Annotated in this window: 51 protein-coding genes (1 of these 51 cut by a window edge); 20 read left to right on the top strand and 31 right to left on the bottom strand. The window is 71.0% G+C overall.

Annotation, left to right across the window (positions count from 1 at the left end):
- On the top strand, positions 1-955 hold the 3' portion of the coding sequence (locus tag VFX14_17185) for an NAD-dependent succinate-semialdehyde dehydrogenase (protein HEU5191422.1). The gene continues 443 nt to the left of window position 1, outside the view; only the last 955 of its 1,398 coding nucleotides appear in the window; its start codon lies beyond the left edge, outside the window; its stop codon occupies positions 953-955.
- On the opposite strand, the gene VFX14_17180 is transcribed toward VFX14_17185, so the two are convergent.
- From VFX14_17180 to VFX14_17170, 3 genes are read right to left on the bottom strand one after another with little or no spacing between them, the layout of a single operon-like run.
- Complete coding sequence (locus VFX14_17180) at positions 938-2,347, bottom strand: serine hydrolase (GenBank protein HEU5191421.1); 1,410 nt, start codon at positions 2,345-2,347, stop codon at positions 938-940. The two genes, VFX14_17185 and VFX14_17180, sit on opposite strands and share 18 nt — an antisense overlap.
- Positions 2,344-3,615, bottom strand: a complete 1,272-nt coding sequence (locus VFX14_17175) for an FAD-dependent oxidoreductase (GenBank protein HEU5191420.1) — start codon at positions 3,613-3,615, stop codon at positions 2,344-2,346. Before VFX14_17175 ends, VFX14_17180 begins: the two co-directional genes overlap by 4 nt.
- 48 nt (positions 3,616-3,663) lie before the next feature.
- Complete coding sequence (locus VFX14_17170) at positions 3,664-4,128, bottom strand: peroxiredoxin family protein (GenBank protein ID HEU5191419.1); 465 nt, start codon at positions 4,126-4,128, stop codon at positions 3,664-3,666.
- Positions 4,129-4,217: 89 nt separating this feature from the next.
- On the opposite strand from VFX14_17170, the gene VFX14_17165 reads away from it, so the two are divergent.
- Positions 4,218-5,432: an LLM class flavin-dependent oxidoreductase gene (locus VFX14_17165; GenBank protein HEU5191418.1), complete on the top strand. Its 1,215-nt coding sequence runs from the start codon at positions 4,218-4,220 to the stop codon at positions 5,430-5,432.
- 101 nt (positions 5,433-5,533) lie between these two features.
- On the opposite strand, the gene VFX14_17160 is transcribed toward VFX14_17165, so the two are convergent.
- Together VFX14_17160 and VFX14_17155 are read right to left on the bottom strand one after the other, a co-directional pair.
- A complete protein-coding gene (locus VFX14_17160) occupies positions 5,534-5,944 on the bottom strand; it encodes a hypothetical protein (protein HEU5191417.1) in 411 nt (136 codons plus the stop codon).
- Positions 5,945-6,066: 122 nt separating this feature from the next.
- Positions 6,067-6,480 carry a hypothetical protein gene (locus tag VFX14_17155; GenBank protein ID HEU5191416.1) on the bottom strand — a complete coding sequence of 138 codons (414 nt, stop codon included), beginning with the start codon at positions 6,478-6,480 and terminating at the stop codon, positions 6,067-6,069.
- Positions 6,481-6,609: 129 nt separating this feature from the next.
- Here VFX14_17155 and VFX14_17150 point away from each other — a divergent pair, with 129 nt between their 5' ends.
- A complete protein-coding gene (locus VFX14_17150; GenBank protein ID HEU5191415.1) occupies positions 6,610-7,812 on the top strand; it encodes a CoA transferase in 1,203 nt (400 codons plus the stop codon).
- On the opposite strand, the gene VFX14_17145 is transcribed toward VFX14_17150, so the two are convergent.
- A complete protein-coding gene (locus VFX14_17145) occupies positions 7,809-10,025 on the bottom strand; it encodes an ATP-binding protein (protein HEU5191414.1) in 2,217 nt (738 codons plus the stop codon). The two genes, VFX14_17150 and VFX14_17145, sit on opposite strands and share 4 nt — an antisense overlap.
- Before the next feature lie 113 nt (positions 10,026-10,138).
- Between VFX14_17145 and VFX14_17140 the strand changes: the two genes are divergently transcribed.
- Complete coding sequence (locus VFX14_17140) at positions 10,139-11,686, top strand: ABC transporter substrate-binding protein (GenBank protein ID HEU5191413.1); 1,548 nt, start codon at positions 10,139-10,141, stop codon at positions 11,684-11,686.
- 3 nt (positions 11,687-11,689) lie between these two features.
- Here VFX14_17140 and VFX14_17135 read toward each other — a convergent pair whose 3' ends face one another.
- The 4 genes from VFX14_17135 to VFX14_17120 are packed head-to-tail and all read right to left on the bottom strand — an operon-like array spanning position 11,690 to position 15,101.
- Positions 11,690-12,817, bottom strand: coding sequence for a zinc-binding dehydrogenase (locus tag VFX14_17135; protein ID HEU5191412.1), 1,128 nt, complete (start codon positions 12,815-12,817; stop codon positions 11,690-11,692).
- Entirely contained in the window at positions 12,814-14,025 is a 1,212-nt protein-coding gene (locus VFX14_17130) for an amidohydrolase/deacetylase family metallohydrolase (protein ID HEU5191411.1), read from the bottom strand. Before VFX14_17130 ends, VFX14_17135 begins: the two co-directional genes overlap by 4 nt.
- 19 nt (positions 14,026-14,044) lie before the next feature.
- Complete coding sequence (locus VFX14_17125) at positions 14,045-14,446, bottom strand: protease inhibitor I42 family protein (GenBank protein ID HEU5191410.1); 402 nt, start codon at positions 14,444-14,446, stop codon at positions 14,045-14,047.
- 52 nt (positions 14,447-14,498) lie between these two features.
- Positions 14,499-15,101 carry a DUF892 family protein gene (locus VFX14_17120; protein HEU5191409.1) on the bottom strand — a complete coding sequence of 201 codons (603 nt, stop codon included), beginning with the start codon at positions 15,099-15,101 and terminating at the stop codon, positions 14,499-14,501.
- Between the two features lie 167 nt (positions 15,102-15,268).
- Here VFX14_17120 and VFX14_17115 point away from each other — a divergent pair, with 167 nt between their 5' ends.
- From VFX14_17115 to VFX14_17095, 5 genes are all read left to right on the top strand, one after another.
- Positions 15,269-15,787 (top strand): DUF1003 domain-containing protein, encoded by a 519-nt coding sequence (locus VFX14_17115; GenBank protein HEU5191408.1) that lies wholly within the window; start codon positions 15,269-15,271, stop codon positions 15,785-15,787.
- A 19-nt stretch (positions 15,788-15,806) separates the two neighbouring features.
- Positions 15,807-18,731, top strand: coding sequence for an MASE1 domain-containing protein (locus VFX14_17110; GenBank protein HEU5191407.1), 2,925 nt, complete (start codon positions 15,807-15,809; stop codon positions 18,729-18,731).
- A 116-nt stretch (positions 18,732-18,847) separates the two neighbouring features.
- Entirely contained in the window at positions 18,848-20,302 is a 1,455-nt protein-coding gene (locus tag VFX14_17105; protein ID HEU5191406.1) for a hypothetical protein, read from the top strand.
- A gap of 59 nt (positions 20,303-20,361) precedes the next feature.
- Positions 20,362-21,585: a cobalamin-independent methionine synthase II family protein gene (locus tag VFX14_17100; protein HEU5191405.1), complete on the top strand. Its 1,224-nt coding sequence runs from the start codon at positions 20,362-20,364 to the stop codon at positions 21,583-21,585.
- Positions 21,585-22,409 carry an isocitrate lyase/phosphoenolpyruvate mutase family protein gene (locus VFX14_17095; GenBank protein ID HEU5191404.1) on the top strand — a complete coding sequence of 275 codons (825 nt, stop codon included), beginning with the start codon at positions 21,585-21,587 and terminating at the stop codon, positions 22,407-22,409. Before VFX14_17100 ends, VFX14_17095 begins: the two co-directional genes overlap by 1 nt.
- Positions 22,410-22,423: 14 nt before the next feature.
- On the opposite strand, the gene VFX14_17090 is transcribed toward VFX14_17095, so the two are convergent.
- Positions 22,424-22,756 (bottom strand): hypothetical protein, encoded by a 333-nt coding sequence (locus tag VFX14_17090; GenBank protein HEU5191403.1) that lies wholly within the window; start codon positions 22,754-22,756, stop codon positions 22,424-22,426.
- 79 nt (positions 22,757-22,835) lie between these two features.
- Here VFX14_17090 and pssA point away from each other — a divergent pair, with 79 nt between their 5' ends.
- Positions 22,836-23,438, top strand: coding sequence for a CDP-diacylglycerol--serine O-phosphatidyltransferase (pssA, locus tag VFX14_17085; GenBank protein HEU5191402.1), 603 nt, complete (start codon positions 22,836-22,838; stop codon positions 23,436-23,438).
- Positions 23,439-23,445: 7 nt separating this feature from the next.
- Here pssA and VFX14_17080 read toward each other — a convergent pair whose 3' ends face one another.
- From VFX14_17080 to VFX14_17070, 3 genes are read right to left on the bottom strand one after another with little or no spacing between them, the layout of a single operon-like run.
- Positions 23,446-24,264 (bottom strand): LLM class flavin-dependent oxidoreductase, encoded by an 819-nt coding sequence (locus tag VFX14_17080; protein ID HEU5191401.1) that lies wholly within the window; start codon positions 24,262-24,264, stop codon positions 23,446-23,448.
- A gap of 9 nt (positions 24,265-24,273) precedes the next feature.
- The gene (locus tag VFX14_17075) at positions 24,274-25,296 is read right to left on the bottom strand and encodes a DUF3810 family protein (GenBank protein ID HEU5191400.1); all 1,023 of its coding nucleotides are present in this window, start codon (positions 25,294-25,296) and stop codon (positions 24,274-24,276) included.
- The gene (locus VFX14_17070) at positions 25,293-26,189 is read right to left on the bottom strand and encodes a hypothetical protein (protein HEU5191399.1); all 897 of its coding nucleotides are present in this window, start codon (positions 26,187-26,189) and stop codon (positions 25,293-25,295) included. Before VFX14_17070 ends, VFX14_17075 begins: the two co-directional genes overlap by 4 nt.
- 133 nt (positions 26,190-26,322) lie before the next feature.
- Between VFX14_17070 and VFX14_17065 the strand changes: the two genes are divergently transcribed.
- Entirely contained in the window at positions 26,323-26,724 is a 402-nt protein-coding gene (locus tag VFX14_17065) for a hypothetical protein (protein HEU5191398.1), read from the top strand.
- 13 nt (positions 26,725-26,737) lie between these two features.
- On the opposite strand, the gene VFX14_17060 is transcribed toward VFX14_17065, so the two are convergent.
- The 11 genes from VFX14_17060 to VFX14_17010 all read right to left on the bottom strand — a co-directional run bounded on the left by VFX14_17060 (position 26,738) and on the right by VFX14_17010 (position 40,531).
- Positions 26,738-28,972: a trehalose-6-phosphate synthase gene (locus tag VFX14_17060; protein ID HEU5191397.1), complete on the bottom strand. Its 2,235-nt coding sequence runs from the start codon at positions 28,970-28,972 to the stop codon at positions 26,738-26,740.
- Positions 28,973-29,103: 131 nt separating this feature from the next.
- Positions 29,104-30,711, bottom strand: coding sequence for a hypothetical protein (locus VFX14_17055; GenBank protein HEU5191396.1), 1,608 nt, complete (start codon positions 30,709-30,711; stop codon positions 29,104-29,106).
- Positions 30,712-30,966: 255 nt separating this feature from the next.
- The gene (locus tag VFX14_17050) at positions 30,967-31,749 is read right to left on the bottom strand and encodes an adenylate/guanylate cyclase domain-containing protein (protein ID HEU5191395.1); all 783 of its coding nucleotides are present in this window, start codon (positions 31,747-31,749) and stop codon (positions 30,967-30,969) included.
- Positions 31,746-32,837: a hypothetical protein gene (locus VFX14_17045; protein HEU5191394.1), complete on the bottom strand. Its 1,092-nt coding sequence runs from the start codon at positions 32,835-32,837 to the stop codon at positions 31,746-31,748. The genes VFX14_17050 and VFX14_17045 overlap by 4 nt, the downstream gene beginning before the upstream one ends.
- Positions 32,837-33,637 (bottom strand): SDR family oxidoreductase, encoded by an 801-nt coding sequence (locus tag VFX14_17040; GenBank protein HEU5191393.1) that lies wholly within the window; start codon positions 33,635-33,637, stop codon positions 32,837-32,839. Before VFX14_17040 ends, VFX14_17045 begins: the two co-directional genes overlap by 1 nt.
- A gap of 10 nt (positions 33,638-33,647) precedes the next feature.
- Positions 33,648-35,378: an iron ABC transporter permease gene (locus VFX14_17035; GenBank protein HEU5191392.1), complete on the bottom strand. Its 1,731-nt coding sequence runs from the start codon at positions 35,376-35,378 to the stop codon at positions 33,648-33,650.
- Complete coding sequence (locus tag VFX14_17030) at positions 35,366-36,427, bottom strand: ABC transporter ATP-binding protein (protein ID HEU5191391.1); 1,062 nt, start codon at positions 36,425-36,427, stop codon at positions 35,366-35,368. Before VFX14_17030 ends, VFX14_17035 begins: the two co-directional genes overlap by 13 nt.
- A gap of 80 nt (positions 36,428-36,507) precedes the next feature.
- A complete protein-coding gene (locus tag VFX14_17025; GenBank protein ID HEU5191390.1) occupies positions 36,508-37,599 on the bottom strand; it encodes an extracellular solute-binding protein in 1,092 nt (363 codons plus the stop codon).
- Positions 37,596-38,882 carry a Rieske 2Fe-2S domain-containing protein gene (locus VFX14_17020; protein ID HEU5191389.1) on the bottom strand — a complete coding sequence of 429 codons (1,287 nt, stop codon included), beginning with the start codon at positions 38,880-38,882 and terminating at the stop codon, positions 37,596-37,598. The genes VFX14_17025 and VFX14_17020 overlap by 4 nt, the downstream gene beginning before the upstream one ends.
- The gene (locus VFX14_17015; GenBank protein ID HEU5191388.1) at positions 38,879-39,931 is read right to left on the bottom strand and encodes an extradiol ring-cleavage dioxygenase; all 1,053 of its coding nucleotides are present in this window, start codon (positions 39,929-39,931) and stop codon (positions 38,879-38,881) included. Before VFX14_17015 ends, VFX14_17020 begins: the two co-directional genes overlap by 4 nt.
- A 75-nt stretch (positions 39,932-40,006) precedes the next feature.
- Positions 40,007-40,531, bottom strand: coding sequence for an ATP-dependent Clp protease proteolytic subunit (locus tag VFX14_17010; protein HEU5191387.1), 525 nt, complete (start codon positions 40,529-40,531; stop codon positions 40,007-40,009).
- A 41-nt stretch (positions 40,532-40,572) separates the two neighbouring features.
- Between VFX14_17010 and VFX14_17005 the strand changes: the two genes are divergently transcribed.
- Positions 40,573-41,262, top strand: coding sequence for a DUF3047 domain-containing protein (locus tag VFX14_17005; GenBank protein ID HEU5191386.1), 690 nt, complete (start codon positions 40,573-40,575; stop codon positions 41,260-41,262).
- A gap of 21 nt (positions 41,263-41,283) precedes the next feature.
- Here the strand turns inward: VFX14_17005 and VFX14_17000 are convergent, their stop codons facing one another.
- On the bottom strand, positions 41,284-41,706 hold the full coding sequence (locus tag VFX14_17000) for a PPOX class F420-dependent oxidoreductase (protein ID HEU5191385.1): 423 nt from the start codon (positions 41,704-41,706) through the stop codon (positions 41,284-41,286).
- Positions 41,707-41,836: 130 nt separating this feature from the next.
- On the opposite strand from VFX14_17000, the gene VFX14_16995 reads away from it, so the two are divergent.
- The 6 genes from VFX14_16995 (at position 41,837) to VFX14_16970 (ending at position 48,315) form a co-directional block, all read left to right on the top strand.
- A complete protein-coding gene (locus tag VFX14_16995; GenBank protein HEU5191384.1) occupies positions 41,837-42,253 on the top strand; it encodes a cupin domain-containing protein in 417 nt (138 codons plus the stop codon).
- Positions 42,254-42,285: 32 nt separating this feature from the next.
- Positions 42,286-43,158, top strand: a complete 873-nt coding sequence (locus VFX14_16990; protein HEU5191383.1) for a hypothetical protein — start codon at positions 42,286-42,288, stop codon at positions 43,156-43,158.
- Positions 43,151-44,173: a hypothetical protein gene (locus tag VFX14_16985; GenBank protein ID HEU5191382.1), complete on the top strand. Its 1,023-nt coding sequence runs from the start codon at positions 43,151-43,153 to the stop codon at positions 44,171-44,173. The genes VFX14_16990 and VFX14_16985 overlap by 8 nt, the downstream gene beginning before the upstream one ends.
- Positions 44,174-44,309: 136 nt before the next feature.
- Positions 44,310-44,744, top strand: coding sequence for a GYD domain-containing protein (locus VFX14_16980; protein ID HEU5191381.1), 435 nt, complete (start codon positions 44,310-44,312; stop codon positions 44,742-44,744).
- Positions 44,745-44,801: 57 nt separating this feature from the next.
- Positions 44,802-48,062, top strand: coding sequence for an adenylate/guanylate cyclase domain-containing protein (locus VFX14_16975; GenBank protein HEU5191380.1), 3,261 nt, complete (start codon positions 44,802-44,804; stop codon positions 48,060-48,062).
- Between the two features lie 16 nt (positions 48,063-48,078).
- Positions 48,079-48,315, top strand: a complete 237-nt coding sequence (locus VFX14_16970) for a hypothetical protein (GenBank protein ID HEU5191379.1) — start codon at positions 48,079-48,081, stop codon at positions 48,313-48,315.
- Here VFX14_16970 and VFX14_16965 read toward each other — a convergent pair.
- Both VFX14_16965 and VFX14_16960 read right to left on the bottom strand, forming a co-directional pair.
- Entirely contained in the window at positions 48,312-49,133 is an 822-nt protein-coding gene (locus tag VFX14_16965; protein ID HEU5191378.1) for a dihydrofolate reductase family protein, read from the bottom strand. The genes VFX14_16970 and VFX14_16965 overlap by 4 nt on opposite strands.
- Positions 49,130-50,014, bottom strand: a complete 885-nt coding sequence (locus VFX14_16960; protein HEU5191377.1) for a YihY/virulence factor BrkB family protein — start codon at positions 50,012-50,014, stop codon at positions 49,130-49,132. The genes VFX14_16965 and VFX14_16960 overlap by 4 nt, the downstream gene beginning before the upstream one ends.
- Before the next feature lie 18 nt (positions 50,015-50,032).
- On the opposite strand from VFX14_16960, the gene VFX14_16955 reads away from it, so the two are divergent.
- The gene (locus tag VFX14_16955; GenBank protein ID HEU5191376.1) at positions 50,033-50,731 is read left to right on the top strand and encodes an amino acid racemase; all 699 of its coding nucleotides are present in this window, start codon (positions 50,033-50,035) and stop codon (positions 50,729-50,731) included.
- A 450-nt stretch (positions 50,732-51,181) separates the two neighbouring features.
- On the opposite strand, the gene VFX14_16950 is transcribed toward VFX14_16955, so the two are convergent.
- From VFX14_16950 to pgm, 3 genes are all read right to left on the bottom strand, one after another.
- Entirely contained in the window at positions 51,182-51,478 is a 297-nt protein-coding gene (locus VFX14_16950) for a MoaD/ThiS family protein (GenBank protein ID HEU5191375.1), read from the bottom strand.
- A complete protein-coding gene (locus VFX14_16945; protein HEU5191374.1) occupies positions 51,475-52,593 on the bottom strand; it encodes an exo-alpha-sialidase in 1,119 nt (372 codons plus the stop codon). Before VFX14_16945 ends, VFX14_16950 begins: the two co-directional genes overlap by 4 nt.
- A gap of 113 nt (positions 52,594-52,706) precedes the next feature.
- Entirely contained in the window at positions 52,707-54,344 is a 1,638-nt protein-coding gene (gene pgm / locus VFX14_16940; protein HEU5191373.1) for a phosphoglucomutase (alpha-D-glucose-1,6-bisphosphate-dependent), read from the bottom strand.
- Positions 54,345-54,481: 137 nt separating this feature from the next.
- Here pgm and VFX14_16935 point away from each other — a divergent pair, with 137 nt between their 5' ends.
- Positions 54,482-56,755: a molybdopterin-dependent oxidoreductase gene (locus VFX14_16935; protein HEU5191372.1), complete on the top strand. Its 2,274-nt coding sequence runs from the start codon at positions 54,482-54,484 to the stop codon at positions 56,753-56,755.
- Positions 56,756-56,893: the final 138 nt, after the last annotated feature.

Here is a 56,893-nt window from a genome sequence, read left to right as displayed (position 1 = left end):
CAACGGGGCCATCCTCAAGCACGCGTCCAATGTCTCGCGCTGCGCGCTGCAGATCGAGGAGGTGCTCCGGCAGGCGGGCTTCCCGCGCGCCCTCTTCCGCACCGTGCTGCTGGAATCCTCGGCGGTGAGCCCGCTCATCGCCGACCGGCGCATCGCGGCCCTCACCCTCACCGGCAGCGACGTGGTGGGCGCCAAGGTCGCGGAGCAGGCGGGCCGCGAGCTGAAGAAGACGGTGCTCGAGCTCGGCGGCAGCGATCCCTTCATCGTGCTGGGCGACGCCGACCTCGCCTTCACCGCGCGGGGCGCCGCCGACGCGCGGCTCGTCAACAGCGGTCAGAGCTGCATCGCAGCCAAGCGCTTCATCGTGGTCGAGTCGGTCGCCGATCGCTTCCTCGACCTCTTCAAGACGGAGCTGGCGGCGCGGCGCATGGGTGACCCCCTTTCGCGCGAGACCCAGGTCGGCCCGCAGGCCCGGCTCGAGCTTCGCGACGCGCTCCACCGGCAGGTGGAGGAGTCGAAGAAGCGGGGCGCGCGCGTGCTCCTCGGGGGCGAGATCCCGAAGGGGCCGGGCGCGTTCTACCCGCCCACCCTGCTCGCCGGAGTGGACAAGGGCATGCCCGCCTTCGACGAGGAGACCTTCGGGCCGGTGGCCGCGGTGATCCGCGCCAAGGACGGCATGGACGCGGTGCACCTCGCCAACGACTCCCCCTTCGGCCTGGGCGCGTCCATCTGGAGCCGCGATCTTCCGGGGGCGGAGAAGCTCGCCGCCCACGTCGAGTCGGGCGCGGTGTTCGTCAACGGCATGGTGAAGTCCGATCCGCGGCTGCCCTTCGGGGGCGTCAAGCGGTCGGGCTACGGGCGCGAGCTGTCCGAGTTCGGCATCCGCGAGTTCGTCAACGTGAAGTCGGTGTGGGTGGCCGCGATGGGCGCGGCGGAGTCATCGCGCTCCGAGTAGGCGCCGCAGGAACGCCGCCTGGTCCCACGCGCCGCGACCGACGGCGAGGCCCAGCCGCACCACGACCAGCCGGCGCGAGGGAATGATCGTCATGATCTGCCCCTCGTGGCCGATGGCGTGGTAGGCGTCCGCGGGAAGCCTGTCCTCGCCCGACGGCGCGTAGGCGTCGCGCCCGAGGCGGCGCCAGAAATGGGCGGCGTAGACGCCGTCCGGTGCGGCGGGCGCCGGCGCAGTACTGAAGGTGACCCAGCCCTCGGGCAGCACCCGCCTGTCGCCCCAGATGCCGTCCTGCAGGTAGAGGGTGCCGAAGCGGGCCCAGTCCTGCGCGGTGGCAAGCATGAACGACGAGCCCACGAAGTCACCGGCGGCGTCCGGCTCCAGCACCGCGCTCGCCATGCCGAGCGGCTCGAAGAGCGCCCGCCGCGGGAAGAGCCAGTAGTCCTCGTCGCCGCCGCCGACCGCGCGGCGAAGGGCGCGGGCGATAATGTTGGTGGTGCCGCTCGCGTAGGACCACTGGGTACCCGGCGGCGCGGTGAGTGATTTGCCGGCGGCGAAGCGCGCCGCGTCCCCCGTGCCGAACAGCATCCAGAGCACGTCGCCGAGGGGATTGCCGTAGCTCTCGGAGAACTGGAGCCCGCTGGACATCTGGAGAGCCTGCCGCAGCGTGATCGCGCCGCGCGGGTCCCCCACCGTCGCCCACTCCGGAACTCGCAGCGGCTCGTCGAGCGCCAGCCGCCCCTCGCGCACCAGCACGCCCACCAGCGCGTTGACCACGCTCTTGGTCATCGACCACCCGGGCAGCGGCGAGTCCGCGCCGTAGCCGGGAGCGTAGCGCTCGGCGATGACGCGGCCGTTCTGCGCCACCACGACGGCGCGCGTGCGGCGCGAGGGAATGGCGCCGGGCTCGGCGAAGGCCTCGTCGAGCGCCGCGGTCACCGCCGCCGGATCGAGCGGCGCGGCGGGCGCGCCAGTCGGCGCCGGCCACGGCGTGCGGATGGTGGCCGGCATCGCACCGGGCAACGGCAGCCCACGCGCCGCGAGGTCGCGCGGAGTGACGCCCAGGGCGAGCGTGCACCCGAGGCCCTGGCGAAAGACGGCCGTCCGACCACCGAGGCCCAGCAGCCGGCTGGTGACGGTCCCCCCGCTCCGGTCCACGTCGACCGCGACCAGACGCAGGATACCGGGATCGTTGAGGTGGATCTCCTCGTCGAGCACCGGCTGGGGGCTGCGTCCCATCACGAAGACGCCCGAGCACACCGTCTTCGCCACGTAGCCGTTGCCGACCAGGATGATCCGGCCACCGTAGTAGACGAGCGCCACGAGGACGAGGACGGCGAGGGCGAGCAGGACGACGCTCAGCGGGCGGCGACGCGTCCTGCCCGCCCAGCTCACGCGTCGGACCGGGAGGTGGGACGGGCGGTGGCGAGGGTCCGGAGCCCCACGCTCTCGTCAGCAAGCTGTCCAGCGTCCACGGGCACACGGTCGCGGATCAGATCCACCGCGATCTTCAGCTCGCTGTCCGACTGGGGATCCTCGGGGTCTCCGCCGCGATCGATGCCGGCGGCGGCGAGGAGGACGCCGTCCTTCACGTAGAAGGCCAGCAGCTTCCGCTCCTCGCGGCGACCGCGGAAGACGACGCGATCCCAGCTGCGCGCGAAGCCCACGTACTCGATCACGTGCTCGTACTGATCCGACCAGAACGAGTGGACGTAGTCGTAGGGCGTGTCGTCGCCCAGCAGCGAGCGGGCCGCCGCGCGGCCGTGGCGGTCCGCGTGATTCCAGTGCTCGACACGCAGCCGCCCGAAGAGCGGGTGCATGTGATTGGCCACGTCGCCCGCCGCCCACACGTCGGGCAGCGAGGTGTGGCAATGCTCGTCCACGAGAATCCCGTTGTCTACGCCGGCGCCGGCGGAGACGAGCAGCTCCACGTTGGGCACGATGCCGATGCCCGCGACGACGAAGTCGCACTCCAGCACGCGGCCTTTCTTCGTGCGCACGCGCTCCACGCGTCCCATGCCCTCGAACGCGGCCACGCCGTCGTCCAGCACCAGCTCCACGCCCTTGTCGCGATGGATCTCGCCCAGCACCTCGCCCACTTCGGGGCCGAGGGCGCGGCCGAGCGGCACGGGGTGGCCATCGATGGCGGCCACTTCCACGCCCATTTGTCTCAAAGACGCCGCAACCTCGCAGCCGATGAAGCCGAAGCCCACCAGCACCGCCCGCCGCCCCCGCTGGGCGGCGGAGCGGATACGGTCCGAGTCTTCCACGGTGCGGAGCTGCAGGATGCCGGCGAGGTCGGCGCCCGGCGCCTCGAGCGTGCGGTTGCGGCTACCCGTCGTCACGAGCAGCTTGTCGTACGGGAGCCGCTCGCCGCCCTCGAGCGACACGTGCTTGCGCGTCGGATCGACGCTGGTGACCCGCGCCCCCAGGCGCAAATCGATGCGCGCGCCCGAGTAGTAGTCGGCGGGCTTGACGAGCTGGTCCTCGAACTTCTCCTGGCCGCGCAGATAGCCCTTGGACAGCGGCGGACGGTTGTATGGCGGCCGCGCCTCCGCGCCCACCAGGGTGATGTCGCCCTCGAAGCCGCCTTCGCGCAGGCCGGCGGCGGCGGTGGCCCCGGCCAGAGACGCGCCGATGATGACGATGCGCTCGCGTGGCATAGCAGTGCCCCCTTTAGGATCGATGGTACGCCCCGGGGGAAGAGGAGATCAGCGAAGCCGCGCGATCACGTCGAGCACGCGGAAGATCTCCGCGCTCTCGCGCACCATCTGTCGGTCGCCCGCCTGGCCCCAACGCAGGTTCCCGTCGCGATCCACCACGAAGGTCGAGCGGTACGCCACGTTCCGATCGGTGTCGTGTACGCCGTAGGCGGCGATGGCGGTCCGGTGGACGTCACTCAGCAGCGGGAAGGGAAACCGCCGGGCCTTCATGTAGGCCTCGTGGCAGAAGGGCGAGTCCCCGCTGATCGCCAGCATCGCCGCGCCCCGACGGGCGAGCTCGTCCGCGGCCTGACCCAGGCCGGTGAGCTCGGGCGTTCAGATGTTGCCCCAGTCGTAGCAGTAGAACGCGAGCACCACATCCTGGCCCCGATACTCCTCCAGGGTGACGGGACGCCCCAGCGTCGACGGCAGCGAGAATCCGGGCGCGGGCTGACCCCAGCGAAGCGCAGCCATGTCGGCCCCGACCATCGCATCGGCGGAGGCTCCGCGTCAACCGCGCTCGATGTGCTAGCCTCGGTGAAGACCCGCTCAAAGGAGACGACATGCCCCATCGCGGCCTCAAGTTCGGCATCTTCCTCGCGCCCTTCCACCGGGTCGGCGAGAACCCCACGCTCTCGATGGACCGCGACATGGAGCTCATCGAGTGGATGGATCACCTGGGTTACGACGAGGTGTGGGTGGGCGAGCATCACTCCGCGGGCTGGGAGACGATCGCCTCCCCCGAGGTCTTCATCGCCGCCGCCGCCCAGCGCACCCGCCACATCATGCTCGGCTCCGGCGTGACGAGCCTGCCGTATCACCATCCACTGATGGTCGCCAACCGCTTCGTGCAGCTCGATCACATGACACGCGGACGGACCATGCTCGGCTGCGGTCCCGGCGCCCTACCCTCCGACGCCTACATGATGGGCATCGAGCCCGTCACCCAGCGCCCGCGGATGGACGAGGCCCTCGACGCAATCATGCGCCTCCTGCGCTGCGAGGAGCCCGTCACGATGAAGACGGACTGGTTCGAGCTGCGCGAGGCGCGCCTGCATCTCGCGCCCTACACCGACCCGCACTTCCCCATCGCGGTCGCCAGCACCATCACGCCCTTCGGGGTCATGTCGGCGGCCAAGCACGGCCTCGGCGTGCTCTCCATCGGCGCGGGACTGCCGGGCGGCCCGGAGGCCCTCGCCGGCCAATGGAAGATCGGCGAGGAGACCGCGGCCAAACACGGCCAGACCATGGATCGGAAGAAGTGGCGCGTGGTCGTGAACACGCACGTCTCCGACGATGACGAGGGAGCGCTGCGCGACGTGTCGAAGGGCGAGCGCCGCGAGACCGTCACCTACTTCGAGGAGACGCTGGGCCGCCCCCCCGGCCGCTCCGACGATCCGCTGCGCGAGGGCGTGAAGATGGGCACCACGCTGGTGGGCTCGCCGGACACGGTGGTGCGCGGCATCCAGCGACTGCAGGAGTACAGCGGCGGCGGATTCGGCGGCGTGCTCTTCCGCGCCCACGAGTGGGCGAACCGCGAGCAGACGCTCCGCTCGTACGAGCTGTTCGCGCGCTACGTCATGCCGCGCTTCCAGGGCTCGCTCGCCGCCGTCGAGGACTCCAACGCCTGGGCACGCAGCAATCGCAAATCGATCTTCGGCCCCAACGTGGAGGCGGTCCGCCGCGCGTTCACGGATGCCGGCCGCGAGATCCCAGCCGAATACCGCGAACGTACCGTTGGCGCCCGCGACTTACCCGAGGACAAAGACGGCGAATAGCTGGATAACGTGAGGAGGGCACAGGCGTGGCGCGGGTTCGCGGCGCAATGCTGTACTGAGCAAGCGAGCCCGCGCCCCGGCTGTGCCCTCCGTCGCCGCCGCTAGCAGCGGCCCTTTTTGGCTTGGCCGGGCGGGCAATGCGGGGGACCCGGCACCGGGGCCGGCGCCACACGATAGTACTTCACGGGGACGGCCACGACGGGCGCGGGGACGTGATCCACGGCGACGAAGGTCCACGGCCCGTTGTGCTTGGGCCCCACGAACCAGTGGCCCTCGTGGAACGTGTAGTACCGGCCGCCGTAGACGAAGAGATTCACACCGCCCTCGGGGGCGTAGTACACCGGCGAGCCCGGCACCACCACCACGCGCGGCGGCGCCGGCGCCACGACCACGGGCGGCGGAGGCACCGGAACACCCACGTTGACATTCACATTGACCCCCGCGTGCGCGGCCGGCGGAAGCAGCGCGCCGGCAGCCAGCGCGAGCGCGACGAACAGATGTCGATAGGACATGGTTATCCCTCCTCTGGACGAGGAAGTTGCAACCGGGGTGCCATGAGAAGGTGCCGATCTGACGGGGACTTACAGGCGCCGGGCCTCTCGACCCGCCACCTTTTTGACGGTCGGCGTTCGGTCTACGGCAGCTGAATCTTCCCGCCGCCGCGCATGCCGCCGGGGCCGCCGAGGCCGGGCCCGCCGAGACCGGGCGGCATCCGGTCGGGCACGACGATCGACGAGGCCGCCTCGCGCCTGAGCTCCTGGAGCTGGCGCATGGTCCGCTCCACGCCAACCTTCGCCGCGTCCGCGAACTTCTCCGCGGCTTCGCCGAGTGACTTTGCCTCGATCTCGAACACGACGGGGAGCGCGCCCACCGAGGTGAGGATCTGCGTCTCGCCGACATACAGGATGGCGCGGGTGAGATCGACGTTGCCCTCGCCGGTCACCGGCGTCATGACGCGGATCGTCCCCATGCGGCGATCGGTATACACGTCCTCGCGGTACAAGGACGCGGGATCCATCTTCAGTTCGGACAGCTCATCAGTCGCCATCTAGAGCCTCTCGTTCTGGGAAGAGTCATTGTGGGGCCGGCCCCGTCTGCCGGGTACCGCTGCGCTATTATAGGCTACTGGCCAAGCCGACGGCCACGACCCCGCATCTCCTCGAAGGAGACCAGCCGCATGCGCCTGCCCCTCGAAGACGTCACCGTGCTCGACCTGAGCCACGCCCTCGCGGGCCCCTTCTGCTCCACCATGCTCGCGGACTTTGGCGCGCGGGTCATCAAGCTCGAGCCCAAGGGCGCCGGCGACATCGCCCGCGCGTGGGGCACGCCGCTTCCAGGGGGTGAAACCGCGTATTTCGTGAGCCTGCACCGCAACAAGCAGGGCATCGAGGTGGATCTGAAGGCGCCCGAAGGAAAGGAGCTCTTTTTCAAGTTGGTCGAAAAGGCCGACGTGGTGCTCGAGAACTACCGCACCGGGGCGCTCGAGCGTCTCGGCCTCGCCTATGCGGAGGGGCGCAAGCGCAATCCCGGCGTCATCTACTGCTCGGTGTCGGGCTTCGGCCAGGACGGTCCGTATCGGGATCGCGCGGCGCTCGACCTGATCCTCCAGGCAGAGAGCGGCATGATCTCGGTGACCGGCGAGGAGGGCGGCCGCGGCGTACGCGCGGGCACCTCGATCGCGGACATGACCGCGGGCATGTACGCGGCGTTCGGCATCATGCTGGCGCTGCGGGTGAAGGAGAAGACTGGGCGCGGCCAGGCCATCGACGTCTCCATGCTGGAAGGGCAGATGTCCCTGCTCGGCACCATGATCGGCGGCTACCTCGCCGACGGCGAGTTGCCCTTCCCCATGGGCACCGCCTACAAGGCGTTGCTTCCGTACCAGACGTTCAGGACAAAGAGCCGTGATCTGGCCCTGGCGGTGGGCAGCGAGAAGCTCTGGCAGATCTTCTGCCCCGCCATCGGCCGGCCCGATCTCGCGAACGACCCCCGCTATCGCAAGAACGTGGACCGCGCGAAGAATCGCGCCACCCTCATTCCGCTCCTCCAGGAGGTGTTCCTCACCAGGACCTACGAGGAGTGGGAGGCGATCTTCCTACCCCTGGGCATCCCGTTCGGCGCCATCAACAACATCGCCCAGGTCGTGGAGCATCCGCAGGTCAAGGCCCGCGGCGCCCTCGTGGAGATGAACCACCCCCGCGCAGGAAAAGTGAAGATGGTGGGCGCCCCGGTGCGCCTGTCGGAGACGCCGGGCTCCGTGCGCACGCCCTCGCCCATGCTGGGCGAGCACACCGCGCAGGTGCTCCGCGAGCTCCTCGGGATGGATCAGCAGGCGGTGACGGCGCTGCGCGACCGGGGCGTGATCGGCGGCCCGCGCTAGGACGCGCGGTCCGACTGCCGACCGGCCGCCCCCAGGATACCGGCGAGGGTCTTCACGTCCACCGGCTTGGCGAGGTGGCTGTCGAAGCCGGCGTCCCGGGCGCGGCGGATGTCGTCGGGCTCACCGTAGCCGGTAACCGCGACCAGGAAGATGTGCACGCCTCCGACGCTCGCGCGGATCTGCCGCGCCAGCTCGTAGCCATCGAGCCCCGGCAATCCGACGTCGATCAACGCGATATCCGGACGTACCGCGACCGCACGCTCGAGGCCGTGCTCTCCGTCGGCCGCCTCGTGCACCTCGTGGCCCCACAGCTCGAGCATCGCGTGCAGCATCGTGCGTGAGTCCGCGTTGTCCTCCACGATGAGCACGCGCCGCGGGCCGCGCACGCTCCGGATGGGCTCCACCGGTTGCTGGCGCTCGGCGGGGGCGGCGATGCCGGGCAGCCGCACCGTGAACGCGCTTCCCCGCCCGGGCCCCGCGCTCGCCGCCTGTACCGAGCCTCCGTGCAGCTCCGCGAGCCGTCGCACCAGCGTGAGCCCGATGCCGAGCCCGCTCCCCGTGCGGCCCAGCGCCTGATCGCCCCGGACGAAGAGATCGAAGATGCGCTCGAGCAGCGCGGGCGGGATGCCGTCGCCGGTGTCGGTCACCGTGAGCACGACCGTGTCCGCCTCCGACGCGACGCGGACCTCGATGCGTCCGCCTTCCGGCGTGTACTTGAGGGCGTTGACGAGGAGATTGGTCAGAACCTGGGTGAGGCGCCCGGGATCGCCGTAGAGCCAGGCGGTCTCGGCCTCGACGGTGACCTCATGCCGGATGAGGCGGCCGGCCACCCGGAGGCTCTGCACGGTCTGCTGCGCCAGCTCGCCGAGGTCCACCGGCCGCCGGTCCAGCAGCATCTTGCCCGTCGTCACGCGCGCGATGTCGAGCAGCTCCTCGACCACCGTGACGAGCTGATTGACCTGGCGGCCGATCACCTCGCGCGCCCGCGCCGCCGTCTGGGGATCGCGGCCCGCGACCTCGAGGAGGCCGAGGGCGGCCCGGATCGCGGAGAGCGGGTTCCTCAGCTCGTGGCCGAGCATGGCGAGGAAGCTGTCCTTGGCGCGATTGGCCACCTCCGCCTCGGCGCGCGCGGTGCGCTCCTTGCGAAGCGCCTCGTCCCGCTCGTGCGCGCGCCGCTCGAGCCGGGTGGAGGCCTCGGCGAGGGCACCCGCCACCTCGTCGACCTCGCGCAGTCTCGAAGCGGGAGGCGGCTTGACCCGCGTGTCCTCTCTGGCGAACGAGCCCGCCAGCTCGGCGAGTCCGGCGATGGGCCGCGCGATGCGCCGGCCGAGGAGGAGGGCGAGCACGACGGCGAGGAGCGCCGCCGCCGCCCCTCCCGCCGCCACCGACGCCAGCGCGGCGCGGAGCTGCGCCTCCACCCTCTCGGCGGGCACGCCGGTGGCCACCGTCCAGCCCGAGGTCGCGGTGCGGCTGTGGGCGGTGTAGAACCACTGGCCCTCGAGCCCCGGGCCCTGATAGGTCGCCGCGGGCAGCTCGCGCGATTTGCGGGCCAGCGTCGCGGAGGGCGGGCGGCCCACCCAGCGCTCGTTGTGGAGGGTGCGGGCAATGATGATGCCGTTCTGGTCGAGCAGCGTGAGGGTGGCGTCGGGGGCCACCGGGTAGAGCGCCATGAAGCGCAGCCATTCCGCCTGGTCGATCTCGGCGATCAGCACGTAGCGCAGGACACCGCCGCGGGTCACCGGCACCGCGAAGCAGGTGGTGTAGTCACCCTCCGACCCCGGCGCCTTCACGAGCGGCGAGATGGCGGGACGGCCCGTGCGCTGCACGAGCTGGAAGAGGGGCTCGGCGGCGAGGTTGGCCCCCTTGCTGTCGACGCCCGGGCGCGTGTCGAGGAGACGCCGGCCCGACGCGTCGGCCAGCACCACCGCGGACCAGATACGCTGCGCCGCCACGACGTCGCGCGAGTCGTCGAGGAACTCGCGGAGAGCGCCGGTGTCGAGCCGGCGCGAATCGGCCATGGCGCGCAGAGCGGCAAGGGTCGCGTTCTGCCGGAAGTCGAGGGCGATCGAGAGGGCGCGGACCCGCTCGAGGTGGCTCTGCTCGAAGGCCGCGCGCTGCTGCCACCAGAACACGTAGGCCATGACGCCGGCGAAGACCAGAATGGGAAGGACCGACGCCACCACGAGGAGCAGCACGTGTGCGCGAATACGCACGGGTCGAGGATAGCACGCCGTCTTCCCAGGACCTCGCGTTGACAAGCCTTCGACCCTGGGGATAATCACCCCCACCGTTTCGATCGATCCCGGATCGCTCCAGGAGGCTGCCCATGAAGCTCTCCCGCGCGCTCGCTCCGGTCCTGGTCGCCATCCTCGCCCTCACCGGCGCCCCCCCGGTGGGCCACCGCCCCGCCGCGGCCGCCGAGGGCACCCTCACCTGGGGGGTGCACGTCACCCTGGCGCCGACCTGGTTCGACCCCGCCGAGACACCCGGCATGATCACGCCGTTCATGGTGCTCTACGCGCTCCATGACGCCATGGTGAAGCCCATGCCGGGGCAGACGCAGGCGCCGAGCCTGGCCGAATCGTGGACGGTCTCGAAGGACGGGCTCGTGTACGAGTTCGTCCTCCGCAAGAACGCCCGCTTCCACGACGGTTCCCCGGTCACCGCCGAAGACGTCAAGTTCTCGTTCGACCGCTATCGCGGCGCGGCCGCCAAGGGCTTCAAGGAGCGCGTCGCGGCCGTGGAGACGCCCGACGCCACCCATGTCCGGTTCCGCCTGAAGCAGCCCTGGCCGGACTTTCTGACCTTCTACTCGAGCGCCACCGGAGCGGGCTGGATCGTGCCGAAGAAGTACGTGGAGCGCGTGGGCGACGAGGGGTTCAAGAAGGCGCCCATCGGCGCCGGGCCCTACAAGTTCGTGTCCTTCACCCCCGGGGTGGACCTGACGCTCGAGGCCTTCGATCAGTACTGGCGCAAGCCCCCCAGCGTCAAGCGATTCGTCTTCCGCGTCATTCCCGACGAGGCCACGCGGCTGGCCGCGCTCAAGCGCGGCGAGGTCGACATCGTCTATTCGGTGCGCGGCGAGCTGGCCGAGGAGCTCCAGCGCACGCCGGGCCTCGCCCTCAAGCCGGCGGTGATCCAGGCCTCGTTCTGGATCTATTTCCCCGACCAGTGGGATCCCAAGTCCCCCCAGCACGACCGCCGCGTCCGGCAGGCGATCGGCCTCGCGCTGGACCGCAATTCCATCAACCAGGCGCTCACCCTCGGGCACTCGCGCATCACCAACAGCATCGTCCCCAGCACGTTCGAGTACTTCTGGCAGCCCCCGGCCGCCGTCTACTCGGTGTCGCGCGCGAAAGCCCTCCTCGCCGAGGCCGGCTACGCCAACGGCTTCGACGCCGGGGATCTGTCGTGTGACGGCTCCTACGCGAATCTCGCCGAGGCCGTCGCCAACAATCTGGCCGCGGTCGGCATCCGCACGCGACTCCGCCCGCTCGAGCGCGCGGCGTTCTTCAGCGCATATTCCGACAAGAAGCTCCGGGGCGGGCTCATCCAGGCGGCGAGCGGCGCCTTCGGCAACGCGGCCACGCGCCTGGAGGCCTTCGTGGCCACGGGTGGCACGTACGTCTACGGGACGTACGCCGATCTCGACGGCCTCTTCCAGGAGCAGGCCACCGAGATCGACCGCAAGCGCCGCGAGGCGACGCTCCACAAGATGCAGCAGCTGCTGCACGACAAGGCGGTCTACGCGCCGATCTGGGAGCTGGCCTTCCTGAACGGCGTCGGCCCGCGGGTGGGCGAGTCGGGGCTCGGCCTCATCAACGGGCACGCCTACTCGGCGCCGTACGAGGACGTCACCCTGAAGGGGAAGTAGCCCTCAGAGCGACACGCGCGGGGCGCCGGGCACGATCGCGAGGTGAATCGGGTTCACCCCCGGCATCTGGCCCGCGAGCGTGAGGATGGCGTCCTGCGCCTGCTCGATGGGGAACGAGAGCGAGTGCAGGCGCTCGAAGGGATAGCGCCGCGAGCCGATGATGTCCACGGCCTTGAACGTCTCGGCGACGGGCATGCTGAGCACGCCGCGAATGGTCAGCTCCTTGTAGATCACGTCGTCGGCGAGCAGCGCCTGCGTGGGCCGCCCGCCCTTGAGCCCGGCCACCACGATGCGTCCGCGGCGCACCGCAATGGCGACGGCGTCGGTGAGCGACCGCGGCGCGTAGGGTGTGGTGTCCACCACCACCTCGGCGCCGCCGCCGAGGGCCTCGCGCACCTGGGCGACCACGTCGCCGCCCTCCGCGTCGATGGCCGCGTCCGCTCCCAGCTCGCGCGCCAGCGCCAGCTTGGCCGCGTCGCGCGCGAGTCCGGTGATGACCACCTTGCGGGCGCCTGCTTCCCTCGCCGCGATCACGCAGCAGAGCCCGCGCTGGCCAGCCCCGAGGATGGCCACGCGGTCGCCGGGGCCCGTCGCCGGCACCGTGCCGGCCCACGAGATCCCCGCGGCCAGCGGGTTGAACATCACCGCGACCTCTGGAGCGAGATCGGGATCGGCCTGCTTCACCACGGAGAGGGACGTGAGGTACATGTGCTCGGCATAGCCGCCCCAGAGGAACGGGGGCTTCTCGACGTCGGTGTAGCCGTACGTGCCGCCGCGCGTGCGGCACGCCGCCGGCTCGAAGCGCCGGCAGGCCTCGCAGCGCCCGCAGCCATAGCCGGATCGGACGGCCACGCGGTCGCCCACGCTCACGCGCCACCGCTCCTTCGCGGCGCGGCCGATCTCCTCGATGCGGCCCAGCGGCTCGTGCCCCGGGATCACCGGATATTGCTTGTAATCCTCGGTGTCGGGGAGATGGCCCTCGTACTGCTCGTAGTCGCTGCCGCAGATCCCGCAGGCCTCGATACGCAGCAACGCGTCGTCTGGCCCGACAGACGGACGCGGGAAGTCACGCAGCTCGATCGTCTTCGGCTGGACGAGCACCGCCGCGCGCACGCGCCCGCCCGCGCTCATGCGCAGCATCCGCCTCGGATCGGCGCCGCGGGCAGCACGCGGTCGGGCTCCCAACCCCACGGGCGCGGTCCCCAGTCGGGCTGGAACACGCGCCCGCGCTTTACTGTCACGAACGGCACGAAGGCCTTCTGGACCCGGAGGCTCGCCCCGACGACATCCTTCACCACCCAGTCGCCCTCGCGCAGCTCCAGCACCGAGATATCGGCCTGTCGGCCCACCGCGAGGCTTCCGAGCCGCCCCTCGGCGCCGATGGCCTTGGCAGGGTTCTCCGTGGACATGGTGACGACCTGGGCCAGCGTGAAGCCCAGGCCCAGGAAGCGCGTCATGATCTCGACCATGCTGTGCACGGTGTGGATGCGTCCGGGCACGGTCAGATCGGTGCTGATGCAGTGCGGGAGCAGCCCCTGATCGATGCACCGTCGTCCCACGTCGAACGAGAAATTCATGCGCCCGTGGGCGGTGTCGAGCCAGACTCCGCGCGCCGCCGCGTCCCGCGCCTCCGGCACCAGCTTGCCGTTGGCGTCGAGCACCCCGCCGGGATTCGCGGTGAAGTAGTGGGTGAGGATGTCGCCCTTCTCGAGCAGCGGCAAGAGCTGGTGAATGACCTTGGGGTCGTAGCGCCTCTCGGTGTCGCCGATGTGCACCATGAGCCGCGTGCCGCTTTCCTTGGCCGCGCGCTTGGCGAGCCTCGGCATCTCCATGCCCATGATCTCGAGGGCGGGCGACACCATGCGCGCCTTGATCCCGTGGATGAGCCCCTTGTACTGATCGAGGGTCTTGAGCGTGTCGTCGAGGTTCACGCTCGACTCCGAGACGATGTCGGGAAGCGTGGCGAGCCCGGTCTGGCAGATGTGCAGGAACGGGATCACCTCGGTATGGCAGTGCGGCAGGATGTGGCGAGGAAACGCCGCGAAGGTTGCCGCGCCCGCGCTGCCCGCGTCCACGATGGTGGTGACGCCCGAGAGCACGCCGCCCAGGTCCGGGTTCACCCCGGTGCGATTGACTCCTTCGAACACGTGGGCGTGGAGATCGATGAGGCCGGGCGTGACGAGCTTGCCGCCGACCTCGATGACCCGCACCGCCTCTCCCGCGGGGATGTCGGCCGCGATGCGCGCGATCTTGCCGTCTTGCACCGCGACGTCTTGCACGCCGTCCAGCCGGGTGGACGGATCGAGGACACGGCCTCCCTTCAGCACGAGATCGAACATGGCTCCCCCCGGGGTCGGATCAGCAGCGGATGACTTGAACGCGGTAGGCCCGAGCCTCGGCCGGCGGCATCGTCGCCGCCTCCCACGACCGGGCATAGGTGAAGTGGAGCGTGGTGGTACCCGACCGCCGGGCGAGGAAGACGAACACCTCGCGCTCGGGCGCGCCCGGCGTCGCGAGGTCGCGCTCGATCGATCGGCTGACCAGCGTCACGGTCTGGGCATCTTCGCCGTCGACCATCCAGCCGTAGCCGGTGCCGGCGCGACGGTCGAGGGCGACCGTGAAGGTGGTGCCCTCGGAGACGGTCAGATCGCGATCGGACACCGCGGCGGGGGTCGTGGCGCACCCGGCGCCGAGCAGCAGGGCCGCGACCGCGGCGCGAGCACACCCTGCCGGGCTCGGGCGGGAGCGCCACGTGGTCATGGGGGGACCATAGCACGCGCGCCCTGCCCGCGCCCGGCGCGGGAGAAGCTACCTAGCTCTTCTTGCTCTTGGCCTTGCGTGAGGCCTTGGCGCGCGCGGCGCCGATGGCGGTCTTCACGTCCTTCGCTTCCTCGGGGGGCGGCAGCTGGGCGGGCATTCCGAGCGAGTCGATCCAGAGTTCGCGGCACCAGCCGGTGGTGTGGTAGAGGTGCTCGTCCTCCTGGTCCTCGACCTTCCCGTGAGCTTCCTTGAGCGCCTTCCCCTCATCCCCCTTGAGCTTGTCGCCGCACATACCGATGAGCTCCCAGTTCAGGTGATCCTTAGTCTCGGCGAGCACGACGCACTCGGTCGCCACGATCTGGGCGGCGCCGGGAATGCCCGAGTCGAGCGCCGTCTCCATGGCCTGCACCAGTGAGGCGCCGATATGGCGGACGACGAGCCGGCCGGGTGTTTCCACCTCCGGATTGAGCCCGAAGGCCTCCATCGCCTCGCGGACGATCTCGATGTGCTCGCGCGTCTGCTCGAGGTATTCCTCCCACTCCTCGCGCAGCTCTTCGTTCTCGGCGCACTTGAGCGCGGTCTCGTAGATCTTCTCGCCGCCCTGCTCCGTCTCGTAGGCCTGATACAGCAGCTCCGCGATCTGCTCCTTGTGCATGCCCTGCCTCCCTGCGGCGCTCCGCGCCGGTATTCGCACGAGCGTGGAAGCGAGCAAGGGCCATGCCGCCGGGCATGCGCCTTGCTCCACGAACAATGTCGAGCGCGTAGGCCCGCGGGTGGGTCGAAGCGACAGGGCCAAGGCTACCGGGGCCGGGAGAAAGCGACGTGGGGACGACGCGGACCGAGAAGACCAACATCGAGAAGATCGCCGATCTCGAGGCGCAGCACCTCAGCCAGCGCTCGATGATGGAGCGCGTGGGCGACCGGCTCGTCGCGGTCGCCGGGACCGGGACCTTCGCCCTGGTCCACGTCATCTGGTTCGCCGCCTGGATCGTGCTGAATCTCGGGTGGCTGCGAGGCTGGGCGCCGGCGCTCGCCCCGTTCGATCCCTATCCGTTCAACCTCCTCACCATGGTCGTCTCGCTCGAAGCGATCTTCATCACGATCGGTGTGATGATCAGCCAGAACCGGATGACGCGCCTCGCCGACCGGCGCGCCCACCTCGACCTCCAGATCAATCTCCTGGCCGAGCAGGAGTCCACCGCCACCCTGCGCCTTCTCGCCCGCATCGCGGAGCGGCTCGGGATCGAGCCCGAAGCAGCGACCCGGCAGGAGCGCGCCGCCCTCGAGGCGGAGACCGACGTCAAGGAGCTTGTCACCGAGCTGGAGCAGAAGCTCCCCTGAGCTGGTGTATTCTCCCGGCATGCAATCGCGGCGCGTCGCGCTCGCGGTGGGCGTCGGGGTCGTCTACGTCCTGGCCGGCAAGCTGGGACTCGCCTTCGCCTTCCTGCACGCCAGCGCCACGCCAGTCTGGCCCCCCGCCGGCATCGCCCTCGCCGCCCTCTTGCTCTTCGGGCCTCGACTCTGGCCCGTCATCTTCCTGGGCGCGTTCGTCATCAATGTCAGCACCGCCGGGTCCATCGCGACCTCGCTGGCCATCGCCGCCGGCAACACCCTCGAGGCGGTCGTCGGCGCGCGCCTCGTCACCCGTTTTGCCGGGGGCGTCGACGCGCTCGAACGGCCGCGGGACATCTTCCGCTTCGTCGTGCTCGCCGGCATCGTCAGCACGGCGCTCAGCGCCACCATCGGGGTGACGAGCCTGGCGTTCGCCGGCTACGCGAGGTGGGCGGACTACGGATACATCTGGCTCACGTGGTGGCTCGGCGACCTGGCCGGCAACCTCATCGTGGCGCCGCTCATCCTGCTCTGGACGCGGCCGCTCGGCCTCGGCCGGCTCCGCACACGCTGGCAGGAGGCGGTGCTCCTCGGGCTCTCGGTGCTGGTCATGGGCGAGCTGGTGTTCGGGGGCTTCATGCCCGCCCTGACGCAGAACCGGCCCATCGCCTTCCTGTGCATCCCGATCCTCCTCTGGACGGCCCTGCGCTTCGGCCAGCGCGAGGCGGTGACGGTGATCGCCCTGCTCTCGACCATCGCGGTAGGCGGCACGTCGCGGGGCGCGGGCCCCTTCGCGGTCGGCTCCGCCAACGAGTCGCTGCTGCTGCTCCAGATGTTCATGGCCACCATGGCCGTCACCATGCTGCCGGTGGGCGCGGGCGCGCTACAGCGCCACCGCGCCGAGGCGGCGGCCCGGGAAAGCGAGGAAGGGCTGCGTCTGGCCGTCCAGGCCGGCCAGATGGGCACCTGGGAATGGACGATCGCCACCGGACGCGTCGTCTGGTCCCCCGCGCTCGAGGCGATCCACGGCCTCTCCCCAGGCTCCTTCCGCGGCACTTTCGACGCCTTCCGCGCCGAGATCCACTCCGAGGACCTCATCCGCATGGAGAAGGCCATCGCCGAGGCGCTCGAGACCGGTACCCATCGGCTCGAGTACCGGATCGTCCGGCCGGACGGGGCCGTCCGCTGGCTCGAAGCGCGCGGCGAGCTGACCCGCGACGAGGACGGCCGGCCCGAGCGCCTGCGCGGGGTCTGCCTGGACGTCACCGCGCGCAAGGATGCCGAAGCGGAGCGGGAGCGCCTGCTCGAGCAGGAGCGCGCGGCGCGCGCGCGGGCCGAGAACGGCGAGCGGCGCCTCGGCTTCGTGGGCGAGATCGCCCGCTCGATCACCGCGTCGCTCGATCTCGGGACCGTGCTCCAGCGCATCGCCGACGGCGCCCAGGCCTTGTGCGGCAGCGACACCGCCGCGATCTTCCTGCGTGCGGGCGACACGATGCAGCCGCGCTACCGGGTGGGGGCGTGGCCCGCCCGCTATCCGCCGGTGACCGTCCGCGCCGGGGAAGGGCTCGGCGGCCTCGTGATGCAGACGGCCCGCGCCGCGCGCACCGGCGACTACCGCCGCGACCGACGCGTCTCCGCCGCCCATCACACCCTGGCGCAGGAGACGGGGATCGTCGCCTTGATGGTCGTCCCCATCATTATCCGCACCGAGGTGGCCGGCCTCCTCTACGTCAGCAACCGCAGCACCCGCTCGTTCACTGACGAGGACGAGGCGGTGTGCACGCGCCTCGCCGAGCAGGCCGCCGTCGCGATCCAGAACTCGGAGCTGTTCACGCAGCAGCAGGCGGCGCGGTCGGAGGCGGAGGCGGCGAACTATGCCAAGGACCAGTTCCTCGCCATGCTGGGCCATGAGCTGCGAAATCCCCTGGGGGCGATCAGCAACGCCGCCCACGTGCTCGGCCTCGCCGGTGACACGGGCCCCCTGGTCGCGCGCGCCCAGGGCATCATCAGCCGTCAGGTCCGCCAGCTCGGCCGCGTGGTCGACGATCTGCTGGACGTGTCGCGCGTCACCAGCGGCAAGATCACCCTCGAGCGCGAGCCGCTCGACCTCGCGGAGCTGGCGCGCCGCGCCGTCGCGCTCGTGGGCACTCTCGAGGGCGGACCGCGCCATGCGGTGACGGTGGACGCCGAGGAAGTCTGGGTGGACGCGGACGCGGCGCGTCTGGAGCAGGTGGCGGTCAATCTCCTCGACAACGCCGTGAAGTACACGCCGCCCGGAGGAGCGATCCGGATGACGGTGCGGCGCGACGGGCAGGATGCGGAGCTGGAGGTCCGCGACTCCGGCATCGGCATCGCCGCCCCGCTCCTGCCTCGCGTGTTCGACCTCTTCGTGCAGGGAGATCACTCGCTCGATCGCAGCAAGGGCGGCCTCGGCATCGGGCTCACGCTGGTCCGCCGGCTCGCCGAGCTGCACGGCGGCACGGTCACCGCGTCCAGCGCCGGCGAGGGGCAGGGCAGCGTGTTCACGGTGCGCCTGCCCGCGATCGCTCGGCCGCGGGCCCTCGGGCCCGCGGCGGCATCCCGCGCCTCGGCCTCCGCGAGGCGGGTCCTCGTCATCGAGGACAACGAGGACTCGCGCCTGTCCCTTCGCGAGCTCATCCGGGGGCTCGGCCACGACGTGCACGAGGCAGCCGACGGGCTCGCCGGCGTGGAGTCCGCCCTCGCGATCGCGCCCGACTTGGCCTTGGTCGACATCGGACTACCCGGGCTGGACGGCTATGAAGTGGCCCGGCGGCTGCGCCGGCACCCGATCGGCCAGCGCCTTCGGCTGGTCGCTCTTACCGGCTACGGTCTGCCCGAGGACCGGCAGCGGGCCATGGAGGCGGGCTTCGACCGGCATCTGGTAAAGCCGGTGGATCCGGCACAGCTCGCCGCGCTGTTGGGAGAGCAATAGAGGGTCCAAATTTCTGGCACATGCCTTGCTGTCTCTCCTCGTACGGGCGAATAACGCAACGGGAGGGGCCTTTGCGTGTGTAAGAGTTTCTGCGGAAGGTCAGAAGGTACACGTCGATGACTCCCACTTCGCCGGACTCTAGGAGCCTTTCAAACCCTGACCGGAACATCGGGCGGCTGGCCCGGCGGCTGTGCATCGTCGCCCGCAATCACCCGCTCCTCTTCGGCTATCTCTCGACCCTGTTCCGGGACCGCCCCATCGGCTCGGAGCAGATCGAGCTGGTCATCGATCGCCGGCACCCCGAGTCCCCCAGGCCGCCGGACGTGGAGCGCCGCCGCCCCTCCGAGGTCGACGAGGAGCTGCGTCGCCGCGGCTTCGCGTTCGTGGTCGAGCCGGGGGAGACCTTCCGGCCGCGCGACGCTGCTCGGATAGAGCACACGGTCGAGCTGCTGGCGGGGATGGAAGAGCGCAGCTGGCCGTTCCGGCGCCGCCGGCGCCGCCCGGTTATCGAGCGCATCTGGGGTCAGCGGGCAGGTCGGACTCTCGCGATTCTGGGCGGGGTTGCGCTGGTCGTCGCCTTCGCGTCCTCGGAGTTCCGGATGAACGACCTACGCGACAGTGACCTGATCGGGTGGCCGCTCCGCTCGTTGAGCCGTGTGGCCTCGTCCACGGCGCCGGCGGACAAGCCACAAGCGGATGCGCCGGCGCCCGTGGTCACCCCACCGGCACCGCCGGCCCCGGTGCCCGCCGCCCCGCCCGCGCCAACTACTACCGCTCCGAGTGCGCCGGCCCCGGTGGCCATCGCGCCCCCGGCCCCGCCGGCTCCGGTCCCGCCGGCCCCCGTCGCAGCGGCGCCGCCGGCCCCGGCCCCGCCGGCGCCGATCGCGGCAGCTCCTCCGGCTCCGGCCAAGCAGACGCCGGTCGCCGCGGCTCCCCCGGCCCCGCCATCCGCCGCGCGCTTGGTGCCCCATGGTCCGGCGCCGGCACCCGCGGCCCCCGCGCAAGCCGTCAGCCCGGCGACACCGCCCGCGCCGCCCAAGGCCACGGCGCCGGCGCCGAAGGCGATGGCCGCCGCGGAAGCGCCCGCCGTCTCGAGCCGGAACCCCGGCGCGGCGCCGCGCGAGGCCGCGTCCCGGGCCGCCCTGCCCGAACGTCCGCGCGCCCTCGCCTCCTCCTCGTCCGCCGCCCCGATGGGGAGGACGTCCGCGCGCGAGCCGGCCGCCCCAGGCTCCGGGCGCGAGCCGGCGGGCGCCGTCGCCACGACCGCGCCGGCCCCGGTCTCCGGTGACCTTCGCATCGAGCTCTCGCGTAAGCCGACGTCCGCCACCGGCGGCGGCGTGGTGTTCCTGGTTCGCGTCACCGATCTCGCGGGACAGCCCTTGTCCGACGCAGAGGTCTCGATGCTGGCGGGACGCCGTCCCGGTGGCGCGCTATTCGAGACGCGGCTCTATCCCGCGGAGAGTCCCGGCACATTCCGTAGCGGCGTGATCCATCCGAGCACGCTGCCGCCCGATCTCACTGTCATGGCGGTCGCCGGCAACCGTCACGTCGAGACTCTCGTCGCGCGCTGAGCGCGCCGCGGCGGCGCCGCTCTCGCCTTTCTCCGGCGAACGCTGTAGGCTGGTCCGCCATGAGGGACAGTCGCGCGCGCATCCTGACCACGCACGCGGGCAGCCTGCCCCGCCCCGATGACCTCATCGAGCTGAATCGCGCGCGCCAGGCCGGGGAATCGTCGGACGAGGGCGCCTATCAGGCGCGCCTGGCCGCGGCAGTCACCGACGTCGTGCGCCGCCAGCGCGCGGCGGGCATCGACGTTCCGGGCGACGGCGAGTTCGGCAAGGCCATGGGCCAGCGCGTGAACTACGGCGCGTGGTGGAGCTACTCGTTCCAGCGGCTGGGCGGCCTCGAGCTCGGCATGGAGCTCTACCGCATTCCCGCGCAGCGCTCCACGCCCGGCCACGCGCGCCTGACGAGCTTCGGCGACCGGCGCGATCGCGCCCTCTTCGCCGCCGCGTATGCGGACGCCGACTCCGGAGTGTCGACGAATCGCGGCGGGCCGGGCATGCGGCTGCCGGTGTGCCGCGGGCCGATCACCTACACCGGCGGCGAGGCGATCCGGGCGGACATCGCGCACATGAAGGCCGCGCTGGGAGCGGCGGGCGTGGCCGAGGGCTTCATGACGTCGATCGCGCCGGGCAGCGCCTCGCGCATCGGCAATGAGCACTACAAGACCGACGAAGAGCTGATCTACGCGTGTGCGGAGGCCATGCGCGAGGAATACCGGGCCATCCTCGACGCCGGACTCGTCCTCCAGCTCGACGATCCTGCCATCGCCGAGAACTGGGACATGATCAACCCCGCGCCCACCGTGGACGAGTACCGCGCGCTGTCGATGGTGCGCGTGGAGGCGCTCAACCATGCGCTCCGGGGGCTGCCCCAGGAGCGCATCCGCTTCCATCTCTGCTGGGGGAGCTGGCACGGCCCACACGTGACGGACATTCCGCTGCGCGACATCGTGGACGTGATGCTCGCGGTGAACTGTCGGGCCTACTCCTTCGAGGCCGGCAACGTCCGCCATGAGCACGAATGGAAAGTCTGGCAGGACGTGAAGCTCCCCGCGGGCAAGGTCCTGATTCCCGGTGTGGTGAGCCATGCCACCAACGTGGTGGAGCACCCCGAGCTGGTCGCCGACCGGATTGCGCGCATCGCTAACCTCGTGGGACCGGAGCGCGTCATCGCGGGCACCGACTGCGGGCTCGGCGGACGCATCCACCCCGACATCGCCTGGGCCAAGCTCGAGACGCTGGCCGAGGGCGCCGCGCTGGCCTCACGCCAGCTCTACGGAGGGTCCTGATGGCCACCACGCAGAAGGACAAGGCCGTTCGCTTCCGGGCTCTCCACGAGGCGCCGGGCTATTTCGTGATCCCCAATCCGTGGGACGGCGCCTCCGCGCGCATCCTCGCGGGTCTGGGCTTTCTCGCCCTCGCGACGTCGAGCGGCGCCCAGGCCGGCACGCTGGGCCGGCGTGACGGCAAGGTGACTCGCGACGAAGCGCTCGCGCACGCGCGCGCCATCGTGAGCGCGACCGATCTGCCCGTGGCCGCCGACCTCGAGAAGGGCTTCGGCGACGCGCCCGCGGCGGCGGCGGAGACCATCCGACTGGCCGCCGAGGTGGGGCTGGTGGGCGGGTCCATCGAGGACGCCACCGGCGACAAAGACAAGCCCCTCTACGACGCCGCCCACGCGGTGGAGCGGGTGGCCGCGGCGGTGGAGGCAGCGCGCAAGCTCTCGCTCCCGTTCACGCTGACCGCGCGGGCGGAGAACTTCCTCCGCGGGAATCCAAATCTCGACGACACCATCAAGCGCTTGCAGGCATACGAGCGAGCGGGTGCGGACGTGCTGTTCGCGCCTGGGCTGCCCGACCTCGCGGCGGTGCGCACGGTCTGCCAGTCCCTCTCCAAGCCCTTCAACTTCATGGTGGGCATCAAGGGACGGTCGTTCACCGTGGCCGAGCTGGCCGATGCCGGCGTGAAGCGAATCAGCCTCGCCACGTCCCTCTACCGCGCGGCCATGACGGGGCTCCTCGACGCCGCGCGCGAGGTGAAGGAGCAGGGCACGTTCGGCTACGTCGACCGCTCGGTCCCGACCCCCGAGCTCAACGCCTACCTGGAGGGCTGAGAGCGGCGGACCGGCTACGCGCGAGGTCCGACGCCACGCGCGGGCGCGGCGGGCTGCACCGCCTCGTGCACCTCGGCGACGATGCGCGTCCACTGCGCGTCGGGCTGCTGCTCGCTCGCCCGATCGCGGCGCGCTTCGCACCAGTGCATGAGGAGCTGCCCCTGCTCGAGGGGCAGATCGAGCGGCCCCTGCGTTCCCGCTCCTCGCACGGCCGCTGCGACACCCGGATCGAGGCGCGGCGTCGCTTCAGCGTCGAGCGCGGCGAGAACGGTCCCGAAATGCTCCGGAGTCCAGTGGATGTGTACGTTCATGGCGACCATGTGACCACCGACCGCGTCGCGCTGCAATACCTATGATGCTGAGAACCTAATAGTGATCTCGATCCTGTCTTGACCGGCGCGCCGCCGCCGGGCACGATGCAGAATGATGCGACAGCGCCTGCACTTCTCGATGATCCGCGGGTTCCACCTTGCGGATCTCTTCACGATCGCCAATGGGTTCTGCGGGATGGGCGCCCTGTTCGCGGCGATGACGTTCCTTACCAGCGTCGACCGCCGGTGGCTCTGGGGGGCGGCCCTCCTCGTGCCGGTGGCGCTGGTCTTCGACGTGCTGGACGGCCGCATCGCGCGCTGGCGGCACGCCGCCTCGCCGATGGGGCGTGAGCTGGACTCGCTCGCCGACGTGATCTCGTTCGGGGTGGCGCCCGCGGGCATCGCCTTCGCGGCCGGGCTCACCAGCGTCCTCGACACGCTCGTGCTCCTGTACTTCGTGGGTTGCGGGCTGAGCCGGCTCGCCCGCTTCAACGTCACCGCCGAGGCGATGGCCGGCGACGCCGGCAAGGTTTCCTACTTCGAGGGCACGCCCATTCCCACCAGCGTGGTGCCGCTCGCTCTGCTCATGCTCGCCTTCCAGCGAGATGCGCTTCTGCCGGTGTCGGTGCTAGGCGCGGAGCTTCACCTCGTGGGGCTGCTCTTCTTCTTGTCGGGAAGCCTGATGATCAGCAAGACCCTGCGCATCCCGAAGCTCTAGCTTCCGCTCAGACGAGGGCGCGCAGGGCCTCCAGGTGGGCGGCGTCGTGGTGCGTTGCCACGAGCACGAGATCGTCGAAGCCCAGCGCCTGCACGTGACGCAGTCGCTCGAGGACGATCTCGCGGGGCGCGACGAGGTCGAACGGGTCATCGGGCCCCGAGGGACTCGGTGCCGGCGCGTCGAGCCGCACGTTGACGTTGGTGAGGACGGCGCGGCGGCCGCCGAGGGCGCGGAAGCGCCGGATCCCTTCGCCGATCAGCCGCCACGAGGAGCGCGCGCCGGAGCCAATCCAGCCGTCGAACTCCTTGGCCGCCCGCTCGATCCAGCGCGAGCCTGCCCATGAGCCGATCAGGATCGGCGGGCCGCCGGCAGCGTCCGGCCACGGCGCCCCGAGCTCGGAGTCGCCCACGCGCTCCCCGGCCCAGAGCCGCCGCATCGTCGCCAGCGAGGCGTCGAGCGCGCGGAAGCGCGAGTCGAAGTCCACGCCCACCGCGGCGAAGTCGGCCGCGGTCGAGCCCGCGCCCACTCCGAGCCGCAGCCGGCCGCCCGTCACGAGATGCGTGGTGAGGACTCGGTGGGCCAGGTCCATCGGACGGCGGAGCGGCACCTGCAGCACGCCGGTGCCCAGCTCCAGCCGGCGCGTGACCGTGCCCGCGACGGACAGCGTGGTGAGCGGGTCGGGCAGGAGAAAGCCGCGTCCCAGCGAGTCGAACACCCAGGCGCTGTCGAAGCCCGAGCCCTCGATGCGCCGCGCGACCTCGGCGAGGGTGCCCGCGGCGAGGGGCCGGCCGCCGTCCTGACGCGGCATCGCGAGGCCGAGGCGCATGGCGGGCCCTCAGGCTCGCGACGCGGCGTGCAGCGCGATCGCCGGCGGGGCCTGACGGGCGATCCGACTCGTCTCGAACGTGTAGAGGAAGTTGGTGAAGCCGAGATCGTAGTCGGAGAGCCCGTTCTGGCCCGTCACCCGCATGCGCGCGTCGTACACACGGCGCACCCCGGCGTCGAGCCCGCGCCCCACGAGATGGGACGGCGGACGCAGGCGCCGCAGCGTGGCCGCCAGCTCGGGGCGGAGCGCGGCGCGGGTGGCGAGGCGGTCGAAGGCCGCCTCATCGCCGTGGGCGAGCACGCGGAGATTCCGGTACAGCCGCTCGAGTAGCGCGGACTGCACCAGGCGCGGCTCGCCGGACTCGACGAGCGCCAAGTAGGCGAGCACCTGGGCGTCGAGCTCCTTCCAGTAGCCCTTCCGGTGGCTGAACTCGTGGGCGATGATGTGCGGCTCGAAGAAGCCGGCATCCCGGAAGAGAGCCACATCGCCGGTGAGGATGTCGCACGCGCCCAGCGCGGACGGAAACGCCAGGCTCACGAGCCCGAAGCTCCGCACCTCCGCGCTGCTCCGCACGCGCTGGCCGGTGATGCTCGCGATGTAGTCGGCGAGGCGCTGCTCCACCTCGATGGCGAGCTCGCGCCGCGAGGGGCGCGCCAGCACCAGCCCGTCGTTCAGCCGCTCGGCGAGCGCAGCGACCTCGGCCTCCCGCCCTTCGCGCGGCATCGGCATGAGATGCCGGCCGTCGGCGCCGAACTCCTGCAGGAAGGCGACCCGCCGGATCCGCCGCCGATCGCGCCAGTCGCGCAGCGCGCTGCCGAGGTAGAGCCCGAGCGCGGCGACCTTCACCGCACGGCCGAGGGGGGTGACCCCGAACAGCGCGCGCGCCACCAGGGGGGTGGCGATCAGCAGGTCCATCGGCGCTACCGGCCAATAGGTGGCACGGTTCGCGATGCGGATCTCTTCGTCGGGCGGGCGGCGCACGAAGGACGAATAGCGCCACCGCCCGCGCGTGTCAAGGCCTTCCCCGTTCACGCGCTCATGAGGTACGACGGCACCCAGCTCCCGCGCAGAATCGTGGACGAGATCGTGCTGTAGTCGAAGCCCCGCGCGTCGCGCACGAGGCGGTTGACGTCGAAGAGATGCGGCGTCTCGGGCAGGTCCCGGCAGAACGCGCGCATCATCGGCGCGACCAGCCTCCGGGCCGCCCGCACCCCCAGCGGCCCCAGGAAGTTTCGGCGCTGGCCCACGTGAGCCAGCTCGTCGGTCATGATCTCGTGCAGCAGCTCCCGTACTCGCGCCCGCGCCTCCGGCTCGCGCGCGAGCACGTCGTCGAGGAGGCGATCGATGTGGAGGTAGAACGTGAGCCCCATCAGCTCGGTGACGAAGGCGGCGGGGGCCATGAGAGGCCCGGGGACGTGGGGGAACACGCGGTAGAGTCGCCCCATCCACCTGCCCAGCGGCACCCACTGCACGCCATCGAGGTGGAAGGTGCGGAAGATCTCCTCGAAGAGCCGCATGTGGCAGAACTCCTCGCAGAGGTGATATCGGCTGATACGCTCCTTGGTCGTCCGCGCCGCCGCCATGTTGCACGTCTGGTCCCACGCCGCGGAGATCCCGACCCACTCGTGACGGGCGAACTTGTAGAGGAAGGTCAAGAAGAGCGTGGTGTGATCGAGCGAGCGTGGATCCACCCGCAACGCCACGCAGTTCTCGTAGAAGATCCCGGGGTTCTTCAGCGGGACGCGCGTCCGCACCGGCTGCGTCCGGAAGCGGGCCATCAGCGTTTTCTTGGCCGCGAGATCTCGCTCCTCTTCGAGGATGGCGCCGTCGCGCGCGAGGGTGTAGGCCCAGTAGGCTTCGAAGTTTTCCCGCCGCTCACGGCCGCGGCTCGGGGCGAAGATGGAGCGAAAGCGCTGGTCCGGCATGCGCACCCCCGGCAAGGTAACCGGCACGTCGGGCGGGGACGCGCCGCACCGACGCACTCATGATCGCACCCTGCGCAAACCCTTCACGCGCTGCGCCTTGACGGCGTCGGCGCCGGCGCGTAGGAATTCCCCCATGCGACGCGTGCTCGCGGTCGTCCTCCTCGGCGGGCTGCTCCTGGCTTTCGCCGCGCCCGCGGCGGAGGCGCACGGCTGGGGCCTCGGCGCCGCGATCGCGGGCCTCGCCACGTTCGCGGTGTTCGCGCCGATCGTGGTCGCGGGCACCGTCATCGCCGCGACGGTGCCGCCCGTCTATGCGCCTCCGCCGCCGCTCTACGCCCCGCCGCCCGTCAGCTATGCGCCGGCGCCCGCCTACACCGCGCCCGCCCCGGCGGCGCGCACGACCTTCCGGAGCGCATCCTCTTCCGCGAACGTGGTGCAGTACGCGAACGGCCGCTACGTGCTGCGAGGCGACGGCGTGACCACCGCGTATCAGTGGGTCTGGATCCCGAACCCGCCCCCTCCCCCGCGCCAGTAGCCGCCCGCCGGGGCTACGGCAGCTTGCCCAGCGCTTCTTCCGGGATGCGCGACAGCTCGCGCAGGAGCCGCCCCGCCCACCAGTAGATGTTCCGCTCGCGCACCGTCTGGCGCATGCGCACCATCCGGATGCGCTGCTCCTCGGGGGGCATGCCAACGGCAGTGCGAATGCTCTCCGCCAGCTCGTCCAGATCGTAGGGGTTCACCACGAGCGCGTCGGTCAGCTCGCGGGCGGCGCCGGTGAAGCGGCTCAGGATCAGCACGCCGCGCTCGTCCTCGCGCGTGGCCACGAACTCCTTGGCGACGAGATTCATGCCGTCGTGGAGCGAGGTCACCATGCAGAAGTCCGCATGCCGGTAGAGCGGCACGATCTCGGAGTGATCATGGTGCCGGTCGAGGTAGAGGATCGGCCGCCAGCTCTTGGTGGCGAGCCGGGTGTTGATCTCCATCACGGTGTCGCGCACTTCCCGCTGGAGGTCCTGATAGCGCTTGATGAGGCTGCGGCTCGGGGAGGCGACCTGGACGAACGTGACGCGCTCCCGGTACTCGGGATAACGGTCGAAGAAGCGCTCGAGGGCCCGGAAGCGCTCCACGAGGCCCTTGGTGTAGTCCACGCGCTCGACGCCCACGCCCAGCAGCTCGATCGACGAGAGCCCCAGCCCCGCGAGCACCTGGGCGCGCGTGGTGGGCGGCACGTCGGGCGGCTCGGTGGCGACGCTGATGGGAAACGGCTTCACCTGGGTGACCCGCTGGCCGCGCGTCACCGTGAAGCGCTCCCAGTCCACCCGGCACTCGATGGCGCGCTCCACCGTTTCCAGGAAGTTGTTGCAGTGGTACTGGGTGTGGAATCCGATGAGATCCGCGCCGAGCATCCCCTGCAGGATCTCGGGCTGCCACGGGCAGATGCCGAACGCCTCGAAGTTCGGCCACGGAATGTGCCAGAAGATCGCCACGCGCGCGTCCGGCCGCGCCTCCTTCACATAGGCGGGCAGCATCGCGAAGTGATAGTCCTGGATCAGGACCAGCGGCGTGTCCACGCCTTCCATCTCGTCCAGCAGGGCGAGCGCGAACTTCCGGTTGACGTTCTTGTAGTGCTCCCAGTCCTCCGGGCGGAACTGCGGGCGCGTGTGCACGATGTGGCACAGCGGCCAAAGCCCCTCGTTGGCGAAGCTGTAGTAGTACCCCTGCTCCTCCTCCGGTGTCAGCCAGACGCGCCGGAGCGTGTAGCGCGGATCGTCCGCCGGCACGCCGAGGCGGCCGCGCTCGTCCGAGGACTCGCGGTCGGCGGAGCCGCTGCCATGCGCCACCCACACGCCCCCGCACGCGCGGAGGATTGGCTCCATGGCGGTGACGAGGCCGCTCGCCGGCGTCTGCGGGACGATCTTTCCGTCCTTGTGGACGTGGCTCACCGGCTCCCGGTTCGACACGACGAAGAAGGGACCGCCGACCTGGAGGTTCACGAACTGCTTCAGCCGCTCCTCCGTCCACATCGTCTCGCCCCGCAGGCGGAGCGCGGCCTCCTGCTCGGCCGCCTCCTGCGCCCGGTGGAGGCGTCGCGCGAGCCCGGACACCTCGAGGGCGAGCGGCCCGAAGAGACCCGCGTCGGCGATCTCGGGCGGGGGGCCGGCGCGCCCCGCCTTGAGCGCCTTGGTCCACTCCGCCATGCGGGCCATCGGCTGCGTCACGGAGAGACGCAGCAGCAGGACGGTGATGCCGGACAGCACGAGGGCGAGCACGAGCACGCGGAGGGCGTTGTGCCACCAGAGCGTCCTCTCCGCCTGGGCGAGGCTCGAGGCGTCGAGGACCACCGCGAGGGCGCCGATCGTCCGCTCGCTCCGATCGAGCGGCGTCGCGTAGACGAACACCGCGCGCCCGTCGAGCACGCGGAAGCCCTGTCGCACCGAGCTGGTCGAAAGCGACTCGATGACTTCGGGGAGCGCGGCCACCCGCGGCCGCGCGTCATCCGGCACCACGGCGATGGGATTCGCGATCTGGTCGTAGACGGCCACGAGCTGATTGGGGCGGCCGAAGCGCTTGAGGATGCGCTCGACGGGCGCGGTGGAGCGTCCACCGACGCCCAGCACCGGCCCCACCGCCTCCTTGAGGCCCTCGGCGAGCAGCGCCGCGCGCCGCTGGAGATCGCGCTCGAGACCGGCGCGCTCCTCGCGGATCTGCAGGGCCGTGAAGCCGCCGACCACGACGACCACCGCGAGGCAGAGGGCGAAGACGAGGCGCGCGGTGATTCTCATCGGCGGAGCCGCCGCCGGAGGAGCTGGCACTCACACAACCTATCTGTATGTGATATCGGATACCCGTCCACGGCTGAATTTAGCGTGAGAGCCGGCGAGCCACAACCGCTTCGTGCGCCCGCTCCGGGGCCTCATCCGGCCGCCGGCGCGGGCGCCGCGGCCAGGCGCGGCGCGTCGCTCGTCGACGGCGACTGGCGGTACCAGGACGGGACCAGCGCGCCGATGGCCACGCTCACGATCACGACCGTCGCCAGCACCTGGCTCAGCGGGGGAATGCGCTCGATGGGCTGGGTGTCGAGGAGCAGCCGGTAGACGAGCAGCGACGTGGGCACCATGAGGGCGACCATGCCGACCGTCTCGACCGTCCGGAGCGAGCGGTGACCCAGCCGCATCGCCGCGAGGTCGCCCGGCTCATCGTCCGCCATCACCGCGACCGCGTAGGCCACCGCGAAGGTCATGATGGTCCACGGCAGTGCCTCCGCGAATCGCACCCATGCTTCGCCGAAGCCGAGCTTAGCGTAGTAGACGACCTTCACACTCAGGCTCACCGCCGCACCCGCCACCGCGGCGACCAGCGACCACAGGAGATAGGCGGCCCAGGGACGCCCCCCGCCCGGCGCCCGCCGCGCCGCCGGCCAGCGGCTCTTCGGCTCCAGCGCGCACCAGAGCGAGACGCAATAGATCGCCGCAATCATCACCGAGCGGAGCACCAGGTCCACGGGGGTCTCCCCGGCCCGCCGGTGCGGCATCACGCTGAAGACAAAGAGAAATACCACGCTGCCCAGCGTGAAGAGGAGCATCAGGGTGTTGAGCGAAATGCGCCCCACCGGCTGCACCTCCACCTCGAAGCCGAGCGCGCCGAGCCGGCGCGCGCGCCGGTGCTCGGTGAGCTCGCAGAGGAGTACGGCGCGGCTGATCGCGTCGTTCGCGTCGCGCAGCAGCGCCTCGACGGCGGCGGCCACGTCCTCGCGGTACGCGGTGAGCGTCGCGAGCGTGCGCGCGTCCTCGCCCTCGGGACCGCGCCCGAGCCCGTAGGCGCGCCCGACCTTCACGCCGACCTCCTCGCAGCGCTCCCGCAGCGCTTCGAGCTCGCCCGGGCACTCGACGAAGTACTCGCGCAGCCCGCCCTCGGCCTCCCACACTTCGACACGCCGGAGCAGCGTGGCCAGCCTGAGCCAGCGGCCGAGCAGGGTGTCCCCGGCCGCGTAGCGGAGGTCCACCTCATCGAAGCCGCGGGCCAGGAGACCGGGCATGATCTCCGCGTACTCGTCCTCGGACGCGGACCGGAACCCGGCGCGCTTGAGCTCCACGGCGAGCCGGCGCACCTCGTAGGGGATCGCCGCCATGTGCTGGAGTCGCACCCGCACGAAGTCGTCGAGGGCGGCCAGGGCGGGCACCTTGGTCAGGAGCACGGTCAGCAGCAGCGCCACGACCACGGACGGCGACTGCTGGAGCGCGCTCGGCACCTCGGCCCCGAGCTGGGGCACGAGCTCCCAGATCTTCTCGAGCACGGAGGGGGAGAAGAGCAGGCCTCCGTAGAGGAGGACGCCGATCCCGCAGTAGAGGATGACCGCGGTGTAGTACGACGCTGCGGTGGTGGTGGCGCGGCTGGCGTAGGCCAGCCCGCGCGCCCCGGGCTCGGCCGGCGGCTTCCGGAACCGCTCGAATCCGTAGAAGGCCACGAACAGCGCGCCCACGTATGTCTCGACCTTGCCGAGGAGCTCCAGCTGCTCAGTCATGGCGCCTCCCCCTTGTGCGCCGCGTCCGGGGCGGCGCCGCCGCGGTCGGTTTCCGAGCGCGAACGAGTGCATCGAGCGGTCCAATCGGTCTCTGGGGTCCGCGCGTCATCGCATCACGCGCGGTTACCTGATTTGCCCCGGGGGCGCCTGCGCGTCCAAGGCGGGCATCGCGCCCCGGCATCGGGCGCGCCTATGACGCGGGTGCGGCATGAAGAGGACTAAAAAGTAGTACGAATACTTCGCAGAGGAGCGGGTTTAGCCCTTCACGGCGTAGGTGACGACGGCCTCGACGATACCCTTCACGGTCTCCGGCGGCATGGGGGTCAGGACGAAGTGCGGATCCAGCTCGGCGCGGAGCGCCTCGGTGACCAGGATGTCCACCTGATGGACACGGGTCAGGCCCTGGACACGGGCGGCGAGGTTCACGGTGGAACCGACGAACCCGTACTCCATGCGCTCGCGCGCGCCGATCAGGCCCGCGAGCCCGGGTCCGCGGTGGATGCCGACGCCGAGCGCGAGCGCGGGCAGTCCCTCGGCGGTCAGCTCGACGTTGTACGCCTCGAGCGCCGCCCGCATCGCGAGCGCCGCGCGCACGGCGTCGTCGCACTGCCAGGGATTCGGCTGTATCGCGCCGAAGTAGGCAAGGATGCCGTCACCGAGGAAGGTGGACACATGCCCGCGGTGCTGATGGATGGCATCGCTCATGCGCTGGAAGTAACCGTTGAGAACCCGGGCCAGCACCGCGGGCTCCAGCCGCTCGCTCATGGCGGTGTAGCCCACGAGGTCGGCGAACAGCGCGGTGGCGACCTTGCGCTCGGCGGTGGCTTCCGCGCTCGGCGTGGTGCCGTCGGCCACGAGACGCTGCACCACGCCGGCGGGCGCCAGCCGCGAGCAGGCGACCTGGAGCTGCTGGAGCTCGAGGGTGGCGGCGTCGAGCTGGAGGCGGAGCCCCGCCGCCCGCCGCCATTGCTGGTAGAGCGCCCCGGCAAGCGCGGCAAGCACGATGAGCGCCGCCCCGACCAGGGCCCCGCGAATCACGGGGCGTCCACGACCATGGCGCCGAGCCGGCAGAGGCCGTTGGCGAGCGAGGCCACCCCGATCGCCTCGAGGAGCTGGGGTTTGGCGAGCTGCTCGCGAAGCGCGCGGACGCGGCGCTGGATCGTCGCCGGCTCGTACCAGATGGTCTCCCGCGCGAACGGGACGAGCAGCCGCTCGACGGGGTCGAGCTCGGGCGCGTCGAGATGGGTGAGGACCTGGGCGACCGTCGCATCCGAGATGCCCTCCCGCCGAAGACCGCTGACGATCTCGTGCGGGCACGTCTGGCACGAGAGGCCCCGAGAGACGACGGCGAAGATGAGCAGCTTGCAGCGACGGGTCAGCACGGGCGAGGCCCACAAGGCCTCGAGGGTCCGGCCGAGAGCCGCTGCGATCGGTGAGCCCTCGTACGCGCGCACGAGGCGCGAGTGCGGGGGGACGGAGGCAGCCCCCTCCGGCGTGCGCTGGCCGTGGAAGCGGCTCCGCCGGAGCATGAGATTCATCAGGGGCCGCATCAGCCGCACGTGGAGCTGCTCCGGCATGCGCTCCATCGGCCGGCTGGGAATGGCGGCGATCGAGTGCGCGCGGTTGCTGAAGTCGGTGAGGGCGACCGCAAAGGCGATCTCCCGCATCTCTTCCGCCCCGACCCCCGCCCGCGCCAGCGCCTCGCGCGCGGCGGCCGCGCCCGCCGGGCCCGTGCGCGACTGGCTTCGCCCGAAAGCGATCGCGGCCAGCGTGCGGGGCGGCAAATCGGCCCGCGCGAGATCCTGCTCGATGCGCTCGATGCGCGCCCGGCTCATGCCCTGCGCCCAGAGCATCGCCCGCACCGCGGCATAGCAGAACCGGCAGGAGTTCTCCTGGCTCACCACGAGCTGGACCAGGTCCATGACTTCGTAGTCCAGTCGCAGCAGGAGACCGTACTCCGGATGCAGGTCGACCAGGGCGCGGGCGAACCACGGCACCGGCGCGAAGTAGGCCAGGGCGGGGTTGGGCATGCGCTGCTTGCGGCGGGCGTATGTTTCGAGGGCGCGGTCCCGCTGCGGCTCGAAGGGGCACGGTTCCCAGGCGACGTGATCGAGCGCGGTGGCCATCAGGCGCTCGGCACCCACGGCCAGTACTTCGCGATGGCCCCGGCGTCCACCCGGAGATCCATGCCGGTGATCATCTCCGCGTCGTCGGAGGCGAGGAACACCGCGGCGCGCGCGTAGTGCCGCGGGCTGGGCAGCGCGCCGGTGGGGATCATCCGGGCGAAGTCGAGCAGCCGCGGGCGCCGCTCCGCGGGCGGCCGGCCCCAGGCCTCGGCGCGCGCGAGCCCTTCTTCCACGTCGGTGGCGGTGGGGGTAAGGCTGTTGACGCGGATCCCGTGCCGCGCCAGGTCCATGGCGGCGGCCCGCGTGAAGTTCAGCAGCCCGCTCTTGCTCGTGCAGTAGCCGATGTTGCCGGGCTGGCCCTGATGGCCGGCCGTCGAGCCGATCACGATGATGCTCCCCCGTGTCCCGCGCTCGACCATGAGCCGAGCGACGTGCTTGGTGCAGAGAAAGGTGCCGGTGAGATTGACCGCGAGCTGCCGGCTCCAGCGCTCCACGGGCATATCGAGCACGCTCTGCCCGCCCAGGATACCAGCATTGTTCACGAGGACATCGACTCCGCCGTAGGCCTCGCGGGCCCGCGCCACCGCGGCCTGCACCTGCGCCTCGTCCGACACGTCGCAGGCCACCCCGACGGCCTGGCCCCCCCGGCCGGCAATCCAGGCCGCGCACTCGCGCGCGTTATCCGCGCTCACGTCCACGCACACGATCCGGGCGCCCTCGTCCGCGAGCCCGCCGGCGATGCCGGCGCCGATGTTCGGGCTCGTCCCCGTCACCATCGCGACCTTGCCCTCGAGCTTCACGCGCGGCTCCTCAGCCGACGTTGCCGCGCACGCCCAGGACGTAGGCGACGAGCGCGCCGGCCAGCGAGATCAGCATGATGATGCTGGCGATGACCACTGCTTCCTCGAGCTTCTTCTGCGCGATGTAGTCGAGCTGGAGGATGGCGAGGGGGCGGTTGGCGGTGGTGCTGAGGAGCGCGACATTCGCGATGTTCCGCGCCGCGCCGACGAACGTGATCATGCCCACCGCCATCAGAGTCGGCGCCATGAGGCGGAGAACGATGCGGCGGTACGTCGTCCACCACGAGGCTCCGGCGATGCGCGAGGCCTCCTCCAGCTCGCCGCCGAGCTGCATGAGCCCGCTCTTGATGATCTGCACGCCCAGCGGCATCCCCGAGATGAGCCCGGCCACGATCAGCGCCGCGGTGGTGCCGTAGAGCGGCCGCAGGAACGGCGTGCCGAGAAACAGCCAGAGCAGCGCCAGGCCCAGGATGACCCCGGGCACCGTGAAGGGCAGCCACGAGATGAAGTCGAGGAGCCGGCGGCCCGCGTAGCGCGTGCGCACCGCGATGTAGGCGATCAGCGAGTGGAGCAGGACGGCCGCCACCGCAGTGCCCAGGGCGAGGATCACGGTGTTGCGGAGCGAGCTGGCGAAGAGGTCGTCGCTCAGCACGGTGCGCCAGTTGTCGAGCGTCCAGGGCTCGGGCACGTTGAAGAAGCCGAAGAGCTTCATGAAGGTGCCGAGCAGGGCGAACACCACCGGCACGCCCAGGACGATCGCCACCAGGGCGAGCGCGAAGGCAAGGGCGGGCCACCGCCACGCCCCCAGCGCGTGCACCCGGCTCTGGAACTGGCCGGTCACCGTCGTGTAGCGCCGGCCCCGCATCGCCCATTGCTGGGCCACGATGAGCGGCAGCGTGGCGGCGAGCACGAGCACCGCCAGGGCGGTGGCCGCGTCGTAGCGGGGCACGCGCGTCACCAGGAGGTCGTAGATCGTGGTGCTGAAGACGAAGAAGCGGAAGGGCGTGCCCAGCACCTGCTCCACCTCGAAGGTCTGGAGCGACACCATGGTGCCCAGCAGCAGCACGGAGAGGATCACCGGCGCCATCACCGGCACCGTGATGCGCAGCGCGGTGCGGAGCGTGCCCGCCCCCGCCACCCGTGACGCCTCCTCGAACGCCGCGTTCATCTTCCGGAAGGCCGGCGTGAGCAGGATCACCTTCACGGTGAGCGAGCCCGTGATGACGTGGATCCAGACGATGCCCCAGAAGGAATAGATGTCGAACGGGCCCTTGCCGAGCCGCGCGCCCACCACGGGCACCGTGGCCAGCGCGGCGTTGACGAGGCCGTACTCCGGGTCGAGTAGGAGGATCCAGGACAGCGTCACCGTCAGGGGCGGCAGGAAGAAGGCCGCCCAGAAAGCGAACTCGATCCCGCGCCGGCCCGGCAGATCCGTCCGCGCGAGCAGCCAGGCCACGAAGACCGCGAGCGGGAGCGTGATGAGCTGCCGCGCCACCGTGACCGTCAGCGTGTTCCACAGCGAGCTCCGCAGGGCGGGCTCGCCCAGCGCGGCACGCCAGCCGTCGAGGCCGAGGCGCGCAGGCTGGCCGGGCAGCGCGGTCTGGAAGCTCTGGAGCACCACGAGCAGCACCGGGTACACCACCCCGAACGCCACGAGGGCGAGCACGCCGCTGCAGGCGAGGGCACCGGTGTCGATTCGCCACGCGGGGCGGGCGGTGCCGGGGACGACTACGCCGGCCACACGCTCACCGTATCGGGCGGGAGCCCGAGCGACACCGCCTGCCCCTCCTTCCACTCGCGCGTGCGGGGCAGCAGGAGCACGATCCGCTGCTCCGCACCCAGGCTCACCCGCGCCTCGTAGCGGTCGCCCACGAAGAGAAGGGTATCGATGGTGCCGGGCAGCGGCTCGCTCTCCGGCCGGACGACGTCGACCTCGATGTCCTCGGGCCGGATAGCCACGTGCACCTCCGCGCCCGTCGCCACCGCGATGGCCGCCATGGAGCGGCCGGCGACGTGGCGTCCCCGGAGCGCGCCGTCCAGCGCCACGGTCAGCCGGCCCGGCGTCTGCCCGCTCACCCGGCCGCGCAGGATCACCGTCGAGCCCACGAAGTCGCGCACGAAGGCCGAGGCGGGCGCTTCGTAGAGGCTGCGCGGCGGCCCCACCTGCTCCACCCGACCGCGCTGCATCACCGCGATACGGTCGGAGAGGCTCAGCGCCTCGATCTGGTCGTGGGTGACGAAGAGCACGGTGATGCCGAGCCGCCGTTGGAGCAGGCGCAGCTCGTGACGCATCTGCTCGCGGAGCTTCGCGTCGAGATTGCTGAAGGGCTCGTCGAGCAGTAGGAGGTCGGGCTCGTAGACGAGGGCGCGGCAGAGGGCGAGGCGCTGCATCTGCCCGCCGCTCAGGAGCGTGGCCGCCCGCGCCTCGGTGCCGCTGAGCCCCACCAGATCCAGGACTCGCGCGACCCGCTCACGCACCTCGGCCCGCCCGAGCCCCCGCAAGGTCAGGGGGTAGGCGACGTTGTCGAACACGCTCATGTGGGGCCAGATCGCGTACGACTGGAACACCATGCCGAGGTTGCGGCGGTTCGGCGGCACGAAGACCCGCCGCGGGACCGAGGCCACGACTCGGCCGCGAAGCATGATCTCGCCGCCGTCGGGGCGCTCGAGGCCGGCCACCAGGCGTAGCGTGGTCGTCTTGCCGCAGCCACTGGGCCCCAGGAGCGTGAACACCTCGCCGCGCCGGACATCGAGCGTGGCGCGGTCCACCGCCACGTGCGGCGCGAACACCTTGCTGACGTCGTCGAGCGTGAGGACGGGTTCGATCGCGGCGGCCCTGGGGGGAGCTCTGGCGAAGAGGCTCGGACGGCCTACTTCATGACGGTCTTGGCGATGTCCTGCGTCTTCACGACCTCGGGCAGGTTCTCCTCGGCGTCGATCTGCATGAACTTGGCGTCCGGCGGCACCACGTACAGCGGGTGACCCGGCTCGATGCCGCTGCGCCGGCTGTTCGTCTCCACTTCCTTGGCCCACACGACCTGCGCATCCTTGGTGAGGAGCCAGTTGATGAACACCTTCGCCGCGGCGGGGTGGGGGGCGCGGTTCACGAGCCAGATCGTGCTGGAGCTCGAGCTCTGCGTGGACATCTCGTTCAGGTGCAGGAGCTTCAGGTTCTTGGCGAGCCCCTGCTTCTGGTAGGTGGCGAGGATCTGCGGGTTCACGCCGAGCGCGATGGGATAGCGGCCGCGCACCATGAACTCCGCCACCTGGCGGTTGTCGCGGCTCAGCACCGGCTCCTGGTCCACGAAGAGCTTCTTGATGATGTCGTCGCCCATGCTGAGGCGGGCGGCGGTCATCGGCCAGAAGGTGTCGCCCATCACGCGCACGTCGGGCAGCAGGAGCTTGCCCTTCCACCGGGGGTCGAGGAGATCCTTGAGGCCGCGGACCTCGCTCTCCTTCACCATGTCGGTGTTGATGGTGACGCCGCCGCCCCGCACCGCGACGAAGCCGTAGCAGAGCGCGCGGTCCTTCACGAGGCCGAAGCCGCGCTCGAAGCCGCCTTCCCAGCCGTCCTTCACCTCGGGCAGGAGGATGGCCGGGCGCACCGGATCCCACACACCGGCGGGCCGCAGCACCTGCAGCGCGGTGCTGGTGGGAATCAGCGCCACGTCCCACGTGAAGAGATTGGCCTGGCGCTCCTGGACGATGCGGGGGGCGAAGTCCTGCGAGTGCAGGCTCGTGTGCTCGACCTTGACCTCGGGATAGGCGGTGGCGAAGGCCTTGAGCGCCCGCTTGTAGCCGTCGCCGGGGAAGGTGTTGACGACGACCTTGGCCTCCTTCTTCGCCGCCGCCACCACCGACGCCCAGTCCGCCGACTGCGCGTGCGCGCGTCCCGCGGGACCGAGCGCCGCCGCGGCGCCGCCCGCGGCCAGCCCGCCGAGGAACCGCCGGCGGCTGATCATGCGCGCGCGCCTCCTCCATTCCGACGCGCCCCATCCTGGAGATAGCGCACGGAGACGCGCTCGATCGGCACCTGGTCGGGGTCGAGCCCGTCGGGATTGCGGTACTCGAACGGCGCGCGCCGACCGCCGTGGTGCTTGGTCACCACGAGCCGGCGCCAGGCGATGACCTCCGCGTCCGTGCCCGAGAGCTTCTCCGGCGTGTCATAGCGCTGGTTCAGCATGACGCGCTCGTCCTGACGGGAGAAGTTGTACTCGATGATCCAGCGCCGGATCGTGGCGTAGGCCACGCGGTCCCACAGCCGCCGCCACGCGTTCTTCGGCCGCGTGCAGTGGTAGTAGTACACGCGCGTGAGGTGCTCCTCCACCGGCACGCACATGCGCGTGTAGAGGTCCCAGCCGAACTCCGCGCGAAACATGCCGGGCAGGTGATGTCCGCCGCACCAGCGCGCGGTGCGCGGCGGCGGGATGTTCCGCCGCGCGCGGTCGGCGAGGGGCCGGGTGATCCAGGTCCAGACGCGCCGGTAGTTCGTCTTGGGCCAGCGCCAGCCGTTCGGATAGATGTCGAAGGCGGGGCTCCTCCGCATGTAGTTCGACTCGGCCACGTCGCCGCCGAAGCCGTTGCCCACGAAGATGGGGTGCTCGCCCTGGGCGCCGCGAGCGATGAAGCCGCCCCGCGCCACCACCACCGCGTTTCGGTGGACGTAGTTCACGTGCGAGTCCATCGAGTTCTCGAGGGCGACCTCCCAGTTGCACTTCCAGTACACGAGGCCCACCTGCACCAGCGCATCGGCGTCGAAGAACTCCTCCGGCACGTCCTCCTCGATGGGCGCGGGCTCGCCCTGGCCCATCCACACGAAGACGAGGCCCTTCAGCGTCCGCGTGGGGTACATCCGCGCTTCCGTGCCCGGCTTGCCGCACACGCCGGAGTCCGGACCCTCGGATAGCACGGCCACGTTTTTCCCGCTCTCGTCGTAGACCCAGCCGTGATAGGGGCAGGCCACCGTGCCGCGATAGTGGCAGTCGCCCTCGCTGAGCCGCGCCCCGCGATGCGGGCAGATGTCCCCAATGGCCGCGACGGCGCCGGTGGCGCCGCGGAAGAGACAAAGCTCCTCGCCGAGCAGCGAGACCTTCACGGGCTTGCGCGCCCCGACCTTCCGGTCCTCGATGGCGGGATACCAGTACTCCTTGAGGCCCAGCGTCGGGATGAGGTGACGGATGTCGCCGGAGAGCCGCGGCATCGCGGGCGCGGGGGCGGTGGTCGGAGGATTCGCCGTCGTCGTCATGGCTTGTACACCGCGAAGCACTTGTTGGAGTTGAAGATCCACGTCTCGATGAAGTCGCACTCGTCGGGCTTGCGGCCGAGCGCCTCCATGGCGCCGGCGAGCATGTACCAGTTGAGCATCTCCTGCTGCCCGGAGTCCTCGACCTCGGCGAGCGTGCGGGCGCGCCAGGCCTCGTAGTCGCCGCGTCGGAGAGCCTCGTAGAGCCGGCGGTCCGCCTCGATGTCGGGGTAGAGCTGATGGTGCTTGTCGGTGAGGAAGGCGTGCGACCAGCTCGACGACGCGATCAGCGCCACCCGCCAGGGGCTCTCGCGAAGGGCGAGCGCGGTGGCCGCGCCCACCTCCATGCAGCGCTTCGGCGACGGCGAGGGCGGATCGAGCTCCGCCTCGGCGAGAGGCTTCGCCATGCTCGCGCGGAAGCCCTTCTGGGCGATCACGCGGCGGCCGTAGCAGTTCACCTGGAAGGCCACGATCGGGTAGGGAAAGCCCACGCGATCGTAGTCGAGGTAGAAGACGGTGTTGAGGAAGGCGTGGGCGAGCCCCTGATGGTGGAGCGGCGCGTAGGCGTAGGACATGTCCACGCCCCCCTCGAGCAGGCGCCGCGCGAGGAACTTCCCCGCCTCGCGGTGCCCGCGAAGGCGGAAGGTGGTGTCCTCGGTCTCGCCCCAGACATTGCTCCCCGCGTCGCGCTTGCGGTGCCTGGCCTCGATCTGATCGTAGGCGAGCACGCAGAAGGGCGGAATGATGTCGGCGGTGAAGTTCTCGTGCTGATCGTCGCCCCAGATCACCACCACGTCGGGGCGGAACTCGTCGAGGAGCCTCCGCGCGTGGCGGAAATGCCGCAGCAGGCTCGCGCGGTGGCCGGCCGCCGCCGCGGTGCCGCCGTCGCCCGCGTACTCGCGCCGCATGGGCTCGGGCCAGCCGGACGGATCCCGGTAGCGCTCCGGCAGGCCGGGGTCCTTCATGATCGCGCGGAGGATGTCGGCCATGTTCTGGTCATGGCTGATGAGCGGCGGGTAATGGGTCATGCCCAAGCCGAGAATCTCGCCCACGTGATGCCTCCTGGGAGTCCGGAGCGGCCGGCGCGCGGATGCCTGGCCGATGCTAGGCTGCCACGCGCGCGCTTGTCAAACCACCTCGTCGAGGAGGCCATAGGCGAGGGCCTCGGCCGCATCCAGGTAGCGCCCGCGGCGCATGTCCTCGGCCACCTCCTCGGCAGGGCGGTGGCACCGCCGGCCGACCAGGGCGTACAGCCGCCAGAGGAGGTCCTGCTGCTCCCGGTTCCGTGATTCGAGCTCCGCCGGCGTCCCCGTGAAGCGCGCGGTGGGTTGGGCGAGGCGGAAGCGAGCGTGCGCCCCCGCCATCCGCCGCTCGGCGGCGGCCAGGATCCCGATGGCAGGGCCGCCGACCTGGCCGCGGCAGCGGACGCGGACGGGGGCCCGCAGCAGGCCGACCGTGTCGATCACGAGGAAGGCCGCCCCGAGCGCACCGTCGGGACTGTCGAGGTGGAGCTCGATGGGCTCGACGCCGTCGGCGTCCAGCGCGGTCAGCGCCCCCGCGGCCCGGGTCGCCGCGCCGTCGTCGAGCGGGCCCGTCAGCGTCACGATGCGCCGCTCGAACAGCTGCGCGTCGAGCCATTCCCCGAGGCCCATGCCCCGAAGCCTACACCGCACTCTGCTACGCTGACTGAAGGATGCTCTCGCGGCGCGCGCTGCTCATCACGTCGACGTTGGCTGCCTTGGCGCGCCCCCTCGCGCGCATGGGGCCGGCCGCGGCCGCCCCCTCCACCGTCGAGGACTGGAGCGGGGCGACCCTTGGGGCCCACGGCGTGCCGCCGGGCTGGGAGAAGTACGAGACGCCACACGGCCACCCCGCCTACGACTTCACCGTGGTGGAGGACGAGGGTCGCCGCGCCCTGACGCTCCGCAGCGCGGGCGACCACTCCACGATCGCCCACGCGCTGCACGTGGACCTCGCGGTGACGCCGATCCTCACCTGGGCGTGGAGGGTCGTGAGCCTGCCCCGGGGCGCCGATCTCCGCGAGCGCGCGACCTCGGACGCCACCGGTCACATCTTCGTGATCTGGCCGCGCTTCCCCGCCCTGCTGCGCTCGCGCCTCCTGGGCTACGTGTGGGACCCGGCGCTGCCCACCGGCACGATCGTGAAAAGCACCAAGACCGGCACGGTGACCTTCGTGGTGGCGCGATCCGGCGAGACCGGGCTCGGCCGCTGGACGGACGAGCGTCACGACGTGGTGGCGGACTACCGGCGGATCTTCGGCGAGGCGCCGGAGGCGCCCGGCGCCATTGCGCTATCCATCGACACCAACGACACGCGCACGAGCGCCGAGGCCCGGTTCGGGCGCATCGCCTTCACCGCCTAGCGGGCGCGCCGCCGGGCCGGCTCAGCGCTTGGGCGGCGTGTGCTCGAACGGCAGCTTCGTGTACTTCGCCTTGTCCACCTGGACCACCAGCGCCACGCGGCCCTCGTAGCTCCGCATCGGGAACGGCTTGCCGATGTACTTGTGCGACACCGGATCCATGGTCTTAAGGTCGGGGTCGGGCCGGCGCTCGACCACCCGTCCGCGGAGCTGGATCTCCTCGTAGGGGTTGCCGAAGTCCACGATGGAGAGGGCCACGCGAGGATCGCGCTTGGTGTTGCGTCCCTTCAACGAGCCCTCGCTGGTGCAGACGATCAGGCGATCGCCCTCGCGCGCTACCCACACCGGCGTGCTCAGCGGCGAGCCGTCGGGCATCAGCGTGGAGAGATGAGCGAAATTGGGACGGTCGATCAGCGCCTTCGCTTCGGCGGACAGCGTCTCGGCCATGATGGCTCCTCCCCTGGTCAGCGGATTCGAATCTCGGCAGCGGGTCGCATGGACTTCATCTTGCCTGCCTCCGTGGTAGAGTCCAGCCATTCACGGTCTGGTCCCTGACTCTCTTCCGCGGAGGCCAAGCATGGACAGCACGACCACGATCCCCGCCGGCAAGCTCGCGCACGCCACGCCCGCCACTGCGCCCTTCGTCGCGGGGCGGCGCACCTTCCTCAAGTATCAGGATCTGGGCGTGACCGCCGCCAGCAGCGGGCGCATGCGCGCGCAGGTGATGAGCGCGACCCAGGGCATGACCAAGCCTACCGGCTGGCACTACCACGTGTGCGAGGGCCAGTTCGTCTACGTGCTCAAGGGCTGGGTCGATCTCTCGTTCGAGGACGGCCAGACGCTGCGGGTGCAGGAGGGCGAGTCGCTCTACATCCCCGGAGGCCTGCGCCACAACGAGACCGCCACCTCCGAGACGCTCGAGATCCTCGAGGTCTCCGTGCCCGCCGACATGGGCACGGTGCCCGTGGACCCGCCGGAGGGGATGCCGGCCTAGCCGCGTCGTCGGACCGCGGCCGGCGCCGCCGCATGCTGGCCGAGCTGCGCGAAGCCGATGCGAGGGACGAGATCGCGGCGATCTACGCCGAGATTCGCCGTCTCTGGGGCGTGCCGTATGTCTCCTCGCTCCAGCGACATCTGGCGACACGCCCGGGCTGGCTTCCCTGGACCTGGGCCGCACTGGGGCCGGCCTTCACGAGCGGCCTGGCGCAGACGGCGGCGTGGCGCGCGGCCAACGGGCTCGCGGTGCCGAGCCTCGCGCCGATCCCGCGTGAGGCGCTGCGCGTATGGGGCGTGGACGCGGAGGGCGCGCGCGCGATCCGCGCCGCGTGCGCAAGCTTCGTCCGGGTAAGCCCGGTGAACCTCGTGCTGTCCGGCCTGCTCCGGCGCCTGCTCGCGGGCGAGCGGCCCGCGACACGCACGGCGACGGACGGCGCCGCGCGCGCGCCATGGGCGCCACCGCCCGACCTGGGCGCGCTGCCCGCCCTCGTGGATCCGGCCGCGCTGCCCGCCGCGCCGCGCGCGCTCCTAACCTCGCTCGGCACCACGGTAGACGGCCAGCCCTTCGTGGCCGGGCTCTACCGGATGCTCGCTGGCTGGCCCGGCTTCTTCGCCCACGTGGCCACGCTGCTGCGCCAGCGGATGGACGATGGCGACACCGGCGCGGCCTTCCGCCGGCTTCTCGAGGCGGTGGACGCCGAGATCCCCGCGGTATTCGCGATGCTGCCCCCGTTCCCCGCCGCCCCCGCGATGCCGCCCGCCTCGGACTTCCAAGCGGTGCTCACGGCGCTGGACGCCTATCGCAAGACCAGCCCGGAGATGGTGGTCTTCGGGCGCATGATCGGCGAGGCGCTGCCCGTAGTCCATGTTGACGACGTAAGAGGAGGCTGTGGCTGTGCCTGAATACTATCTGTCGCCGCAGGAGATCCAAAGACTAGCCAACCAGCTCGGCGCATTCGAAAAATTCAGCTTCGGCGAGGCGTCGAAATCGACCCGTCCCGAGGACCTCATCCGGAAGATGATGCGCGGATGGCCGACGGTCTACACGATGCCGTTGCCCCTCACTCCCGGTGCATCGGCGGCGCCCGCCATCTTACCAGGATACGAGCACGCCCCGAGCCCGCTCACCACCGCGCTCTACGAACATCTCTTCGCAGCGAGCTACGCGTCCGCCTTCGATGACGTGACGATGCACCGAGTCTTGCCGGTGTGTCTCTACCTGGATGTCCCGGCGGGCAGCGGTCCCCCGTGGCCGGTGCTGCGGGCGCTCGCCGGCGTCCTGGATGCCTACGACTACGACGTTGTGCTCGAGTACCCGGATCTCGAAGGCTCGTTCTTCAAGAAGCTGTTCGTGCGAACCCGGGCGCGGAAGACGCGCGGGGAGATGGACACCGATGCGGCGGACCTCGCCACGAAGATGGCGGACACGGCCGCCGCGCAATTCACCGGCTCCCGGATCCGTCTCGCGCGCTCGGTGGTCGAGCGCGCGCCGAAGACGACGGTGCGCGACGTCGTCGGCCTGCAGAAGGATCGCGCGGAGGTCAAAAAGCTGGAGGCCGAGGAGGAGAAGCTCAAGGCGGAAACGTGGGAGCTGCGCAGCAGCGCCCTCACCAACTTCGCCCAGGCGATGAAACACGTCGCCATCGGCGCCTCGGTCGTCTGGTTCGTCGTGGTCGACGGGCAGGGCGCGGGAGGCGGCCCCGACCCTGGGGTCAAGGGACCGGCGCCAATCGAGCGGGTCGAGCTTGGCAGGCCGGTCGACCTCATGCAGCGGCTGGTGGATGCCAAATCGCCCGAGGAGGTCAAGACGATCCTCGACGAGTACCGCGGCGCCGGCAAGGGGGGGACAAAGGAGACGACGGGCAGCGGAGGTGGAACCACGAAGAAGGCTCCTGGACCGGGAGCGAGCCGCAAGTGAGGGCGGCCCCGCTCGCCGCCCTTGCTCCTCACGTGTAGCTGTGGTGTAGTCCCTTCGCCGTCTGCGCCGAGCCCCACCTCGGCCTGGGCGTGATGGCCGGCAGATCATCGGAGCCGATCAAGGAGGCACACCCCTCATGGCCGCCAAGCCGAAGCCCGGGAAGCGCACCGCGACTGCTGCTGCGTCCGCGCAGCAGTACTACCTGATCCAGTTCTCCTACACGTCCGCCGCGTGGGACACCCTGCTCAAGGCGGGGGCCAACGAGCGCAATCGCGTGGCCGCCGTGAAGGACCTCATCTACAAGCTGCGCGGATGCATCGCGACGATCACGTTCGAGTGCGACGTCGACCCGACCCCGAAGGAGAAGTTCGGCGCGTTCGGGGACTACGACGTCGTGCTGCTGGTGGCCTTCCCCGACGATCAAGCCGCGGCCGCTTTCGCCCTCGCGATCAGCGCGGGCGGCGCCGTCTCGGCCTTCAAGACCACCCGCATCCTTCCCTGGCCGCAGATGATGGGGGCGATGGCGAGCGCGGCGAGCACCCGGGTTCTCTACAAGGCGCCCGGACAGTAGGTCGGATCTGCGCCGGCCGGCCCGGCCCACGCCGGGTCGGCTCGCGGCGAGCGTCCCATGATCTGCACACGCTGCAGCACCGACAACCGTCCGACCGCGGCGTTCTGCCGCGACTGCGGGGCGATCCTGGGCGGAGCCTGCCCGGTCTGCGGGGCCAAGTGCGCCCCGGAAAACCGCTTCTGCGACATGTGCGGCGCGCCACTCGCCGGCGTCCCCTCGCTTGCCGGGGCCCCGGCCCGCTTCGGGCCGAGACGGGGGTACACGCCGAATCATCTGACCGATCGCATCCTCACGTCGCGCAGCGCGATGCAGGGCGAGCGCAAGCAGGTCACCGTGCTCTTCGCCGACATCAAGAGCTCGATGGAGCTCTTGATGGACCGCGATCCCGAGGACGCGCGGCGCCTGCTCGATCCCGTCATCGAGCTGATGATGGAAGCCGTCCACGCCTACGAAGGCATCGTCAATCAGGTGCTCGGCGACGGGATCATGGCGCTGTTCGGCGCGCCGCTGGCCCTCGAGGACCACGCCCTCCGCGCGGGCTACGCGGCCCTCCGCATGCTGGATCACATCGCGCGGCACGGAGACGAGGTCCAGCGCCGTCACGGTATCCCGCTCCAGATCCGCGTCGGGCTGAACTCCGGCGACGTGCTCGTACGGTCCATCGGATCCGATCTCGACATGGACTACACCGCGATCGGTCAGACCACGAATCTCGCCGCGCGGCTGGAGAAGCTCGCCAAGCCGGGTACCGCGCTCTGCGCGGCCGCCACCATCCGCCTCGCCGAGGGGTTCTTCGAGACGCGCGCACTGGGGCCTGTCCCCATCCGGGGGATGTCGGAGCCCGTCGAGGTCTTCGAGCTCACGGGTGTGACGCCCGCGCGTCTCCGCTTCCACGCGGCGGCCGCGCGAGGGTTGACGCGCTTCGTGGGACGCCGCGAGGAGTACGAGGCGGTCGTCGCCACCCTGCTTCGCGCCCAGCAAGGGCATGGCCAGCTCGCCGCGCTCGTGGGAGAGCCGGGCGTCGGCAAGTCGCGCCTGGTGTGGGAAGTCACCCGCTCGCCCGAGCTCGCGGGCTGGCGCGTGCTCGAGGCGAGCGCCCTGTCCTATGCGACGGGGACGCCCTATCTGCCCCTGCGCCGCCTCCTGCAGGTCTATTTCCAGGTCGATGATCGGGACGATGCGACGACGATCCGGGAAAAAGTCACCGATCGGCTCGTCGCCCTCGATCCCCGCTTCGCCGAGTACGCGGCTCCCCTCCTCGCCCTGCTGGACATTCCCGTCCAGGATGCGCACTGGGCGGAGCTCGATCCACCTCAGCGGCGCGCGCAGATCGGCGAGGCCGTTCGGCGACTCCTCCTTCGGGAGAGCCAGGAGCAGCCCCTCCTCGTCGTGCTGGAGGACCTGCACTGGGTGGATCGGGAAACCGAGGCGTTCCTCGACACCCTCGTCGAGAAGCTGGCCACGGCGCGCATCGGGATGCTCGTCAACTGTAGGCCCGAGTATCAGCTGCCCTGGGGCAGCAAGACCTCGTTCACGCAGCTTCGTCTCGACCCCCTCGACTCCGCCGGGGCCCAGGAGCTCCTCGGGGTGCTCCTCGGCCCCGATCCCGCCCTCGCCCCTTTGGCCGAAGCCGTCGCGAAGCAGACCGGAGGCAACCCCTACTTCCTGGAGGAGAGTGTGCGGACGCTCGCCCAGGCGGGCGTGCTCGCCGGCGAGCCCGGTCACTATTGGCTTGCCAAGCCCCTCGATCGCGTGGAGGTGTCGCCCACCGTTCAGTCCGTGGTCGCCGCCCGCGTCGACGGTCTCGCGGCCGAGGACAAACGGCTCCTCCAGGCCGCCTCGGTGATCGGGCCCAACGTACCGATCGACCTTCTCCGGATGGTGTCCGACGACACCCCCGAGGCGCTGATGGCCAGCGTCATGCGCCTCCGCGAGGCGGGCTTCCTGTGCGAGTCCCGCCTGTATCCCGAGATGGAATATGCGTTCACCCACGTGATCAGCTGCGACGTGGCGTATGGAAGCCTCCTCCAGGGGCAACGTCGCGCGCTTCACGCGCGAATCGTCGCCGCTATGGAGAAGCACTACGCGGAGCGCCTTCCCGAGCACGCGGAGCGGCTCGCGCGCCACGCCATCCAGGGGGAGCTGTGGAGCCAGGCCGTCGCGCACTCCCACGCCGCCGCGGTCAAGGCGGCGGCCCGGTCCGCCTATCGCGACGCGGTCGCCCATTTGGAGGAAGCGCTCGCCTCGCTGGCCCGACTGCCCGAGACGCCTGATCGCCTCGCCCATGCCATCGATCTTCGTCTCGCGCTCCGGAGCTCGCTCTTCCCCCTCGGACAGATCGCCCGCGACCTCGACAATCTCAAGGAGGCCGAAGCGCTCGCCCTCCGTCTCGACGATCGTCGCCGGCTCGGGTGGATCCTCGCCTATATGATTCGAGACTTCTCCATTCTCGGGATGCCCGACCAGTCCATCGAGCAGGGGCAGCGGGCGCTGGCCCTCGTGCCCGAGGTGGGAGATCTGGAGCTCGAGATGCTGATCAACGGCTATCTCGGCTCGGTGTGCTTCGCCCGCGGCGACTATCGACGGGCCGTCGATCTGCTCAGCAAGGGCGTCGAGGTGCTGAAGGACGGCCTCGAGCTGCGACGCTTCGGCTTGCCCGGACCCGCGTCCGTATTCTTCCGCCTCTGGCTGATCTCCTCGCTCACGCGCCTCGGACGCTTCGACGAAGCCGAGGCGCAATCGCAGGAAGGGCTCCGCGTCGCGCGCCAGGCCGAGCAGCCGCTCGCGCTCATGGTGGCGCACTATGCGGCGGGCTTTCATCTGGCCCACGGACCGGACCTGGCGCGCGCGATCGCCGAGCTCGAGCGGAGCCTGGATCTTTGCCGCACGTGGAAGCTGCCCGCCTGGTACCCGAACATCGCGTCGATCCTCGGCTACGCCTATGCCCACTCCGGCCGCTTCGAAGAGGGCGAGGCCTTGATGCGGCAAGCGATCGAGGCGTCGCGTGCCAGCGGCAGCATGGTCAACCACGCCAGCGAGGTGACGCGGCTCGCGGAGGCGCTTCTCCTGGCCGGCCGCGTCGACGAGGCCGGCGCCCTCGCCGACGAAGCCGTCGAGCTCGCGCGCAAGCATCAGGAGCGCGGCAACGAGGCGCTCGCCCTGCGCCTCGCCGGCGCGGTGGCGGTGCGGCGCAGCCCGCGGGAGGCCCCGGCCGCGCGCGAGCACTACGTCCGGGCGGCCGCCCTCGCCGACGAGCTGGGCATGGAGCCGTTGTCCGCCGCCTGTCGCGCCGCGCTCGCGGGGCTCGACCGCGGCTGAAGGAGTCCAGGCGCGCATGGCCGGCCAGGTCACTCGCCGCCAGATGGAGACGTGGCTCCTCAAGCACGGCTTCCACGCGCTGAAGGGCGGGATGACCGGCCATGTGCAGTACGAGGGTCCCGGCGGGGTGAAGGTCACGCTCCCCGGCCACGGGCCGCAGGACCTCACGAAGAAGCACGTCGCGCTGATCCTCCGCGCGCTCGCCGGCGCGGGGTTCGACCGCGAGCAGGTGCGGCGCGAGCTGGCCGGCTAGCGCTCGTTGAAGCGCCAGCGCTGGAAGCGATAGCCGGCGTCCGCGGAGCTCCGGCCCTCGGCGATGAGCCGTCCCGCTCCGGTGGCGAGGGCGGCGATGCGCTTCACCGCCGCATGCGCGCCGGGGTCGATCTCCACGTCCGACACCGTGACGAACAGCTCGTCGAGGATCCCCGCCTCGTGCAGCGCATCGAGCACCACGGCGCCGCCCTCGCAGGCGAGATGCCGCACGCCCGCGTCGGCGAAGAGGCGCTCGTGGGCCTCGACGAGCCCGCGGGCGTCCACGCGGGTCGCGCCGACCACGAGGAGCCGCACGCCGCGCGCCTCGCTGCCTCGCGCGCGCAGCACCCGCGCCCCCTCCTCCGTCGTCACGACGACTACCCCGACCCCGGGGGTGTTGAACAGCCGGACGCGCAGATCCAGGCCACCCGACTCCGTGTAGACGACCTGTAGCGGCACCGGCCCCTGCCCGCGGTCGGCGCGGTACCGCACCAGGGTCGCGCCGAGGTCGCCGCCGGCGTCGGCCACCCCGCCGATCAGCTCCGGCTGATCGCGCAGCGTCTGGGCCCCGAAGGAGACGGCGTCCGCAGCGGCGCGCAGCCGGCGCATGAGGCGTATGTCGGCGCGCCGGGCCGGGCGCGTGAAGTCGCCCCCCGCGATCGCCCGGATGGGATCGTCGTGGGGCCCGACGCGCGCCCACGTGACGATGCCGTTCCGCGACGTGATGACGTTGCCGTAGATCCACGGCCGCGCCGGCCACGCGGGCGGCATGGCCACGGGCTCGAAGAGCGGCGGATCGGGCGTGAAGGCGGCGGTCACGAGCGCCGCGTCTCCAGTCCCTCCTCGGCCGCGGCCGTCAGGGGTCTGATCGCCTTCTCGACGTCCGTCGTCCACACCTTGGTGAACTCCGCGCCGAGGAGGAGGATCTGCGCCGAGTAATACACCCACACCACGATGACCACGAGGGAGCCCGCGGCGCCGTAGGCGGAGCCCACTGCCCACTTGACGAGGTAGAGGCCGATCAGAAGCGTCCCCACGAGAAAGAGCAGCGAGGTGACGGCGGCGCCTACCAGCACGTCCCGCCAGGCGAGATTCACGTCGGGCAAGAGCTTGAAGATCAGCGCGAAGGCGAGCGTGAGCAGCACCGCCGAGACCACGGCATGGACGGCCTCGAGCGCGAGGGCCGACCCGGGGAGGAGGTGGCTCACGTACGTGGCCACCACGGTCAGCCATGCCGTGACCACGAGCGAGAGTAGCAGCAGGAAGCCGGTGCCCACCACGGCGACGAAGGACCAGAAGCGCTCGTTCACCATGTCGCGAATGCGGCGCGCCGGCCTGGGGGGCACGCGCCAGATCGTGTTGAGCCCATCCTGGAGCTCGCCGAACACACCGTAGAGCCCGAAGCTCAGGGTCGCCAGCGCCAGGGCCACCCCGGTGGCGCCCGGCGTGGTGGCGCGCGCGCTCCGCACCATGGCCTCGATGGCCTGCGCGCCCCCTTCGCCCGTCAGCTCGCGGAACTGCGCGATGATGCTCGCCTCGGCGCCGGGGCCGATCAGGAAGCCGCCCAGCGCCATCACGATGACGAGGCCGGGCGCCAGCGTGAAGATCGTATAGTAGGCGACCGCAGCGCCCGTCCGCTGCGCCCGATCCGCATAAAAGTCGCTCACCGTGCGGGTGAGCAGGCGCCACGCCTGTCGCATGAGGCTATGATAGTCGACATGGCGAAGCGCATCGGAATCGTGGCGGTGAGCGCGGAAGGCGCCGCCCTGTGCTACCGGACCATCTGCGTGGAAGGCGCCACGCTCTTCGGGCGCCACGGCCATCCCGAGGTCGTGACACACACCTACCCGCTCGCCAAATGGATGGTCCCTATCGAGGCGGGCCGCTGGGACGAGGTCGGCGCGATGCTGCTGGCTTCCGCCGAGAAGCTCGCGCGCGCGGGCGCCGACTTCCTGATCTGCCCGGACAACACCGCGCATCAGGGCCTGGACCTCGTCCGGGCGCGCTCGCCGCTCCCGTGGCTGCACATCGCCGAAGAGGTCGCGGCGGCGGCCGCGCGCGAGCGGTACCGCCGGCTGCTCGTGCTCGGCACCCGCTATCTGATGGAGGGCCCTGTCTATCCGACCAAGCTCGCCGCGGCCGGCATCGCCCACGAGATCCCGGACGCGGCCACGCGCGAGCAGATCAACCGCCATACCATGGACGAGCTCGTCTACGGGCGCTTCGAGGACGCCACGCGCGCCTACTTCGTGGACGTCATCCGCGCGGGGAAGACGCGCGGCTGTGACGCGGTCGCGCTGTCCTGCACCGAGTTTCCCCTGCTCGTGAGCCCGGGCGATTCGCCCCTGCCCACGCTCGATTCAACGCGGCTCCTCGCGCGCGCGGCATTGCGCGAGGCGGCCGGCGCCTCGGCCTGACGCGCGCCGCTCGCCCGCTTCTCTTGACGGGGATCGCGATCGCTGGCACGGTGGGACCAGGCCGGCCGGTCAGGCGGCCCACGGTCCGCGTGAAGGGAATGTCCCACATGTAGCGAGCTCACGGCGACTGGCGGTCCCACGACCCCTTCACCGCCCGGCATGCGGAGGCGGGGCAATGAAGGAGGCGTCTCCACGACCATCAGGCCGATCCCGCCCCGTCCCTCCCTGGAGTTCGACCGCAAGCAGGCCAAGGCGCTGCTCGACGCCCTCCGCGCCGGGGATCCGGCGGAAGCTGCCGGAGGAGATCACTCACGGGGACTATCCCGCGGTGGTCGAGCTCCTCATCGCGGCGGGCTCGCGCCCGCGGAAGCGGATGCTCTTCGGGAGCGACGCCGTCAAGGAGGTGCTGCGCCGCCACGGCGTGTCCGATGGGGACTAGTCGGCAGTGGACTAGCCCCCGGCCATCGCGCCCACGACCAGGAAGGGCTCGGCGCCCGACACGACCGCCTCCGGCAGCGGCGTGTCGGGACCGTCGTGGGAGACATCCTCCTCGCAGGCGAAGAAGCGGATGAAGGGCCGCCGCTTCTTGGTGACCTGATCGCGTATCGTCCCCCGCAGCATGGGGTAGGCGTCCTCGAGGGCGTCGAGCACCGCGCTGGTGGTGACGGGGGTCGCCACCGCCACCTTCACCTCGCCGTTGACGCGCGCCAGCGTACGCAGATGCGTGGGCAGGACGACGCGGATCATGGCAGGCTCTGCACCTCCACCGCCACCACGGACGGCAGGTGCTCGACGATGGGCGTCCAGCGATCGCCCCCGTTCGGCGAGCAGAAGACCTGGCCGCCCGTGGTGCCGAAGTAGACGCCGCAGGGATCGAGCGCGTCCACGGCCATCGCGTCGCGGAGCACGTTCACATAGCAGTGACGCTGGGGCAGGCCGTCGGTGAGCGCCTCCCACTCGTTGCCGCCGGTGCGGCTCCGGTACACGCGGAGCTTGCCGTCCGGGGGATAGTGCTCGGAGTCGCTCTTGATCGGCACCACGTAGATCGTCTCGGGCTCGTGCGCGTGCACGTCGATGGGGAAGCCGAAATCCGAGGGGAGGTTGCCGCTGACCTCTTGCCAGGTATCCCCGGCGTTGTCGCTGCGCATCACGTCCCAGTGCTTCTGCATGAAGAGCGTGCCGGGTCGCGAGCGATGCATGGCGATGCGATGCACGCAGTGCCCCACCTCGGCGTTGGGATCGGGGATGCCCTCGGACTTGAGCCCCTTGTTGATGGGCCGCCACGTCGTGCCCCCGTCGTCCGAGCGGAAGGCCCCGGCCGAGGAGATCGCGACGAAGATGCGACCCGGGGTCTTCGGGTCCAGCAGGATGGTGTGCAGGCACATGCCGCCCGCCCCCGGTTGCCAGAGGGAGGAGCCCGTCGAATGCGTGCGCAGCCCTGCCAGCTCGTGCCAGGTCTGCCCGCCGTCGGTGGAGCGGAACAGCGCGGCGTCCTCGACTCCCGCGTACACGGTGTCGGGGTCGGTCGGCGAGGGCTCCACGTGCCAGACCTTGGCGAACTCCCAGGGATGCGGCGTGCCGTCGTACCACTGATGCGTGCCGGTCGGTCCGTCGTAGGCGAACTTGTTGCCCACCGTCTCCCAGGTCTTCCCGCCGTCGCTCGAGCGCTGCATGATCTGCCCGAACCAGCCCGACGACTGGGCAGCGAAGATCCGGTTGGGATCCGCCGGCGAAGCCTTGAGGTGGTAGATCTCCCAGCCCCCGAAGTGCGGGCCGCTCACGTCCCATCGGTCCCGCTTGCCGTCCGCCGTGAGGATGAAGGCGCCCTTCCGCGTGCCGACCAGCACTCGCACTCCGCTCATCGATAGCCCCTTTCGCCGCGCCGCAGCACGGCCGTCATTCTCGCCTGTGGTCGAATGCGCTCCCGGGGATTCGACAATCGCCGGCGGATCCCTCGCGGGGTGGCCGGCCCGGCCTAGCGAAGGGCCTGATCCACCATGGCCTGCGCCTCCTTCACGATGGCGGCCAGGTGGGCCTCGTCCTTGAAGCTCTCGGCGTAGATCTTGTAGATGTTTTCGGTCCCCGAGGGCCGCGCCGCGAACCAGCCGCTGGTCGCGATGACCTTGAGGCCACCGATGGGCGCGTCGTTACCGGGGGCCCGGGTCAGCTTGGCCGTGATGGGCTCGCCCACCAGCTTCGACTCGGCGACCGCGTCCGGCGTGAGCTTGCCGAGTCTCGCCTTCTGCTCGGGAGTGGCCGCGGCGTCGATGCGCGTGTAGACGGGGGCGCCGAGCTCGGCCGTCAGAGCGCGGTAGTGCTCGCCGGGGTCGCGGCCGGTCCGCGCGGTGATCTCGGCCGCGAGCAGGTCCAGGATGAGCCCGTCCTTGTCGGTCGACCAGGCGCCGCCGCCCCGGCGGAGAAAGCTCGCGCCCGCGCTCTCCTCGCCGCCGAAGACGAGCGAGCCGTCGAGCAGCCCGCCCACGAACCACTTGAACCCGACCGGCACCTCGAGGAGGCGCCGCCGCGCCTTCGCGACCACGCGATCGATGATGGCGCTACTCACCACGGTCTTACCCACCGCGGCGCCGGCGGGCCAGCCCGTGCGCGTCGTCAGCAGGTAGTGGATGGCGACCGCCAGATAGTGGTTCGGGTTCATGAGGCCGGAAGGGGTCACGATCCCGTGGCGATCCGCATCCGGATCGTTGGCGAAGGCCACCCGGTAGCGGTCCTTGAGACCGACCAGGCGCGCCATCGCGTAGGGGCTCGAGCAATCCATGCGGATCTTGCCGTCGTAGTCGAGGGTCATGAAGGCGAAGCGTGGGTCGATGGTCGGGTTGACGATGGCGAGGTCCAGCCCGTGCACGGCGTTGATCCGCATCCACACAGGCAGTGACGAACCGCCGAGCGGATCCACGCCGAGGGGCAGCCGCGCCCCGCGAATCGCCTCCACATCGATCACGTCGGGGAGGCCTTCGACGTAAGGCTGGATGAGATCGCGCTGATACGTCGTGGCGGCCCGGACCGCCTGCTCGAACGGCACCCGCTTGACGCCGGCATTACCGTCGCGCAGCAGGGCGTTCGCGCGGTCCTGCACCCACTTGGTCACGTCCGTGTCGGCGGGGCCCCCGTTCGGCGGGTTGTACTTGAATCCCCCGTCCTCGGGCGGATTGTGCGAGGGCGTGACGACGATGCCGTCGGCGAGGCCGGTGGTGCGCCCCCGATTGTGAACGAGGATGGCATGCGAGATCACCGGCGTAGGAACGACACCATCCTCGACCTGAATAATGGTCTCGACGCTGTTCGCGGCCAGTACCTCCAGCGCGGTCCGCTCCGCGGCCCGCGACACCGCATGGGTGTCCTTGCCCATGTAGAGCGGCCCGTCCAGCCGCTGGGCGCGCCGGTAGTCGCAGATCGCCTGCGCCGTCGCGAGAATGTGCGCCTCGTTGAACGAGCCGCGCAGCGGCGAGCCTCGATGACCACTGGTGCCGAAGGCCACACGCTGATCGGGATCGCCCACGTCCGGGGTGCGCTCGTAGTACGCGCGCTCGAGCCCCGCGACGTCGATGAGCATCTCGGGCCGGGCGGGCTGACCAGCCAATGGGGAGTTGGCCATGCCCCAGTGTGCCAGAAGGGCCGGGGGGTCCGCGACCCGGCGGGTTGCGCGACCGCGTCGACAGGCCTTGCGACCAACGGTAGAGTCGGGGCATCCCAAGAGGCACCGACAGGCGACGTGTTCCCCGGGGGGTCATTATGGCGTCAGCGGCGAGCGGGACCTGGCACACCACGGCGTGCATCCTCTGTTCCGTCAACTGCGGTATCGAGATCCAGGTGGCCAGCGACGGCCGTCGCTTCGAGCGCGTCCGTGGTGACCGGGCACACCCGGCCTCGCAGGGGTATCACTGCGAGAAAGCCCTGCGGCTCGACCACTACCAGAACGCGCGCGACCGCCTCACCCACCCGCTGCGGCGGCGTCCCGACGGCACCTTCGAGGTCATCGATTGGGACACCGCCATCCGGGAGATCGCCGCCCGGCTGGGCGCGATTCGAGACACGCACGGCGGCGAGCGCATCCTTTATTACGGCGGGGGAGGACAGGGCAATCACCTGTGCGGGGTCTACGCATCGGCCACCCGCCGCGCGCTCGGCATGAAGTTCCGCTCGAACGCCCTCGCCCAGGAGAAGACCGGCTGGGCGTGGGTGGGCGAGCAGACGGTGGGCGGCATTCCCGGCGGCGACTTCGACCACTGCGAAGTCGCGCTCTTCGTGGGCAAGAACCCGTGGCAGTCGCATGGGGTGCCCCGCGCCCGCACCGTGCTCAAGACCATCGCCGCCGATCCCGCGCGCTGCCTCATCGTGATCGACCCGCGGCGCACCGAGACCGCGGAATTGGCCGACATCCACCTGCAGCTTCGCCCGGGCACGGACGCGTGGCTCCTCGCCGCGCTCGCCGGCGTCATCGTGCAGGAAGGGCTTCACGCGCGCGCCTGGCTGGCCGAGCACGCGACGGGCGCGGACGAAGCGATCGCCGCGCTGCAGGCGGTGCCGGTCGCCCGCTACGCCGCGATCGCGGGCATCCCCGAGGAGCGGGTGCGCGCGACCGCGCGCCGGCTCGCCACCGCCCGCGGGCTGGCGGTGTTCGAGGACCTCGGGACGCAGATGACGCGCCACTCCACGCTCAATAGCTACCTGGACAGCCTGCTGTGGCTGCTGACGGGCAATTTCGGCAACCGGGGCGGCAACAATCTCCCGCTGCCGCTCATCCCCATCGCGCCTTCGAGCACGCGCGGCGACGTGAGCCCCGTCGCGAAGGCGCCGATCATCGCGGGCCTCGTTCCCTGCAACGTGATCGCCGAGGAGATCCTCACCGAGCACCCCGACCGCTACCGGGCGATGATCGTGGAGTCCGCCAATCCCGCCCACTCGCTCGCGGACAGCCGGCGCATGCGCGAGGCGCTGCGTGCCCTCGAGTGCGTGGTCGTCATCGACGTCGCGATGACCGAGACCGCGCGGCTGGCCGACTACGTCCTGCCCACGCCCAGCCAGTACGAGAAGTGGGAGGCCACGTTCTTCAACTTCGAGTTCCCCGCCAACTACTTCCACCTGCGCCGGCCCGTGCTCGATCCGCCGCCCGGCAGCGATCTCCTGCCCGAGCCCGAGATCCATGCGCGCCTCTGCGAGGCGCTGGGCGCCGTCACCGAGGTCGAGCTGGCGCCGCTTCGCGAGGCCGCCGCGCAGGGGCGGGCGGCGTTCGCCGCCGCCTTCGTCGGCGCGACGGCCGCCAATCCGAAGCTGCTCGAGCTGGCGCCCGTGCTCCTCTACCGGACGCTCGGCCCCACCCTACCCGACGGCGCCGCGCCCGCCGCCGTGCTCTGGGGCGCGGCCCAGCGCCTGGCCCTCCGTCATCCCGACGCCGTGCGCCGCGCGGGCATCGAGGCGCCGGATCACGAGCTGGGCGAGGCGCTCTTCGCCCGCATCCTCGAGAGCCGGTCGGGGCTGACCTTTGCCACGGACACGCACGAGAACGTATGGCGCCGCATGCGCGCCCGCGGCGGGACCGTGAATCTCCACGTGCCCGAGCTGCTCGGGGAGCTCGCGCTGCTCGCCACCGAGCCGCCGCCCCCGCCCGATCCCGCGTTTCCGTTCGTGCTGTCCGCGGGCGAGCGGCGCTCGTTCACCGCCAACACCGTGTACCGCGACCCCGCGTGGCGGAAGAAGGACGCGGCGGGCGCCTTACGGGTGAGCCCCGCCGACGCCACCCGCCTCGGCCTCGCCGACGGCGCCACCGCGCGCGTCACGACCAAGCGCGGCAGCGTCACGGTGGCGGTGGAGGTCTCGGACACCATGCAGCCGGGGCACGTGTCGCTGCCGAACGGGCTCGGCCTCGACTATCCGGATGACCACGGTGCGCCCGTGCTCACCGGCGCGGCGCCGAACGAGCTCACCGCGAGCGAGGATCGCGACTGGTTTGCGGGCACGCCCTGGCACAAGCACGTGCCGGCGCGCGTGGAGGCCGTCGCGGGCTGAGGGCGCCTCAGGGGTTGCGCCTTCAGCCGAGCCGCGGCAACACCTCGTCCCCGAGCGCACGGATGAGGCGCGTGCGCTCGGCCACGAACCCCGTCACGAGCAGGCCGTCGATGCCCGCCTCCACGACGCCGCGGAGCT

It is taken from the genome of Candidatus Methylomirabilota bacterium (assembly GCA_035764725.1).
In the GTDB taxonomy this organism is placed as follows: Bacteria; Methylomirabilota; Methylomirabilia; order Rokubacteriales; family CSP1-6; genus DASRWT01.
This window is presented reverse-complemented; position numbering and strand designations above follow the sequence as displayed.

Bases quoted from the DNA above. Each gene is read 5' to 3' on its own strand.
- VFX14_17175 (HEU5191420.1), bottom strand. From the start codon at position 3,615: ATGCCACGCGAGCGCATCGTCATCATCGGCGCGTCTCTGGCCGGGGCC.
- VFX14_17165 (HEU5191418.1), top strand. From the start codon at position 4,218: ATGCCCCATCGCGGCCTCAAGTTCGGCATCTTCCTCGCGCCCTTCCAC.
- VFX14_17160 (HEU5191417.1), bottom strand. From the start codon at position 5,944: ATGTCCTATCGACATCTGTTCGTCGCGCTCGCGCTGGCTGCCGGCGCG.
- VFX14_17155 (HEU5191416.1), bottom strand. From the start codon at position 6,480: ATGGCGACTGATGAGCTGTCCGAACTGAAGATGGATCCCGCGTCCTTG.
- VFX14_17150 (HEU5191415.1), top strand. From the start codon at position 6,610: ATGCGCCTGCCCCTCGAAGACGTCACCGTGCTCGACCTGAGCCACGCC.
- VFX14_17140 (HEU5191413.1), top strand. From the start codon at position 10,139: ATGAAGCTCTCCCGCGCGCTCGCTCCGGTCCTGGTCGCCATCCTCGCC.
- VFX14_17135 (HEU5191412.1), bottom strand. From the start codon at position 12,817: ATGAGCGCGGGCGGGCGCGTGCGCGCGGCGGTGCTCGTCCAGCCGAAG.
- VFX14_17130 (HEU5191411.1), bottom strand. From the start codon at position 14,025: ATGTTCGATCTCGTGCTGAAGGGAGGCCGTGTCCTCGATCCGTCCACC.
- VFX14_17125 (HEU5191410.1), bottom strand. From the start codon at position 14,446: ATGACCACGTGGCGCTCCCGCCCGAGCCCGGCAGGGTGTGCTCGCGCC.
- VFX14_17120 (HEU5191409.1), bottom strand. From the start codon at position 15,101: ATGCACAAGGAGCAGATCGCGGAGCTGCTGTATCAGGCCTACGAGACG.
- VFX14_17110 (HEU5191407.1), top strand. From the start codon at position 15,807: ATGCAATCGCGGCGCGTCGCGCTCGCGGTGGGCGTCGGGGTCGTCTAC.
- VFX14_17105 (HEU5191406.1), top strand. From the start codon at position 18,848: ATGACTCCCACTTCGCCGGACTCTAGGAGCCTTTCAAACCCTGACCGG.
- VFX14_17100 (HEU5191405.1), top strand. From the start codon at position 20,362: ATGAGGGACAGTCGCGCGCGCATCCTGACCACGCACGCGGGCAGCCTG.
- VFX14_17095 (HEU5191404.1), top strand. From the start codon at position 21,585: ATGGCCACCACGCAGAAGGACAAGGCCGTTCGCTTCCGGGCTCTCCAC.
- pssA (HEU5191402.1), top strand. From the start codon at position 22,836: ATGCGACAGCGCCTGCACTTCTCGATGATCCGCGGGTTCCACCTTGCG.
- VFX14_17080 (HEU5191401.1), bottom strand. From the start codon at position 24,264: ATGCGCCTCGGCCTCGCGATGCCGCGTCAGGACGGCGGCCGGCCCCTC.
- VFX14_17070 (HEU5191399.1), bottom strand. From the start codon at position 26,189: ATGCCGGACCAGCGCTTTCGCTCCATCTTCGCCCCGAGCCGCGGCCGT.
- VFX14_17065 (HEU5191398.1), top strand. From the start codon at position 26,323: ATGCGACGCGTGCTCGCGGTCGTCCTCCTCGGCGGGCTGCTCCTGGCT.
- VFX14_17060 (HEU5191397.1), bottom strand. From the start codon at position 28,972: ATGAGAATCACCGCGCGCCTCGTCTTCGCCCTCTGCCTCGCGGTGGTC.
- VFX14_17055 (HEU5191396.1), bottom strand. From the start codon at position 30,711: ATGACTGAGCAGCTGGAGCTCCTCGGCAAGGTCGAGACATACGTGGGC.
- VFX14_17045 (HEU5191394.1), bottom strand. From the start codon at position 32,837: ATGGCCACCGCGCTCGATCACGTCGCCTGGGAACCGTGCCCCTTCGAG.
- VFX14_17025 (HEU5191390.1), bottom strand. From the start codon at position 37,599: ATGATCAGCCGCCGGCGGTTCCTCGGCGGGCTGGCCGCGGGCGGCGCC.
- VFX14_17020 (HEU5191389.1), bottom strand. From the start codon at position 38,882: ATGACGACGACGGCGAATCCTCCGACCACCGCCCCCGCGCCCGCGATG.
- VFX14_17010 (HEU5191387.1), bottom strand. From the start codon at position 40,531: ATGGGCCTCGGGGAATGGCTCGACGCGCAGCTGTTCGAGCGGCGCATC.
- VFX14_17005 (HEU5191386.1), top strand. From the start codon at position 40,573: ATGCTCTCGCGGCGCGCGCTGCTCATCACGTCGACGTTGGCTGCCTTG.
- VFX14_17000 (HEU5191385.1), bottom strand. From the start codon at position 41,706: ATGGCCGAGACGCTGTCCGCCGAAGCGAAGGCGCTGATCGACCGTCCC.
- VFX14_16995 (HEU5191384.1), top strand. From the start codon at position 41,837: ATGGACAGCACGACCACGATCCCCGCCGGCAAGCTCGCGCACGCCACG.
- VFX14_16990 (HEU5191383.1), top strand. From the start codon at position 42,286: ATGCTGGCCGAGCTGCGCGAAGCCGATGCGAGGGACGAGATCGCGGCG.
- VFX14_16980 (HEU5191381.1), top strand. From the start codon at position 44,310: ATGGCCGCCAAGCCGAAGCCCGGGAAGCGCACCGCGACTGCTGCTGCG.
- VFX14_16975 (HEU5191380.1), top strand. From the start codon at position 44,802: ATGATCTGCACACGCTGCAGCACCGACAACCGTCCGACCGCGGCGTTC.
- VFX14_16970 (HEU5191379.1), top strand. From the start codon at position 48,079: ATGGCCGGCCAGGTCACTCGCCGCCAGATGGAGACGTGGCTCCTCAAG.
- VFX14_16960 (HEU5191377.1), bottom strand. From the start codon at position 50,014: ATGCGACAGGCGTGGCGCCTGCTCACCCGCACGGTGAGCGACTTTTAT.
- VFX14_16955 (HEU5191376.1), top strand. From the start codon at position 50,033: ATGGCGAAGCGCATCGGAATCGTGGCGGTGAGCGCGGAAGGCGCCGCC.
- VFX14_16950 (HEU5191375.1), bottom strand. From the start codon at position 51,478: ATGATCCGCGTCGTCCTGCCCACGCATCTGCGTACGCTGGCGCGCGTC.
- VFX14_16945 (HEU5191374.1), bottom strand. From the start codon at position 52,593: ATGAGCGGAGTGCGAGTGCTGGTCGGCACGCGGAAGGGCGCCTTCATC.
- pgm (HEU5191373.1), bottom strand. From the start codon at position 54,344: ATGGCCAACTCCCCATTGGCTGGTCAGCCCGCCCGGCCCGAGATGCTC.
- VFX14_16935 (HEU5191372.1), top strand. From the start codon at position 54,482: ATGGCGTCAGCGGCGAGCGGGACCTGGCACACCACGGCGTGCATCCTC.